This window comes from Bradyrhizobium sp. SEMIA (genome assembly GCF_014844175.1).
Classification (GTDB): domain Bacteria; phylum Pseudomonadota; class Alphaproteobacteria; order Rhizobiales; family Xanthobacteraceae; genus Bradyrhizobium; species Bradyrhizobium arachidis.
In genome coordinates this window covers 624,902-682,572 of sequence record NZ_CP046601.1, presented here as the reverse complement: position 1 = coordinate 682,572, position 57,671 = coordinate 624,902, and the positions used below count along the sequence as shown (strand labels likewise).

46 protein-coding genes and 6 pseudogenes (1 of these 52 cut by a window edge) are annotated in these 57,671 nt (G+C 65.1%); 30 read left to right on the top strand and 22 right to left on the bottom strand.

Annotation, left to right across the window (positions count from 1 at the left end; genetic code table 11):
• The first annotated feature begins 39 nt into the window (after positions 1-39).
• The 9 genes from FOM02_RS03240 to FOM02_RS03200 all read left to right on the top strand — a co-directional run bounded on the left by FOM02_RS03240 (position 40) and on the right by FOM02_RS03200 (position 9,707).
• A complete protein-coding gene (locus tag FOM02_RS03240) occupies positions 40-978 on the top strand; it encodes a LysR family transcriptional regulator (RefSeq protein ID WP_265442290.1) in 939 nt (312 codons plus the stop codon).
• 143 nt (positions 979-1,121) lie between these two features.
• Positions 1,122-2,000 carry a shikimate dehydrogenase gene (locus tag FOM02_RS03235; protein WP_027564135.1) on the top strand — a complete coding sequence of 293 codons (879 nt, stop codon included), beginning with the start codon at positions 1,122-1,124 and terminating at the stop codon, positions 1,998-2,000.
• A 55-nt stretch (positions 2,001-2,055) separates the two neighbouring features.
• Positions 2,056-3,186, top strand: coding sequence for an ABC transporter substrate-binding protein (locus FOM02_RS03230; RefSeq protein ID WP_027564134.1), 1,131 nt, complete (start codon positions 2,056-2,058; stop codon positions 3,184-3,186).
• A gap of 237 nt (positions 3,187-3,423) precedes the next feature.
• Positions 3,424-4,299: a branched-chain amino acid ABC transporter permease gene (locus FOM02_RS03225; protein ID WP_027564133.1), complete on the top strand. Its 876-nt coding sequence runs from the start codon at positions 3,424-3,426 to the stop codon at positions 4,297-4,299.
• Positions 4,296-5,294 (top strand): branched-chain amino acid ABC transporter permease, encoded by a 999-nt coding sequence (locus FOM02_RS03220; protein WP_027564132.1) that lies wholly within the window; start codon positions 4,296-4,298, stop codon positions 5,292-5,294. Before FOM02_RS03225 ends, FOM02_RS03220 begins: the two co-directional genes overlap by 4 nt.
• Positions 5,291-6,034, top strand: a complete 744-nt coding sequence (locus FOM02_RS03215) for an ABC transporter ATP-binding protein (protein WP_027564131.1) — start codon at positions 5,291-5,293, stop codon at positions 6,032-6,034. Before FOM02_RS03220 ends, FOM02_RS03215 begins: the two co-directional genes overlap by 4 nt.
• Positions 6,035-6,046: 12 nt before the next feature.
• The gene (locus tag FOM02_RS03210) at positions 6,047-6,784 is read left to right on the top strand and encodes an ABC transporter ATP-binding protein (RefSeq protein WP_027564130.1); all 738 of its coding nucleotides are present in this window, start codon (positions 6,047-6,049) and stop codon (positions 6,782-6,784) included.
• A complete protein-coding gene (locus FOM02_RS03205; protein WP_027564129.1) occupies positions 6,781-7,839 on the top strand; it encodes a Gfo/Idh/MocA family protein in 1,059 nt (352 codons plus the stop codon). The genes FOM02_RS03210 and FOM02_RS03205 overlap by 4 nt, the downstream gene beginning before the upstream one ends.
• The gene (locus FOM02_RS03200; protein ID WP_027564128.1) at positions 7,836-9,707 is read left to right on the top strand and encodes a bifunctional sugar phosphate isomerase/epimerase/4-hydroxyphenylpyruvate dioxygenase family protein; all 1,872 of its coding nucleotides are present in this window, start codon (positions 7,836-7,838) and stop codon (positions 9,705-9,707) included. The genes FOM02_RS03205 and FOM02_RS03200 overlap by 4 nt, the downstream gene beginning before the upstream one ends.
• Positions 9,708-9,763: 56 nt before the next feature.
• Here FOM02_RS03200 and FOM02_RS03195 read toward each other — a convergent pair whose 3' ends face one another.
• Positions 9,764-10,936: an ABC transporter substrate-binding protein gene (locus FOM02_RS03195; protein WP_027564127.1), complete on the bottom strand. Its 1,173-nt coding sequence runs from the start codon at positions 10,934-10,936 to the stop codon at positions 9,764-9,766.
• 310 nt (positions 10,937-11,246) lie between these two features.
• On the opposite strand from FOM02_RS03195, the pseudogene FOM02_RS03190 reads away from it, so the two are divergent.
• Positions 11,247-12,511, top strand: a pseudogene (locus FOM02_RS03190) (NAD(P)/FAD-dependent oxidoreductase).
• Positions 12,512-12,675: 164 nt separating this feature from the next.
• Here FOM02_RS03190 and FOM02_RS03185 read toward each other — a convergent pair.
• The 3 genes from FOM02_RS03185 to FOM02_RS03175 form a co-directional block, all read right to left on the bottom strand.
• Positions 12,676-13,887 (bottom strand): ABC transporter substrate-binding protein, encoded by a 1,212-nt coding sequence (locus FOM02_RS03185; RefSeq protein WP_027564125.1) that lies wholly within the window; start codon positions 13,885-13,887, stop codon positions 12,676-12,678.
• Between the two features lie 69 nt (positions 13,888-13,956).
• A complete protein-coding gene (locus FOM02_RS03180; protein ID WP_027564124.1) occupies positions 13,957-14,280 on the bottom strand; it encodes a 2Fe-2S iron-sulfur cluster-binding protein in 324 nt (107 codons plus the stop codon).
• A gap of 11 nt (positions 14,281-14,291) precedes the next feature.
• Entirely contained in the window at positions 14,292-15,512 is a 1,221-nt protein-coding gene (locus FOM02_RS03175; protein WP_027564123.1) for a cytochrome P450, read from the bottom strand.
• A gap of 83 nt (positions 15,513-15,595) precedes the next feature.
• Between FOM02_RS03175 and FOM02_RS03170 the strand changes: the two genes are divergently transcribed.
• Positions 15,596-16,102, top strand: a complete 507-nt coding sequence (locus FOM02_RS03170; RefSeq protein ID WP_027564122.1) for a MarR family winged helix-turn-helix transcriptional regulator — start codon at positions 15,596-15,598, stop codon at positions 16,100-16,102.
• A 500-nt stretch (positions 16,103-16,602) separates the two neighbouring features.
• Here FOM02_RS03170 and FOM02_RS03165 read toward each other — a convergent pair whose 3' ends face one another.
• Positions 16,603-18,450, bottom strand: a complete 1,848-nt coding sequence (locus tag FOM02_RS03165; RefSeq protein WP_027563164.1) for a feruloyl-CoA synthase — start codon at positions 18,448-18,450, stop codon at positions 16,603-16,605.
• A gap of 149 nt (positions 18,451-18,599) precedes the next feature.
• Here FOM02_RS03165 and FOM02_RS03160 point away from each other — a divergent pair, with 149 nt between their 5' ends.
• Positions 18,600-19,094, top strand: a complete 495-nt coding sequence (locus FOM02_RS03160; protein ID WP_265441444.1) for a MarR family winged helix-turn-helix transcriptional regulator — start codon at positions 18,600-18,602, stop codon at positions 19,092-19,094.
• 193 nt (positions 19,095-19,287) lie between these two features.
• Positions 19,288-21,093, top strand: a complete 1,806-nt coding sequence (gene atzF / locus FOM02_RS03155) for an allophanate hydrolase (protein WP_027563166.1) — start codon at positions 19,288-19,290, stop codon at positions 21,091-21,093.
• 200 nt (positions 21,094-21,293) lie between these two features.
• Here atzF and FOM02_RS03150 read toward each other — a convergent pair whose 3' ends face one another.
• From FOM02_RS03150 to ugpB, 12 genes are all read right to left on the bottom strand, one after another.
• Positions 21,294-22,016, bottom strand: coding sequence for a GntR family transcriptional regulator (locus tag FOM02_RS03150; RefSeq protein WP_027563167.1), 723 nt, complete (start codon positions 22,014-22,016; stop codon positions 21,294-21,296).
• 4 nt (positions 22,017-22,020) lie between these two features.
• Positions 22,021-22,413, bottom strand: a complete 393-nt coding sequence (gene hpxZ, locus FOM02_RS03145) for an oxalurate catabolism protein HpxZ (RefSeq protein ID WP_027563168.1) — start codon at positions 22,411-22,413, stop codon at positions 22,021-22,023.
• 1 nt (position 22,414) lies between these two features.
• Positions 22,415-23,809, bottom strand: a complete 1,395-nt coding sequence (locus FOM02_RS03140; RefSeq protein ID WP_027563169.1) for an AtzE family amidohydrolase — start codon at positions 23,807-23,809, stop codon at positions 22,415-22,417.
• A gap of 7 nt (positions 23,810-23,816) precedes the next feature.
• Positions 23,817-23,996 (bottom strand): DUF4089 domain-containing protein, encoded by a 180-nt coding sequence (locus FOM02_RS03135; RefSeq protein WP_027563170.1) that lies wholly within the window; start codon positions 23,994-23,996, stop codon positions 23,817-23,819.
• 14 nt (positions 23,997-24,010) lie between these two features.
• Entirely contained in the window at positions 24,011-25,780 is a 1,770-nt protein-coding gene (locus tag FOM02_RS03130) for a dipeptide ABC transporter ATP-binding protein (RefSeq protein ID WP_265441443.1), read from the bottom strand.
• 94 nt (positions 25,781-25,874) lie between these two features.
• Positions 25,875-26,774, bottom strand: a complete 900-nt coding sequence (locus tag FOM02_RS03125; RefSeq protein ID WP_027563172.1) for an ABC transporter permease — start codon at positions 26,772-26,774, stop codon at positions 25,875-25,877.
• 9 nt (positions 26,775-26,783) lie between these two features.
• A complete protein-coding gene (locus FOM02_RS03120; protein WP_027563173.1) occupies positions 26,784-27,797 on the bottom strand; it encodes an ABC transporter permease in 1,014 nt (337 codons plus the stop codon).
• Positions 27,798-27,912: 115 nt separating this feature from the next.
• Positions 27,913-29,535, bottom strand: a complete 1,623-nt coding sequence (locus FOM02_RS03115) for an ABC transporter substrate-binding protein (protein WP_027563174.1) — start codon at positions 29,533-29,535, stop codon at positions 27,913-27,915.
• Positions 29,536-29,818: 283 nt separating this feature from the next.
• Positions 29,819-30,796 carry an aminoglycoside phosphotransferase family protein gene (locus tag FOM02_RS03110; RefSeq protein WP_027563175.1) on the bottom strand — a complete coding sequence of 326 codons (978 nt, stop codon included), beginning with the start codon at positions 30,794-30,796 and terminating at the stop codon, positions 29,819-29,821.
• Positions 30,797-30,814: 18 nt separating this feature from the next.
• A complete protein-coding gene (locus FOM02_RS03105; RefSeq protein ID WP_027563176.1) occupies positions 30,815-31,081 on the bottom strand; it encodes a protealysin inhibitor emfourin in 267 nt (88 codons plus the stop codon).
• 40 nt (positions 31,082-31,121) lie between these two features.
• Entirely contained in the window at positions 31,122-32,153 is a 1,032-nt protein-coding gene (locus FOM02_RS03100) for a M4 family metallopeptidase (RefSeq protein WP_027563177.1), read from the bottom strand.
• 237 nt (positions 32,154-32,390) lie between these two features.
• Entirely contained in the window at positions 32,391-33,719 is a 1,329-nt protein-coding gene (gene ugpB / locus FOM02_RS03095) for a sn-glycerol-3-phosphate ABC transporter substrate-binding protein UgpB (RefSeq protein ID WP_035730616.1), read from the bottom strand.
• A gap of 196 nt (positions 33,720-33,915) precedes the next feature.
• Here ugpB and FOM02_RS03090 point away from each other — a divergent pair, with 196 nt between their 5' ends.
• The 10 genes and pseudogenes from FOM02_RS03090 (at position 33,916) to FOM02_RS03040 (ending at position 45,552) form a co-directional block, all read left to right on the top strand.
• Positions 33,916-34,911 (top strand): TRAP transporter substrate-binding protein, encoded by a 996-nt coding sequence (locus FOM02_RS03090; RefSeq protein ID WP_027563179.1) that lies wholly within the window; start codon positions 33,916-33,918, stop codon positions 34,909-34,911.
• A gap of 54 nt (positions 34,912-34,965) precedes the next feature.
• Positions 34,966-36,998: pseudogene (locus FOM02_RS03085) on the top strand (ATP-binding protein).
• Positions 36,968-38,713 (top strand): DUF3369 domain-containing protein, encoded by a 1,746-nt coding sequence (locus tag FOM02_RS03080; protein WP_027563181.1) that lies wholly within the window; start codon positions 36,968-36,970, stop codon positions 38,711-38,713. The pseudogene FOM02_RS03085 and the gene FOM02_RS03080 overlap by 31 nt, the downstream one beginning before the upstream one ends.
• Before the next feature lie 40 nt (positions 38,714-38,753).
• Positions 38,754-39,485, top strand: a pseudogene (locus FOM02_RS03075) (response regulator); the annotation flags it as partial.
• A 446-nt stretch (positions 39,486-39,931) separates the two neighbouring features.
• On the top strand, positions 39,932-40,543 hold the full coding sequence (locus FOM02_RS03070) for a sigma-70 family RNA polymerase sigma factor (protein WP_027563183.1): 612 nt from the start codon (positions 39,932-39,934) through the stop codon (positions 40,541-40,543).
• 564 nt (positions 40,544-41,107) lie between these two features.
• A pseudogene (locus FOM02_RS46740) lies at positions 41,108-41,805 on the top strand (cytochrome c biogenesis CcdA family protein).
• A 23-nt stretch (positions 41,806-41,828) separates the two neighbouring features.
• A complete protein-coding gene (locus FOM02_RS03055; protein ID WP_027563185.1) occupies positions 41,829-42,416 on the top strand; it encodes a thioredoxin family protein in 588 nt (195 codons plus the stop codon).
• An 84-nt stretch (positions 42,417-42,500) separates the two neighbouring features.
• A complete protein-coding gene (locus tag FOM02_RS03050; protein WP_027563186.1) occupies positions 42,501-43,475 on the top strand; it encodes a hypothetical protein in 975 nt (324 codons plus the stop codon).
• 359 nt (positions 43,476-43,834) lie between these two features.
• Positions 43,835-44,428, top strand: a complete 594-nt coding sequence (locus FOM02_RS03045; RefSeq protein WP_027563187.1) for a L,D-transpeptidase family protein — start codon at positions 43,835-43,837, stop codon at positions 44,426-44,428.
• Between the two features lie 86 nt (positions 44,429-44,514).
• Positions 44,515-45,552, top strand: coding sequence for an amino acid ABC transporter substrate-binding protein (locus FOM02_RS03040; protein ID WP_265442288.1), 1,038 nt, complete (start codon positions 44,515-44,517; stop codon positions 45,550-45,552).
• Positions 45,553-45,774: 222 nt separating this feature from the next.
• Here the strand turns inward: FOM02_RS03040 and FOM02_RS03035 are convergent, their stop codons facing one another.
• Entirely contained in the window at positions 45,775-46,914 is a 1,140-nt protein-coding gene (locus tag FOM02_RS03035; RefSeq protein WP_027563189.1) for an acyl-CoA dehydrogenase family protein, read from the bottom strand.
• A 130-nt stretch (positions 46,915-47,044) separates the two neighbouring features.
• On the bottom strand, positions 47,045-48,244 hold the full coding sequence (locus tag FOM02_RS03030; protein WP_027563190.1) for an acyl-CoA dehydrogenase family protein: 1,200 nt from the start codon (positions 48,242-48,244) through the stop codon (positions 47,045-47,047).
• A 136-nt stretch (positions 48,245-48,380) separates the two neighbouring features.
• On the opposite strand from FOM02_RS03030, the gene FOM02_RS03025 reads away from it, so the two are divergent.
• The gene (locus FOM02_RS03025) at positions 48,381-48,926 is read left to right on the top strand and encodes a carboxymuconolactone decarboxylase family protein (RefSeq protein WP_027563191.1); all 546 of its coding nucleotides are present in this window, start codon (positions 48,381-48,383) and stop codon (positions 48,924-48,926) included.
• Between the two features lie 90 nt (positions 48,927-49,016).
• A complete protein-coding gene (locus tag FOM02_RS03020) occupies positions 49,017-49,511 on the top strand; it encodes a VOC family protein (protein WP_027563192.1) in 495 nt (164 codons plus the stop codon).
• A gap of 89 nt (positions 49,512-49,600) precedes the next feature.
• Here the strand turns inward: FOM02_RS03020 and FOM02_RS03015 are convergent, their stop codons facing one another.
• Together FOM02_RS03015 and FOM02_RS03010 are read right to left on the bottom strand one after the other, a co-directional pair.
• Complete coding sequence (locus FOM02_RS03015; RefSeq protein ID WP_027563193.1) at positions 49,601-50,836, bottom strand: MFS transporter; 1,236 nt, start codon at positions 50,834-50,836, stop codon at positions 49,601-49,603.
• Positions 50,837-51,099: 263 nt separating this feature from the next.
• A pseudogene (locus FOM02_RS03010) lies at positions 51,100-52,346 on the bottom strand (MFS transporter).
• Between the two features lie 197 nt (positions 52,347-52,543).
• Here FOM02_RS03010 and FOM02_RS03005 point away from each other — a divergent pair.
• A complete protein-coding gene (locus FOM02_RS03005) occupies positions 52,544-54,610 on the top strand; it encodes a prolyl oligopeptidase family serine peptidase (protein WP_027563195.1) in 2,067 nt (688 codons plus the stop codon).
• Positions 54,611-54,732: 122 nt separating this feature from the next.
• Here FOM02_RS03005 and FOM02_RS03000 read toward each other — a convergent pair whose 3' ends face one another.
• Positions 54,733-55,407, bottom strand: a complete 675-nt coding sequence (locus FOM02_RS03000; RefSeq protein WP_027563196.1) for a DUF938 domain-containing protein — start codon at positions 55,405-55,407, stop codon at positions 54,733-54,735.
• A 259-nt stretch (positions 55,408-55,666) separates the two neighbouring features.
• Here FOM02_RS03000 and soxX point away from each other — a divergent pair, with 259 nt between their 5' ends.
• The 4 genes and pseudogenes from soxX to soxA form a co-directional block, all read left to right on the top strand.
• A complete protein-coding gene (gene soxX / locus FOM02_RS02995; protein ID WP_027563197.1) occupies positions 55,667-56,023 on the top strand; it encodes a sulfur oxidation c-type cytochrome SoxX in 357 nt (118 codons plus the stop codon).
• 25 nt (positions 56,024-56,048) lie between these two features.
• Positions 56,049-56,540 (top strand): thiosulfate oxidation carrier protein SoxY, encoded by a 492-nt coding sequence (gene soxY, locus FOM02_RS02990; RefSeq protein ID WP_027563198.1) that lies wholly within the window; start codon positions 56,049-56,051, stop codon positions 56,538-56,540.
• A gap of 15 nt (positions 56,541-56,555) precedes the next feature.
• Positions 56,556-56,867, top strand: coding sequence for a thiosulfate oxidation carrier complex protein SoxZ (gene soxZ, locus FOM02_RS02985; protein ID WP_027563199.1), 312 nt, complete (start codon positions 56,556-56,558; stop codon positions 56,865-56,867).
• Positions 56,867-57,671: pseudogene (gene soxA, locus FOM02_RS02980) on the top strand (sulfur oxidation c-type cytochrome SoxA) (its annotated part continues 46 nt past the right edge of the window); the annotation flags it as partial. The gene soxZ and the pseudogene soxA, both read left to right, overlap by 1 nt.

The window sequence follows — 57,671 nt, the reverse complement described above, 5'->3', positions numbered from 1 at the left end:
GATCTCTTTCGGATGCCAATCCTCTCGGATGCCACGACCATGATGACGCAGCGCCAGGTGGAAGTGATCCGTGCCGTGATGGTGACGGGCACCATCGGCGGCGCGGCCAAGCTGCTCAACGTGTCGGCGCCGGGGATCAGCCGCCTCGTCAAATACACCGAGCGCTCGCTCGGCATTCGCTTCTTCCAGCGCCAGAACGGGCGCTACTTCCCGACGCCGGAAGCCGAGAATATTTTCGAGCAGATCAACGGCGTCTACAAGAAGGTCGACGATCTCTCCGAGATCATCTCCAAGATCGGCCGCGGCGGATTGTCGGAGCTGCGCATCGGCTCGGTGCCGAGCATCTCGCAGGTGATGGTGCCGCGCGCGATCGAGCGGGTCCGACGTCGCTATCCCGATCTCGGCATCGACATCAACATCCTCAAGCTCGAGGAAGCGATCGACTATCTCCTGCTCGGCCGCGGCGAGTGCGTGGCGATGAGCTACCGCCTGGAGCATTCCGGGCTCGACTTCATGCCGCTCGCCTCGGGCGAGCTCTACTGCATCGTGCCGCCCGGCCACGAGCTGGCCGGCCGCAAGCAGGTCTCCGCCGCCGAGATCACCCGCTATCCGCTGATCGGCATCGATCCCAACGACCCCTACGGCCGGATCATGGCCGAGATCTTCGCGCGCCACCGGCTCGACTACAACATCACCATCCGCGCGCGCTTCGGCACCACGGTCTGCGCGCTGGTGAAGGCGGGGCTCGGCATCGCCATCATCGACCAGTTCACCGTGGCCCATGGCGGCTATCCCGGCATCGAGCTGTTGAAGATCACCGAGCCGACGCGCTTCGATACCTATATCGCAGTCAAACGCGGCGCACCGCTGTCGCTCCATGTCGAATATTTCATCGAATCCCTGCGCGCCGAGATGCGCGCGGTCGAGCCGTCCCGCGGCAACGGCAAGACCGCCTCGGCACGCGGACGCAAGAAATAACATGATGTTAGGTTTGCTGGATAAATGGGTAATTGTGTTAGGCGGAGGAAAGGCTATCGTTACGGTTGGAAGCCCCTTGGAATTGCGCGGGTTTCCCCGCTAATGGCCGATACCGAACGCTCCCAACGAGACGATAGCGAACCATGTCAAAGCGCGGATACGCCGCCAGCAAGAAGCTCCTCACCGGCCTGATCGGCGCGCCGATCGCGCATTCCGCGTCCCCTGCGATGCATGAGCGCGCCGCCGAGGCGCTTGGGCTGCGCGGCCATTACCAGCTCATCGAGGTCGCCGGTGCGGACGCGACCGGCCTCAGCATGATGCTCGAGGGCGTGCGCCGGCTCGGCTTTGCCGGCGTCAACGTCACCTTTCCTTACAAGGAGGCCGTGGTGCCGCTGCTCGACGAATTGGCACCGGCTGCGGCGACCATGGCGGCGGTCAACACCGTCGTCGTTAGGGAGGGCCGACTGATCGGCCACAATACCGACACGACAGGCTTTGCGCGCGCCGTCAAACCGCTGCTGGCTCCTGCCGGAAATGCCGTGGCCGTCATCGGCACCGGCGGCGTCGGCAAGGCGATCGCCTTTGCGCTGGCAAGCCTGAAGGTTGCGGATCTCCGCATCTTCGACAGCGAGCCGGCGCGGGCCGAGAAACTCGCCGCGCTGCTGGCCAGGCATGGCGGCGCGCGGGTGGCCGGAAGTGTCGAGGAGGCGCTCGACGGTGCAACCGGCCTCGTCAACGGCACGCCGGTCGGCATGCTGCCGAACCGGGACACCCCGGTCGCGCCGGCGCTTTTGCGCGAAAACCTGTGGGTCGCCGACGCCGTCTATTCTCCGCTGATCACGCCGCTCCTTGCCGCAGCGCAAGAGAAGGGTGCGAAGATCATGACCGGCCGCGAGCTTGCGATCTACCAAGCCGCTGACGCATTCGAACTGTTCACAGGCCTTGCCCCCTCGACTGAAGTCATGGGAGAGGCTTTTGACGCCGTGATGGCCGCGCGCAGCGCCGCGTATCAGGCCGCTTGAAGCGAAGCGGCCGGACACAAGGCCGCTTGCAAAATTGAACCGGGAGGAGAGGACGATGAAATCAACGCTACTGGTGGGCGCGCTGCTCACCGCAATCACGACGGCGGGCGCCTTCGCCCAGGCGATCAAGCTCGCCGACGTCGCCGAACTCTCGGGCGGCGGCGCCACCGTCGGCACCAACTGGAAGAACGGCATCGACCTCGCCATCGAGGAGATCAACGCCAAGGGCGGCGTGCTCGGCCGCAAGCTCGAGGTCACCCACGCCGACTCGCAGTCCAACCCCGGCGTCGCCCGCGCCCAGGTGCAAAAAGCGCTCGATGCTGAACCCTACGTGCTGCTCGGGCCCGGCTATTCCGGCTCGGTCAAGGTCACCGCCCCGCTCGCGGCCGAAGCCGGCATCGCGCAGATCATGGGCGGCGAAGCCGCCGAGCTGACACAGGCCGGCAACAAGTTCCTGTTCCGCACCTCGTTCGGCCAGCAATCCTCGATGCCGAAGGTCGCCAAATACATCCACGACGAGATGAAGGCGAAGTCGGTCGCGGTGGTCTGGGTCAACAATGATTTTGGCCGCGGCGGCCGCGACGTCGTCGTCAAGGAGCTCGACCGGCTCGGCTCCAAGGTGGTCGCCGACCTCTCGACCGAAGCCGGCCAGGCCGACTTCGCCGCCGACGTCGGCAAGATCAAGGCGGCCAATCCCGACGCCGTCTTCGTCTATCTCAACGAGGAAGAGAGCGCGCGCATCCTCAAGGAGCTGAAGCGCCAGGGCGTCACCGCACCGCTGATGGGCGAGACCACGCTGATCGGCCAGAAGGTGATCGAGCTCGCGGGCGATGCTGCCAACGGCGCGCGCGGGCATGTCGGCCTCACCACCGACGCGCCGGTCGACCTGATCAAGGCGTTCCGCGAGAAGTTTTCGAAGAAGTACAATTACGTCCCCGATCATAACGGCCTGAAGGGCTATCTCGCCGTCTACATGGTGAAGGCCACCACCGAGAAGATGGGCAAGGTCGATTCCAAGGCGTTCGCCGACACGCTGCATGGATTGACGATCAAGGCCTCGGAGGAGCCCGGCATCCTGATGGACGTCACCTTCGATGCGAACGGCGACATCGATCGCCAGAGCTTTCTGGTCGAGGTGGTCGAAGGCAAGCAGGTCGTGAAGCAGGTGCTGCCGAAGGTGAAATGAGGCTCTTCGCCTCTCCCCGCGCCCATCTCGCCGAAGCTTTAGCGAAGGCGGATGCGGGGAGAGATCTCTGCTCTCCCTCTCCCCGCTCTTCGCGGGGCGAGGGTGGGGTGAGGGGTGCTTCCGCAGTCACGGTGACAATCGAATTCGCGGAGAGAGGCCCCTCACCCCTGCCCTCTCCCCGTAAGAACGGGGAGAGGGAGAAGAAAGAGCAGGGAGAGGGAGAGGAAAGAGGGGAACATGTCCAACCTATTCGATCTACTGGTCGCAGGACTGGCCACCGGCGCCATCTACGCGCTGGTTGCGGTCGGCTTCACGCTGCTGTGGCAGACCTCGCAGACCATCAATTTCGCGCAAGGCGAGTTCGTGATGCTGCCGGCGTTCCTGATGCTGGCGGCGATGCATGCCGGTGCGCCGTTCTGGCTCGCCATCATCCTCGGCATCCTGCTCTCGATGATCCTGCTCGGCCTCGCCTTCAAGATGCTGCTGGTCGATCCCATGATGCGCCACGGCGTGTTGCCGCTGGCAATCGCGACCATGGCGCTCGCCATCGGTATCAAGGAAGCCGTCAAACAATTCTTCAGCGCCGAGGCTTCGCCCTTCCCGTCGATCGTGCCGACCGGTGACATCTCCATCCTCGGCCACGCCGTTTCGCTGCAAAGCATCGGCGTCCTCGTCGTCGCCATCCTTGCCGTCCTCGGACTGACGACGCTGCTGAACCGCACCTCGCTCGGCCACCAGATGCAGGCAGCAGCGCAGAACCCGACGGTGGCGCGTATCATCGGCGTTCCGGTCGAGCGCATGATCCTCCTGACCTTCCTGATCAACGCCTTCCTGGTCGCACTGGCTTCGCTGCTGATCACGCCGATCTACCTCGCAAAATTCTCCTCCGGCGAAGTGCTGGGCCAGGCCGCCTTCATCGCGGCGATCGTCGGCGGTTTCAACCAGGTGCGCGGCGCGATCGCCGGCGGCCTCCTGATCGGCGTGCTCGACAATCTCGCGGCAAGCTATGTCTCGACGCAGTACCGCGCGGCGGTGCCGCTGATCTTCCTGATCGTCGTCATCCTGTTCCGGCCGCAAGGATTGCTCGGCCGCGCCGAGGAGCGCACGGTATGAGCGGCTTTGCCAAACCCCTGAAGATCGCGCTCGGCCTCATCGTCATCGCCGGCCTGATCATCGTCCCCATGAACTTCAACCGCTACGGTCTGTTCATCCTGAGCCAATGGGCGGTGATGACCATCGCCGCGATGGGCCTCAACCTCACGCTCGGCTATGCCGGACAGGTCTCGTTGGCGCAGGGCGCCTTCGTCGGCATCGGCGCCTATGCAGCGGCGATCATGACCACCCATGGCTGGCCGCTGCCGGCTGCGATCCTGGTCGCGATCATCCTTAGCTTCGCGGTCGGCTGGGTGCTCGGCTATCCCGCGCTGCGCGTGCAACACCATTACCTCGCTTTCGTCACCCTCGCCTTTTCGACGCTGGCCTTCCTCGTGTTCCGCAACGAGAGCTGGCTCACCGGCGGCATCTACGGCATTTCCAACATCCCGCGGCCGCACATCTTCGGGATTGCCACCAACAAACCGCTGCCGTTCTACTATGTCTGCCTCGGCTCGCTCGCGATCGTCTCGCTCGCGGTGTGGTGGCTGATCCGCTCGCCCTGGGGCCGCGCCTTCATGGCGCTGCGCGAAAATCCCTTGCGCGCGCAATCGCTCGGTATTGACACGCGGCGCTATACGCTGATGGCGTTCGCGATCGGCTCGGCACTCGGCGGCGTCGCCGGCGCGCTCTATGCGCCGCTGACGCAATATATCGACCCTGTTCCCTTCAACCTGTCGCTCTCGCTCGATCTTCTGATGATGGTGATCGTCGGCGGTGCCGGCTTCTATTTCGGCCCGTTCCTGGGGGCGATGATCGCGGTGCTGCTGCCGGAATGGCTGCGCTTCACCGAAGGCTATTACCTGATGCTCTATGCGGTCGCGGTGATGCTGCTGCTGATCTGGTCGCCGACCGGCATTCTGGGGATCCTCGATCGCTACATGGCCGCGCGGCGCACCAAGGCGGCGTCCGCGCTCCGCGCCGTCGCCAAATCCAGGCTGGAGACGGCGCAATGAGTGCGGTCCTCGAAGTCACTGACATCAAGAAGAACTTTGGCGGCATCAGCGCCGTCGACGGCGTCTCGTTCGACGTGCGCGAGGGCGAGATCCTCGGCCTGATCGGTCCGAACGGCTGCGGCAAGTCCACGCTGTTCAACTGCATCCTCGGCCAGCTCACGCCATCAGGCGGCGAGGTCAAGCTCGACGGCAAGACCGTCACGGGCCTCCGACCTTCCGAGCTCAACAAGCTCGGGGTCAGCCGCACCTTCCAGCTGTTGCAGGTGTTCCCAAAGCTCTCGGTGCGAGAGAACCTGATCCTCGCCGGGCAGGAGCACCAGGGCAACATGGCCTCGCGCCTCGTCGGCCGTTCCGATGCCGGGCTGACCGACGCTGCCAACCAGATGATCGGTTTCTTCAAGCTCGATCATCTCGCCGACGAGCCGGCCGGCGGCCTCTCCTATGGCCAGCAAAAGCTGCTCGACGCCGCCATGGCGTTCATGGGCGGGCCGCGCCTGGTGCTGCTCGACGAGCCCGCCGGCGGCGTCAATCCGTCGATGCTGGCGGACCTCAAGGACCGCCTGGTCGCGATCAACCGCGAGAAGAACGCGACCTTCGTCGTGATCGAGCACAACATGGAATTCGTGATGTCGCTGTGCTCGCGCGTGATGGTGATGGCGGAGGGCAAGGTGCTGGCGATGGGACGGCCCGACGAGGTGCGCAAAAACCCCGCCGTGATCGAAGCCTATCTCGGACATTAGGGAGAGCGAGCCATGAGCGCCCCGATCCTGTCGGTTCACAATCTCGTCGGCGGCTACGGCAAGATGACGATTTTGAACGGCACGAGCTTCGCCGTGCCGCAGGCGACCATCACCACCATCATCGGCCCGAACGGCGCCGGCAAATCGACGGTGTTCAAGGCGATCTTCGGCCTTCTGAAGCTGCGCGAGGGCAAGATCAACTTCGCCGGCCGCGACGTCACCAATTTGAGCCAGCGCGCACTGCTCAACGCCGGCATCTGCTACGTGCCGCAGGGCCGCAACATCTTTCCGGAGCTGTCGGTGCGCCACAATATCGAGCTCGGCGGCGTCGCCGCCGGGAAAGGCATCGACCTGCCGATGCGGATAGAGGCCGCGCTCGACCTGTTTCCCGCACTGCGCCGCAAATCGACACAGCAGGCCTCGACGCTCTCGGGCGGCGAGCAGAAGCAGCTCGAGATCGCCCGCTCGCTGCTGCTCGAACCGAAGTTGGTGCTGATCGACGAGCCCTCGATCGGCCTGTCGCCGTTGATGGTGCAGCAGACCTTCGATATCCTCAAAAGCCTGCGTGACCGCGGCGTCACGATCCTCATGATCGAGCAGAACGCGCGCTCGGCGCTGGAAATCTCCGATTTCGGCATCGTGCTCGAGCTCGGCCAGACCCGCATGGTCGACAAGGCCGACCGCATCCTGAACGATCCCCGCATCGGCCAGCTCTTCCTCGGCGGCGCGATGGAGGAGAGTGCGGCATGAGCGCGCGAATGCGCATCGCGGTCGCCGGCGCCGGCCTGATCGGCCGCCGCCATATCGAATTGATCGCGGCATCGCCGGATTGCGTGCTGTCAGGCATTGCCGACCCCTCGCCGGCCGCGAAGGACTATGCGCGGTCGCACGGCGTGCCCTGGTATGCGGACCACCGCGCGCTGCTGGAACAAGCGAAGCCCGACGGCCTCGTCATCGCCTCGCCTAACACGCTGCACCTGCCGATGGCGCTCGATTGCGCGGCGGCGGGCGTGCCGGCGCTGATCGAGAAGCCGGTGACTGAGACCGTTGCCACCGCGCAGCGCCTCTGCGCCGCGATCAAGCGCACCGGTGTGCCGATGCTGGTCGGTCATCACCGCCGGCACAATCCGATCATCAAGGCCGCACGCGAGGCGGTGACGACCGGCAAGCTCGGCCAGCTCACCGCCGTGGTCGGCCTATGGCTACTTAAAAAGCCCGACGATTATTTCGAGGTGGCCTGGCGGCGCGAGCAAGGCGGCGGACCGCTGCTGATCAACCTCATCCACGACATCGACAATCTCCGCTTCATCTGCGGCGAGATCGCCGAGGTGCAGGCGCTGACCTCGAACAAGGCGCGCGGATTTACCGTCGAGGACACCGCAGCGCTGCTGCTGCGCTTTGCAAGTGGCGCGCTGGGGACCGTCACCGTATCGGATACGACGCCGGCGCCGTGGAGCTGGGAGCTCTCCTCGGGCGAGAACGCTGCATACCCCAAGCAGGATCAGCCCTGCTACATCTTCTCCGGCACCGCGGGATCGCTGTCCGTGCCGAATATGGAGCTGTGGTCCTATGTGCGAGAGCCCGGCTGGTACGCGCCGCTGTCGCGCGAGAGCGTTGCGCCGCCTGCCTTCGATCCGCTGGTCGAGCAGCTCCGCCATTTCTGCGCGGTCATCGCCGGCCACGAACAGCCGCTGATCTCAGCCGAGGACGCGATGGGAACGCTCGCCGTCGTCGAAGCCGTCACCGAGGCCGCGCGCACGGGCCAGACTATCTCACCGGGGCGGATCATGGAGCAGGCAGCATGAACAAGCGCTCGATCGCGACCGTCTCTCTCTCAGGGGCGCTGGACGAAAAGCTCCGTGCCATCGCGTCAGCCGGCTTCGACGAGGTCGAAATCTTCGAGAACGATTTGCTGTCGTTCGGTTCGGGCCCGCGCGACATCGCAAAGCTCTGCGGCGATCTCAATCTCAAGGTTTGCGCATTCCAGCCGTTCCGCGATTTCGAGGGCATGCCGGAGCCGCAGCGTACGCGCAATTTTGCCCGCGCGATGCGCAAGTTCGATTTGATGCAGGAGCTCGGCACCGATCTCTTGCTGATCTGCTCGAACGTGTCGCCCGCCTCGCTCGGCGGCATCGACCGCGCAGCTGATGATTTCCGCGAGCTTGGCGAGCAGGCGGCCAAGCGTGGCTTGCGCGTTGGCTACGAGGCGCTGGCCTGGGGCCGCCATGTCAACGACTACCGCGATGCCTGGGAGATCGTGCGCCGCGCCGATCATCCCGCGATCGGCGTCATCCTCGACAGCTTTCACGCGCTGGCGCCGGGCTTCCCGGTTCGCGCGATGGCCTCGATCCCCGGCGACAAGATCTTCCTGGTGCAGCTCGCCGACGCACCAAAACTCGAGCTCGACATCCTGTCGTGGAGCCGGCACTTCCGCTCCTTCCCCGGCCAGGGCGACCTGCCGGTCGGCGAGTTCATGAAGGCGATCGCGGCGACCGGCTATGCCGGGCCGCTGTCGCTGGAGATCTTCAACGACCAGTTCCGCGCCGGCTCGGCCGCACAGACCGCGGTGGACGGCCTGCGCTCGCTGATCCTGCTGGAGGACCAGCTCGCGCCGGATTGGCCAAAGTTCGCCGGCGAGCCGCTGGCACCGAAAGCGAAAAGCGGCGGCACCGGGTTCATCGAGTTTGCCGTCAATGAGACCAAGGCCGGCGACCTCGCCCGCCTGTTCTCGCAGCTCGGCTTCCGCAAGAGCGGCAAGCATCGCAGCAAGGCGGTGGAGCGCTGGTCGCAGGGCAAGGTCGAGCTCGTGATCAATTGCGAGACCGACGGCTTTGCGCATTCGCACTACGTCACACACGGCCCCGGCGTCTGCGCCATCGCGCTCGACGTTGACAATGCCGGCCTTGCCATGCAGCGCGCCGAGACGCTGAAGGCGCGGACGTTCTACCAGCCGGTCGGTCCCGGCGAATTGGAGATTCCCGCGATCCACGGCGTTGGTGGCAGTCTCCTGTATTTCCTCGACCAGGCCGGCAAGAACTGGGACACAGATTTCGAGCCGGTGGCGAGCGATGCCGCCAAGGATGCCCTGCTCGCCGTCGACCACATCGCGCAGTCGATGCCCTATGACGAGATGCTGTCGTGGCTCTTGTTCTACACCGGCATCCTCGACCTGAAGCGGCTGCCGCAGATGGAGATCGCCGACCCCCGCGGCCTCGTGCAAAGCCAGGCCATCATCAACGCCGACCAGAGCCTGCGCTTCGTCCTCAACGGCTCCTCTGCCAACCGGACGCTGCCGGCGCGCTTCATCTCGGAGTTCTTCGGCTCAGGCGTGCAGCACGTCGCGTTCTCCTGCAACGACATCTTCGCGACGGTGGCGGAGATGCGCAAGCGCGGCGCGGATTTCCTGGACATCCCCGACAACTACTACGACGACATCGAAGCCAAATACGATCTCGCCCCCGAGCTGATGGCGCAGCTGCGCGCCAACCACATCCTCTACGACCGCGAGGGTGACGGCGAGTTCTTCCAGGTCTACACCCACATCTTCGATGAGCGCTTCTTCTTCGAGATCGTCGAACGCAGGAATTACCAGGGCTTTGGCGCGGCCAATGCCGGCATCAGGCTCGCGGCGCAGGCCCGCGAGGTGCGGCCCGCGAGCATGCCGAGGGTGTAAGGTCCTTTACCTCTCCCCGCCTGCGGGGAGAGGGGAAGAGAGAGCGTCGCTCGTAGCTACTTCATCTGACACTTGTCGTGGAAGCGATCCTGGTCGTTCTCGACGATGGTGGCGACGGTCTTCAGCGCGAGCTGGCCTTCGGCATCCTTCACCACGTCCTGGAGGTAGAAGCTCTGCACCGGGATGTGGTTGTTGCCGTATTTGAACGCACCGCGCAGCGACTTGAAGTTGGCCTTTTCCATCTCGGCCTTCATCGCGTCCTTCTTGCTGGTGTCGCCCTTCACGGCGACGACCGCACTGTTGATCAGCTGGGCCGCATCATAGGCCTGTGCGCCGTAATAGGTCGGGCGGAGACCGGTGTACTTCTTGCGGTAGTCGGCGACGAAGCGCTTGTTCTGCTCGTTGGGGAGGTCGTTGACCCATTCCTGCGCGCCGGGGACGCCGAGGGCGTTCTCCTTCTGCAGCGGCAGCGACAGCTCGTCGACGGTGAAGGCGGTGTAGAGCGGCATCGTGCTCTTCAGGCCGGCTTGCGCATATTGGTTGAGGAACTGCACGCCGGCGGCACCGGGATAGAACACGAAGATCGACTCCGCGCCCGAAGCGCGCGCCTTCGAAAGCTCGGCAGAGAAGTCGAGCTGGCTCGGCCACACCGTGTATTCCTCGCCCTTGATCTCGCCCTTGAACGTGCTCTTCACGCCCGCCAGCATGTCCTTGCCGGCCGCATAGTTCGGGCCGATCAGGAACACGCTCTTGACGCCCTTCTGGTTCATGTAGAGGCCCATGGCGGCGGGCGTCTGGTCGTTCTGCCAGGAGGTCGAGAACACGTAAGGCGAGCAGAGCTCGCCCGCGAGCTGCGACGGGCCGGCATTGGCCGAGATCAGGAAGGTCTTCGAGTCCACCGCGGTCTTGAGCGAGGCCAGCAGCACGTTCGACCAGATGTAGCCGACGATGAAATCGACCTTGTCGGACTGCACCAGCTTCTCGGTCTTCTGCTTGCCCACGTCAGGCTTCTGGCCGTCGTCCTCGTAGATCACCTCGACCGGCTTGCCGTCCATCTTGCGCCCGAGGTGATCAAGCGCCAGCTCGAACGAGTTGCGCATGTCGTTGCCGATTACGGCGGTCGGGCCGCTGAAGGTCGAAACGAAACCGATCTTGATGGTGTCGCCGGCGAATGCCGGGCTCGCCAGCACCAGCGCCGCTGCGCCCGCCAGCCAGAATGCCGTCCTCATAACCACTCCCCTCCTTATTATTGATCCCGGAAACGGGGTGATCGCCGCCCCGGGCCAGTCTCTATTGAACGCAAAATCTGTCGCGCCGCCAATGGCTCAGCGCCCGCCCCTGCACCATATTTCGCCCCAATCGCCGATGGCAAGAAATATAATTCTACTCACTTCGGCCAAGGCCTGGCCGAGCCTGCGGCGCTTTTTCGCGGCCGATCGATACATCCGGCCTATGCGACGATTGATGACGGCTATTGGACCGCGGCGCCCGATCCGCACTTAAATGAAGGAAGAGAGCAGCTAGATTCGAGGGCGCATCATGACCACGACACCGCATCGCGTCGTCATCGTCGGAGCCGGCTTCGGCGGGTTGGAGACGACCTACCGGCTCGCGGGCGCGCCGGTCGAGATCACACTGATCGACCGCCGCAACCATCATCTGTTTCAGCCGCTGCTCTACCAGGTTGCGACGGCCTCGCTCGCGACCAGCGAGATCGCCTGGCCGATCCGGCACCTGATGCGCGACCGGCGCGAAGTGACGACACTGTTCGCTACGGTAAGCGGCGTCGATGCCGCACGCCGCTGCGTGCTGATCGACGACGGCAGCGAGGTGCCCTAGACACGCTGGTGCTCGCGACCGGCGCGCGCCACGCCTATTTCGGTCACGACGAGTGGGAGACATGGGCACCCGGCCTGAAGACTCTGGAGGACGGCACCACCTTGCGCCGCCACATCCTGGTGGCGTTCGAGCGCGCCGAGCGCGAGACCGATCCGGCCAAGCGCGCCGCGCGGCTCACCTTCGTGATTGTCGGCGCCGGCCCGACCGGCGTCGAGCTTGCCGGCACCATCGCCGAGATGGCGCATCACACCCTGCCCGCCGACTTCCGCAACATCGACACGACGAAGGCGCGCGTGGTGCTGATCGAGGCCGGCCCGCGCGTGCTCGCGGGCTTTGCTGACGATCTCTCCGCTTATGCGCAGGCCTCGCTGGAGAACATCGGCGTCGAGGTCGTGCTCGGGCAGGCCGTCACCGAGATCAACCGTGAGGGCGTTGTGTTCGGCGGCAAGCTGCTCGAGGCAAACGACCCGGATCTGGCCGCCGGCGTGCGCGCCTCGCCCGCTGCGGAATGGCTCGGTGCGCCAGCCGATCGCGCCGGGCGCGTAGAGGTCGAGGCCGACCTCACCATTCCCGGCCATCCCGAGATTTTTGCGATCGGCGACACCGTCAGCATCAATGCCTGGGAAGGCAAGCCGGTGCCCGGCATCGCGCCGGCGGCAAAGCAGCAGGGCCGTCACGTCGCCGAGACCATCAAGGCGCGCCTGCGCGGCGAGAACAAGGGCGCGTTCCGCTACAAGCACGCCGGCAGCCTCGCCCAGATCGGCAAGCGGCTCGCGGTGATCGATTTCGGCAAGGTCAAGCTGCGCGGCACCATCGCGTGGTGGATCTGGGGCATCGCCCACATCTACTTCCTGATTGGCCTGCGCCACCGCCTCAGCGTCGCGCTGAGCTGGCTGTGGATCTACGCGCGAGACCAGCGCGCGGCGCGGCTGATCACGCAGGGGTCAAGCAAGGTGGTGGGATGACTCTTCTCCCTCTCCCCGTTCTTACGGGGAGAGGGTTGGGGTGAGGGGCCTCTCTCCGTGGGTGGCTTGGACGTAAGACCTGTACCCCCTCACCCGGATCGCAAGAGCGATCCGACCTCTCCCCGCGAGCGGGGAGAGGTGAAGGAGGATCGCGCCAGCGGCCCCTACTTCACCAGGTCACACCCGCCCTCCGCCAGCGGGCGGAAGGCCTGATCCGCGGGAATCGTCGAGACCAGCTTGTAGTAGTCGTAGGGATATTTCGACTCCTCCGGCTTCTTCACCTCGAACAGATACATCGGATGCACGACGCGGCCGTCCTGGCGGATCGTGGTGTCGCCGAACAGCTTGTCCTTGCCTTTGAACTTCTTCATCTCGGGCACGACGTCCTTGGCATTATCGCTGCCAGTCGCCGCAACCGCGTTGAGATAGGCGAGCGTGGAGGCATAGACGCCAGCCTGGTTGCCGCTCGGCATCTTGCCGTTCATGCCGGGCCGCGCGGCGAAACGTTTTGCGAAAGCGCGGGTATCGTCGTTCATGTCCCAGTAGAAGGCTTCCATCAGCTGGAGGCCTTGCGCGACCTTGATGCCCATACCGTGGATGTCGTTGATGAAGAGCAGGAAGGCGACGAGCTTCTGCCCACCCTGCTGGATGCCGAACTCGGCGGCCTGCTTCACCGCGTTGATGGTGTCGCCGCCGGCGTTGGCAAGGCCGATCACCTGCGCCTTCGAGCCCTGTGCCTGCAACAAGAAGGAGGCGAAGTCGGAGGTGCCGAGCGGATGTTTCGAGGAGCCAAGCACCTTGCCGCCGTGGCCCTCGATATACTTTTGCGCTTCAGCCTCGATGCCCTTGCCGAGTGCGTAGTCGACCGTGAGGAAATACCAATCCTTGCCGCCGCGCGACATCATCGCGGCTGCGGTAGTGTTCCCGGTCGCCCAAGCGTCATTGACCCACTGAATGGTGTTCGGCGAGCAGGCCTTGCCGGTGAGATCCGAGCTTGCCGTGGATGACGCCAAAAAGGTCATGCGGCTGTCGCGCAGCAGCGTGTTGATCGAAAGGCCGACGGCCGAGTTCGGCACGTCGACGATGGCATCGACGCCCTCGACATCCAGCCATTTGCGCGCGATGGCGTTGCCGACGTCGGCCTTGTTCTGGTGATCGGCATAGACGATCTCGACCTTGATGCCTTTGCCGCCGCCGTTGAAATCCTCCGCCGCCATGCGCGCGGCCTCGACCGAACCCATGCCATTGGTGTCCTGAAAGATGCCGGAGATGTCGTTGAGCACACCGACGCGCACGACGTTGTCCGAGATCTCGGCGCTCGCCGCTCCGCCCATCAGGCTGGCGGCCAGCGCAAGCGTCCACTTCAGATGTTTCATCGTTCCCTCCCCTTTGGATGTCGCACCGGTCGTTGCCGGCCTATGTTTTGAAAATTAGATCCTTGAGCGTCAGACTTGCCGCTCCGGCAGTCTCAGCACGAGCCCGTCGAGCGCGGGCGTGATCGCGATCTGGCAGGACAGCCGGCTGTTCGGCAGCCGCTCGGCCGCGGTGCCGTCGAGCAGCGCGTCCTCGTCGTCGGCGACCGCGGGCAGACGCGCCAGCCAGGCTTCGTCGACATAGACGTGGCAAGTCGCGCACATGGCATTGCCGCCGCACTCCGCCAAAATGCCGTCGAGGCCGTGGCGGGTCGCGGCCTGCATGGCGCTTTCGCCGCCTGAGGTCTCGACGCGGTCGGACTTTCCATCGGGATGAATGAAGGTGATGGCAGACATGAAACTCCTCGTCAGGCGGGGGTGACGGTGACAGGCAGGCTGTCGAGCCCGCGCAGCGTGTTGTTGAAGCGGCGCTTCGGCTCGCCCGTGATCTCGATCTTTGCGACGCGGCGCGCCAGCGCAGTCAGCATCACCTCGCCTTCGAGACGGGCAACGAGCTGGCCGACGCACATGTGGATGCCGGAACCGAAGCCGACATGGCCGGAGGCGCGGCGGGTGATGTCGTAGCTATCAGGCTTGTCCCAACGCCGCGGATCGCGATTGGCGGCGGCGAGGAACATCAGCACCTTCTCGCCCTCGCCGATCCGCGCACCGGAGATCTCGACATCGCGCGTCGTCGTGCGGAAGAAGGTCTGCACCGGGCTCTCGAACCGCACCGCCTCCTCGAAGGCGCCACGCGCCAGCGAGAGATCATCGCGCAGGCGCTGCCACTGATCGGAAAAGCGCGCGAGGCAATAGACCGCTGCGCCGATGCCGTTGACCGTGGTATCGAGACCGGCAGAGAGCAGCGAGCGCACCAGCAGGGGAGCCTCGGTCGCCGTGATGGCGCCTTCGTCGACCTGCGCATGAATGCAGGCGCCGAAGCCGCCGGGCGCGAGATTGTCACGCTGACACTGCTCGGCGACATAGGCCTGGTGCGGCATCGAACGTTCGATCGCCTCCTGGCGCAACTGGTTGGGCGGGCCGAATGCGTTGAACACGACGCTCGCGTAGGGAATGAGATGCTCGCGCCCCTCCGGCTTCAGCCCGAGCGCATCCGGAAAGATCGACAGCGGATAGGCCTCCGCGAGATCCGTGATCGCATCGAAGCTGCGCTTGTCCAGCAGCGCGTCGACCCGCTCCTCGGCCGCTGCAGCGAAGCGATCGCGCACCTGCTTCATCACGGTCGGCGACAGCACCTTCGACAGCACCGCGCGGGTGCGGGTGTGCGCCGGCGGATCGGCCTCCAGGATCAGGCTCGGCGGCCGCCATGGCGTCTCCTTCTTGAAGTCGGACAGGCCGACGCCGCGGCTGGAGCAGAAGGTGGCGGGGTCGTTCAGGACGGCATGGACCTCGGCATAGCGCGCCACGCCGTAGACGTTCCACTTGTCGAGATAGACCACCGGTCCCGTCTCCCGCAGCAGCTCGTGTGTGGGATAGGGATCTGCAAAAAACTTCATGTCGAACGGATCGACGTCGAGATGCGGGACGGCCGATGAACCACTCGCCGCTGGGGAGCCGATTGCGCTCATTGAAGTCCTCCCTCACTTTGATCTTGTGAAACGCGGCCGCATGCCCTTAGGTCTCAAGGCAGCTTGCGAGTCAAAATCCCGACATGCCGACGCCTTCGACCCGATCCCGCCCAAGACCCGCGTCCGTCGAAGCCGGACCGACGCTCGACCTCGATCGCTACGTCCCGGCTCTCATCACCTTCATCGCCAACAAGCTGTCGAACAGCGCGACCGCGTTCTACCAGCGGCAGTTCGGCGTCAACGTCACGGAATGGCGGATCATGTCGCTGCTGGCGATCGAGCCCGGCATTCCGGCCTCGCGCATCTGCCACGTCATCGGATTTGACAAGGGTCCGGTGAGCCGGACGCTGGCGGGGCTCGAGAAGCGCGGGCTGGTCTCGATCCGCACCGACCCCAACGACGGCCGCACCCATTCGATTTCGCTGACGGCAAAGGGCCGCTCCACCCATGACAAGGTGATCGTCGCGGCGCTGGACCGCGAACGGCGCCTGCTGTCCTGCCTCAACAAGGACGAGCGCGAAGTGCTGATCGGCCTGGTCCGCCGCCTGCACGAGAATCTCGGCGCGGTGACCGGCGGCACCGAGACCTGACAGGCCGCACGCCGGGCGCCATCCCCCGTCATTCCCAGGCATGCGCCGGCATTTGCCGACGGCACCATTCCGGCCGCGCATCGTTTCCTCCAGGATCAGACGCGGCGGTTCCCCCGCCGTCGTCCTTGGCCGGAATGGTTCGCACAAATTAGTTGCTTAGGCAACAAAAGAATCAGGCAAGATATTGCGGCAGGATGGCTGGCGTAGTTTGCCCCACTCGCGTGTCCCGGGCGCTGCAGCGTGAAACGTGCTGCGCAGAGCCGGCAACTGTTATGTTGGGTTGGCTTTCAGGTACGGCTTTCTGTCACGCATCATACCGAGCCGGCTCACGGCGTCAAGCGCCAAGGACCCAACGGCTTCCCGCCCAACCCATCCTGACAGACTTCCAAGACACAGGGACCCATGCAGCTACGCGCTATGAGAGATGGGCCCCGGCTCAGCAGCGCAACACTGCGTGCTGCGCTGCGCCCGGGGCACGAGAGCTTTTATTGCGTCGACCGCTACAGCCCCACCCACGCTCCGGACACATCATCGTTCAGCCGCGCCACCGCATCCGCCCGCCGCGTCAGCACGGCGCGCTGATTGATGTAGCCCTTGTCGGTGATTTCGCCGCCATCCACCGAGGGCGGCTCGGCGAGCAACAGGGCGCGAGTGGCGTGGCCGGAGGAGTTTGCGCCCTGCTGCTTCAGTCTTGCGAGGCCCTGCGCGATCGCGACTCTCACCTTCTCGTGTCCGAGCACGTCATTCACGCCTGCCGTCTCGGGCAAACCGGCATGGGCGCGGCACGCCGCGACGTTCGGGAACACCAGGAAGCGCACCTCGTCGCCGCCGTGGCCGGTCACGACGATGTCCTGCGCGAGCGGCGCCAGCGCGGCGATGCCGGCGACGCGCAGCGTGCCGACGCTAACCCAGGTGCCGGAATTGAGCTTGAAGTCCTCCGCGACGCGGCCGTCGAAGAACAGGCCCTGCTCCGGCCGCGCGCTATCGGCAAGCTTCACGGCATCGCCGATGAGGTAAAAGCCTTCCTCGTCAAAGGCCTGCTTTGTCAGCTCGGGCGCCTTCCAATAGCCCGGCGTGACGTTGGGGCCGCGCACGCGCACCTCGAGCTTGTCGCCCGACGTGACGAGCTTCAGCTCAGTGCCCGGGATCGGCACACCGATATTGCCGGAGCGCTCGGCCAGGAAATGGCAGTCGGTGGCGAGCGGTGACGTTTCCGTCGAGCCCCAGGCCGAGACCATCGGCAGCGCGCGGCCGACGGTCTCCATCGAGAGCTGCTCGAGCGCATCCCAGAGATTCTGCGGCAAGGCTGCGCCGGCATAAAAGGCGAACTTCACCTCACTGAAGAAGCGGCGGCGCAGCTCTTCATCGCCGCGCAGCGCCGCGATCAGCATGTCGAACCCGCGCGGCACGTTGAAATAGACCGTCGGCATCACGCTTTTCAGATTGGCGAGCGAGGTCGCAAAGAGACCGGGCGCAGGCTTGCCGCCGTCGATATAGAGCGAGCCGCCGTTACGCAGCACGAGGTTGAAATTGTGGTTCGCGCCGAAGGTATGGCTCCAGGGCAGCCAGTCGAGGATGACGAGATCATCGCGGCCTTGTTCGAGAAAAGTCCAGGTCTGCGCCTTGGCCTGCTGACTGGAGGTCAGCATGCGCTGGGTGTTGATGACGGCTTTCGGCGTGCCGGTCGAGCCTGACGTGAACAGAAATTTTGCGATGGTATCGGGCGTCACGGCGGCGAAGGCTTTCTCGACATCGCCCGCCTCGGGCGTTGCCGCGATATCGCGGAAGGCGAGCGCATCGGCATCACCAGCATTGCCGCTGATGATGTGCGCGTTGTGCAGCGGCTTGATCGCGGCCAGCGCCGCGGCAAACGGCTTTGTCGCGGAGACATAGATCGCGCCCGGCTGAAGCAGCGAGATCATGCTCTTGAGCTTGTCAAAGTCCTTCGACATCAGCGAATAGGCCGGCGAGATCGCGGCCGAGGGAACGCCGACATGCTGGGCGGCCAGCGCGAGCAGTGCATGATCGATGCTGTTGTCGGAGAGGATGACGACGGGACGCTCCGCGCTGAGGTCTTGCGCCAGAATCCAGGACGCCGCCGCACGGACTCGCCGCAGGGCACCCGCGTAGGTCATGGTGGCCCAGGGCGTATCGGCGCTGTCCCGCTCGGCGAGGAAGATGGTGTCAGGCGTCAGCCGCGCCCACTGCTCCAGCCAGTCGCCGATGCAGCGCGCGCTGTCGCGCAAGGGCTCGGGCGAGCGCAGCACGATGCTGCCGTCGGCGCGGTGCTCGGCGACGGTTTTTGGCGTTGCGAACAGGCTTGTGGCGTCACCGCGGGTGGCGGTCATGGTCTCCTCCTCGCCCGGACGTCCGGATCGGTCGCAGCCTCGTTCCGGGCTGCTTTGGCCATAATGTTGGGCAGGGCAATTGTTGTCGTCAACAACAATCTCCCGCTCTGGCAGTCGGGGCGCTAAGGTTGAGCGGCAGGAGACCCCACGTGACAGCCACCGCAGCCACGACCTCTCCCCGCAAACGCGCCGGCAACGGCACCGCGCGGCTGATCGACGCGGACGAGATCGGCCTCGACGCCCTGGTCGGGCACGCCGGCTACGCGGTGCGGCGCTTCCAGATCTGGATCTTTCAGGACTTCATCAGGACGCTTCGCGCGGTCGACATCCGCCCGACGCAATATTCGGTGCTGACCGTGATCGGCGCCAATCCGGGCCTGTCGCAGATGGCGGTGGCGAAACGCCTCGGCATCGAGCGTGCCCGGCTGGTGCACCTGCTCGACAGCCTCGAACAGCGCAAGCTGGTGAAGCGGGTCAAATCGAAGGCGGACCGGCGCTCGCACGCCCTGCACCTCACGTCGCAGGGAGAAACCGCGCTGGCAAAATTCAAGCGGCTCGCCGCCGAGCACGAGCGGAATGTCGAGGCCAGGATCGGCAAGGAGAACCGGGAGCGGCTGCTCCGGATCCTCGCTGACTTCACCTGATCAAGACTGCCCATGATCTAGGCAAATGCTCGCTACAGGGCGCTGGCACGGCGGTCTGCCCGCCTATCAGCCTAGCTACCAAGTCACTGATCTCACGATAATATCCGGAGCGACTGCGCTGCCCGGATATTGTACACAATGGCACATCGCTTGCTTCAATCCGGGTGAGACAAGTTGCCGGAGTTTTGCGACCATGGGGGCTGAGCAGCCTGAAACGATCGCCGCGATCGTGGCCGCGCATCGCGCGGGCACGATGACGCCGGCGCAGACGATCGCGCGGACCTATCAGCGCATCCGCGACCACAACGATCCCGCCGTGTTCATCAGCCTGCGCGACGAGAAGGACGCGATCACAGAGGCCGAGAGGCTGGCCGCGAAGGATGCAGCTAACCTGCCGCTCTATGGCGTACCGGTCGCCGTGAAGGACAATATCGACGCGCTTGGTTTTCCGACCACAGCGGCCTGCCCCGCCTTCTCGTACACGCCGACGCACGACTCGACCGCGGTGGAGCGCTTGCGTGCCGCCGGCGCGATCATCATCGGCAAGACCAATCTCGACCAGTTCGCAACCGGCCTCGTCGGCGTGCGCTCGCCCTACGGCATCCCAAAGAACTCGATCCGCGAGGACCTGATTCCCGGCGGATCGAGCTCGGGATCGGCGGTCGCCGTTGGCGCTGGCCTCGTGCCGCTGTCGCTGGGGACTGACACGGCCGGCTCAGGTCGCGTGCCGGCGATGCTCAACAACATCGTCGGGCTGAAGCCGAGCCTCGGCATGATCTCGACCGCAGGGCTCGTGCCGGCCTGCCGCACGCTCGACTGCATCTCGGTCTTCGCGCTGACGGTGGACGACGCTGCACTCGCGCTGTCAGTGATGGCCGGGCCGGACCAGGCCGATCCGTTCTCGCGCGACCGGCCGCTTGGCGCGATCACGGCGCTCCCCGCCAGCTTGCGTCTCGGCGTGCCGCGCAACGGGCAGTTGATCTTCTTCGGCGACAAGAAGGCGGAGGCCGCTTATGCCGACGCGCTGAAGCGCTGGACCGCGCTGGGTGCAACGCTGGTCGAGTTCGATCTCGAGCCCCTCTACGAGACGGCGCGGCTGCTCTACGAAGGTCCCTGGGTCGCCGAACGCTATCTCGTGATCAAGGATCTGCTGGCGTCCGCGCCTGATGCAATTCATCCCGTAACACGCGAGATCACCGCGGCCGGCGCGCGGCTGTCTGCGGCGGAGACTTTCTCCGCGCTATACCGTTTGCAGGGCCTGCGCAAGATCGCCGAGCGCACGTTTGCCAACATCGACGCGCTGGTGCTGCCGACGGCGCCGACCGCCTATACGACGGCGCAGGTGCTGGCCAATCCGATCGAGCTCAACAGCCGGCTCGGCACCTACACCAATTTTGTCAATCTGCTCGACCTCTGCGGTCTCGCCGTGCCTGCGGCGATGCGCGCCGACGGCATTCCGTTCGGCATCACGCTGCTCGCGCCGGCAGGGCGCGACGCTATGCTTGCAAGCATTGGACGCGTGTTCCATGCGGATACGAAGCTGACCGTTGGCGCCAAGGGCGTGGCGCAGGCGCCGCTCGCACCGCTGCCGGCAAGCGGTGACGATGAGATCTCCATCGCCGTGGTCGGCGCGCATCTCTCCGGCATGGCGCTGAATGGAGAATTGACGGCGCTGAACGCCAAGCTGATCGAGGCGACGAAGACTGCGCCGGACTACAAGCTCTATGCGCTCAAGACCACGCCGCCGAAGCCGGGCATGCTGCGCGTCGCGGCCGGGACGGGTGCGTCGATCGAGCTGGAGATCTGGTCGCTCTCGGCGGCTGCGTTCGGCAAGTTCGTGAATGCGATTCCGGCGCCGATGGCGATCGGCACGGTGCGGCTCGCCGACGGCCGCAGCGTGAAGGGGTTCCTCGTCGAGCCGGAGGTGCTCGGCGAGGCGCGGGACATCACGGCATATGGCGGCTGGCGGAAGTTCATGGCGGAGAAGGCGACGGCATAGCGCGTGTGAACGGCGCGAGCTTCATAAAGACTGTCGTCCCGGACAAGCGCAGCGAAGCGGAGCGCCGATCCGGGACCCATAACCACAGGGAGTGGTTTGGCGAAGACTCGGAGTGGGAGCTTTGCCTCACACCACTGCCTGTGGTTATGGGTCCCCGCTTTCGCGGGGACGACACCGAGTATGCGGCATCCGCCTTCGGCCTACACCGACACCGCGTAAATCTCATACTCCCCGCGCACCAGCTCGATATGCGCGCGCATGGCGGCGGCGGCGCCCTGCTTGTCGCCGCGCATGATGGCGACGACGACGCGGTCGTGCTCGGCCTGCGACTTGGCCAATCGGCCGAGATTGCGGAACTGGGCGCGGCGAAACGGCTGCACGCGGACGCGCGTCGCCAGCGTGATTTCGGCGATGTAGCCGTTCTGCGATCCCGCATAGATCGCGTTGTGGAAGCGCTCGTTGACCTCGTGGAAGCGGTCGGGATTGCCGGCGTAGCTCAGCACCCGCAGCTCTTCGTGGATGGCTTCGAGACCGTGACGCTCGGCCGCGGACATGCGCTCGGCGGCAAGGCCGGCGCAAAGCGCCTCGAGCTCGGCCATCGCCTCGAACATGCTCTTGAGACGCTCGATCGAGGGCTGCGCCACCACCGCGCCGCGATGAGCACGCGCTTCGACGAGGCCGCTCGCCACCAACTGGCGCAGCGCCTCGCGCACCGGCGTGCGCGAGACGCTGAATCGCCGCGCGATGTCGGTCTCATCCAGCGGCGCGCCGGGCGCGAGAGTTCCGCGCACGATCTCGTCGGCGAGCTGGAGACGCAATTCCTCGGCGCGCGTCACCTTCTGCAGCGACGGAAGTGCGCGGTCGACGCGGGGCACCACCGGCTCGGCCGGCAGTGTCCCGGGCGGAAGATCGTCAAGCGTCATGCGGTCAGGTCTCGTTCGACTCGTCGATGATGCTGACATGGGCGGCGACGACGCGCCAGCCCTCCGGGAAGCGAATCCAGGTCTGCATCTGCCGGCCGACCTTGCCGGGAGCCGTGTCACGATAGAACAGGGTGGAGGCCACGGCCGTGTCGCGGCCATAGCTGGTGATGACGGTTTTCGTGGTGCGGCGGTTGAGGCCGACCGGCGAGCGCGCGGCGCGGAAGCCGGAGATCGCCTCATAGCCATAGAGGTTCTCACCGATGCCGTAGCGCAGCGTGCGGGGATCATTGCGGAACAATTCGCCGAGCACGGCGACGTCATTGGTAATGAGGGCCTGCTCATAGCGCTCGAACGCGGCTTTGACTTCCGCGATCACCTCGGGGAGATCGATCTCCATTTCACAATCCTCTCGGCGCGGGCGCGGATACGACGCCCATCTTTTCCAGTGCGTGCGCGACGCGGAGCGCGATGTCCTCTCGCCAGGGCGCGGCAATGATCTGCACGCCGATCGGCATCGGCTCGAGCGGCACCGGCACCGCGACCACCGGCAGGCCGATGAACGAGATCGGCTGAGTGTGAATACCGATATTGGCGCGCACCGGCAGCTCGACGCCGTCGAGATTGAAGTTCACCTGGCCGAGCTTCGGCGCGGTGCAGGGCGTTGCCGGCGCGAGCAGCACATCGACGGATTTGAAGATCTCGGCGAGCTGGCCGCGATACCAGCGGCGGAATTTTTGCGCGCGGTCGACCAAGGACGCCGGCACCATCGCGCCTGCGATCAGGCGATCGCGCACGGCCGGATCGAAATCGTTGGGACGCTTGCGCAGGCGATCGAGATGCAGCGAGGCGCCTTCGGTGGTGGTGATGACATAGGCCGCGGCGCGGGCGCGCGCGGCTTCGGGAACATCGACCACTTGCGTTGCGCCAAGCGCCTTGGCGACGCGGCTGACCGCCTCGACGGCTTCCGGAAAGAGGTTGTTCTGAAAATAGCCGCCGGCGATCGCGATGCGCAGATCCGAGACCGGATTGGCGATCAGCGGCAGCGTCGGCTCCAGCCCACGCGTCGTGCAGGCACTGTCGTCGGCATCAGGGCCCTGCATCGCGTCATAGGCGAGCGCGAGATCGGTGACGGAGCGCGCGAACGGGCCGAGGTGGTCGAGGCTTGCCACGAACGGGAACGAGCGCGCCCGCGACAGCCGGCCATAGGTCGGCTTCAGCCCGAAGATACCGCAGAACGAGGACGGCACGCGGATCGAACCGTTTGTGTCCGAGCCGAGCGCGATCGGCACCAGCGCGCCGCCGACAGCGCTGCCGGAACCGCCAGAGGAACCGCCGGTCATCCGCGTAGTGTCATGCGGGTTGCGCGAGGGGCCGTCATGGACGTTCTCGCCGGTGAAGTCGTAGGCGTATTCGCCCATGTTGAGCGCACCGACCAGCACGGCGCCGGCGGCTTCCATGCGCTCGATCAGCGTGGCGTCGCGCCTGGCGGGCGCGAGGTCGCGGTTGATCTTCGAGCCGGCGCGCGTGGGAAGGCCAGCAACGTCAAACAGGTTCTTCACCGCGAAGGGGACGCCGGCGAGCGGGCCGATTGTCTTGCCGGCGGCGATGTCGGCATCGATGGCGCGCGCCTTGGCGCGGGCGCGATCGGCGGTGACGTCGGTGAAGGAATTGAGAATACTGTCGTGCTGCTTGATGCGCGCGAGGGCCGCCTCGGTGGCATCGAGCGCCGACATCTTGCGGGCCGCAACCGCGCTCGCGATTTCCGCGGCCGTCATCTCTGGCTTGGTGGTCATGGCAGCATCAGGCCGTGAAGATCGGCGCCGGCTCGGTCTCGTCCGGCAGCGCGAGTTCGTCGACGAGGCGGGCGAGCCGCAGCGAGACTTCGAGATTGGCGCGCACCGCCGGCCGCCAGGCCTCCTCGACCGGCAGCGCCAGCGCTTTCGATACGGCGTCGATGTAATCGTCCAGGGGTTCGGCCATCACGCTCCCAACAATCAGTGCACCGGCAACGGCGGATGCGGGATCGCCGTCAGCAGCTCCTTGGTGTAGTCGTCCTGCGGATCGCTCAAGACCTGCTCGGAAGAACCCTCTTCGACGATCCGTCCCGTCCGCATCACAATGACACGATCGCACAGCAAGCGCACCACATTCAAATCATGCGAGACGAACAAATAACTCATGCCTAGCCGCTGCTTGAGATCCTGAAGCAGGTTCAGCACCACGGCCTGCACCGAGACGTCCAGCGCCGCGGTCGGCTCGTCCAGGATGACGAGCTTTGGATGCAGCGCGATGGCGCGGGCGATGCCGACGCGGGCCTTCTGGCCGCCGGAGAGCTGGTGCGGGAAACGGTCGAGCAGATTATGCGGCAGGCCGACCATGGTCGCCAGTTCCTCGCAGCGGGCGCGGAGCGCGTCGCGGCCCTTGACGTCGCCGAGCTGCAGAATCGGATCGGCGATGGCGCGGGCGGCGGTGAAGCGAGGGTTGAGGCTGTCGGTCGGATCCTGGAACACCATCTGGATCCGGCTGCGCTGCGGCAGGCGGGCGAAGGCTGACGGCGCGATGCCGGAGATGTCCTCGCCGTCGAACTGGATCAGGCCCGAGGTCTGGTCCAGGAGGCGCATCACCATCATCGAGGTCGTCGATTTGCCGCAGCCGGATTCGCCGACGAGGCCGACGCTCTCGCCATGGCCGATCGAGAAGCTGATGCCGTCGACGGCGCGGAACACGTCCGGCTCGACAGGCGGCTTGCGGCCGAAGAGCTTGCCGAGCACGGCGGTGGCGCCCTGACGGGGATACTCTTTCACGAGCTTGTCGATGAGGAGGAGCGGCTTTGGATTCTCGTCACCCCCGGGCTTGACCCGGGGGTCCATCGACCGAGACGAATCTTCCGAAGCGTGATGGACGGCCGGGTCAGGCCCGGCCATGACGGCTGCGCCCTCTTCCTCCGGCAGCAGATCCCGCAGGCTCACGCCGAGCCGCGGCGTCGCGCGCATCAGCTTTTTCGTGTAGGGGTGCTGGGGGTTGGCAAAGATGTCGGCGGCCTTGGCGGTCTCGACGACGCGGCCCTTCTCCATCACCACGACACGATCGCAATAGGCGGCAGCCAACCCGAGATCGTGCGTGATCAGGATGGTCGACATCGCACGGCGCTTGGTCAGCTCGACGATCAAATCCATCACCGCCTTCTGCGTGGTGACGTCGAGGCCGGTGGTCGGCTCGTCCGCGATCAGCAGCTGCGGATTGCAGGCGAGCGCGAGCGCGATGACGACGCGCTGGCACATGCCGCCTGATAGCTCGAATGGATAGGCATGGTAGCGCTCGCGCGGGCGCGCGATCTTGACCTGCTCCAGCGCCTCGATCGCCTTCTCGCCGCCATCTGTGACCTGGGCCTGCTGCACATGCGTGCGCAGCACGTCCTCGATCTGGTCGCCGACTTTCCGGATCGGGTTCAGCGCGGCGCGCGGGTTCTGGAAGATCATCGAGACTTCGCGGCCGCGCAAATCGCGCATCTGGTCTTCGCTCGCGGCCTTGACGTCAATGCCGGAGAACATCACCGAGCCTTCGGCGATCCGCCCCGCCCGGTCGAGGATGCGCATCACCGCGTAGGACGTCACCGACTTGCCGGAGCCGGATTCGCCGACAATGGCGAGCGTCTCGCCCTTGGCAACGGAGATGTTGACGTGCTGCACGGCTTTGACAATGCCGCGGCGGGTGGTGAATTCGACGGTGAGGTCCTGCACGTCGAGGAGCGGCTGGGCGGTCATGCAGGCCTCACGTCACTCAAGCGTTCGAAAACAACCCCATGCACAGTAGAACGGTGATTAGAATCATTGGAGAATTTCGACCGAACGTTCGCCATCACGTCCTCCGCTGCGGATCGACAATGTCGCGCAGGCCGTCGCCGAGGAGATTGAAGCAGAACACGGCGATCATCAGCGCGAGGCCGGGGAATAGCGCGATCCACCATTCGCCCGAGACCATGAAGCCCGCGCCTTCGGCGACCATGATGCCCCATTCGGCGGTCGGCGGACGGACGCCGAGGCCGATGAAGGACAGGCCGGCGGCATTGAGGATGGCGTAGCCCATGGTCAGCGACATCTGCACGATCATGATCGGCATGATGTTCGGCAGGATATGCACCAGCAGGATGCGGAATTCGCCATTGCCGGAGAGGCGCGCGGCCTGAACGAAGCCGGCGTTGCGGCGGACGTTCGCTTCGGCGCGCGCGACGCGGGCGTAGAGCGGAAAGTTCACGATCGCGGTGGCGAGGATGATGTTCTGCACGGTATTGCCGAGGGCCGCGACGATGCCCATCGCCAGCACGAACAGCGGGAAGGCCATGATGGTGTCGGCGATGCGGCCGACGATGCGGTCGGTCCAGCCGCCGAAATAGCCCGCAGCGATGCCGGCGAGGCCGCCCATCAAGAATACCAGGGCGACGGAGGCCACCGCGATGAACGTGTCGAGCCGTGTTGCGACGATGACGCGGCTGAAAATGTCGCGGCCAAGCTGGTCGGTGCCGAACCAGTGCGCTGCGGATGGCGGTTTCAGCGCGGCGGCGGTGTCGGAGGCTAGCGGATCGTAGGGCACCACATAGGGGCCGAAGATCGCGGCTATCAGGATCAGGATCAGCAGCGCGAAGGCAAAGCCCGTAACCTTGTTCTCGCTGAGGACGTAGCGGGTCTGTTCGAGGATGGCAGCGAGTCCAGAGGTCCGCGCGGGACCGACGGGTTCAACAGCAGGCGCAACGGAGCTCATTTCGTCCCCCTAGCCTTCGAGTCTGACGCGCGGATCGATTACGCCGTACAAGATGTCGATCACGAGATTGAGCAGAACGTACATGACCGCCATGGTCAGCACGAAACCCTGCACCGGCGCGAAGTCTGAGGAGATCAGCGCTTCCACCGCATAGGAGCCGATGCCGGGCCAGGCGAACACTTTCTCGACCAGGACGTTGGCCCCTAACAGGAACGAGAACACCATGCTGAGCGTGGTAATCACGGGCAGCATGGCGTTGCGGAAGGCGTAGGTGACGATGACGGTCGTCGGCGACAGGCCACTGGCGCGCGCGGTGCGGACGAATTCGGATGCCAGCACCGCCAGCATCGAGGCGCGGGTCATGCGCGCAATCGGCGCCAGCGAGAAGATCGCGAGCGTCGTCGCCGGCAGGATCAGCTGGCTCAGCGCCGAGCGGAACGCCTCAAAGTCGCGCGCGATCAGCGTGTCGATCAGATAGAAGCCGGTCACGGTCGGCGGCGCGCTGTAGAACACGTCGAGACGGCCGAGCGGCGCCGGCGACCAGCCCAGGCGGAAATAGAAGACGTAGACCAGCACGAGGCCGGTGAAGAACACAGGGAGCGACACGCCGGCTGTCGTCGTGACGCGGCAGAGATGATCGATCCATGAGCCCGGCCGTGTTGCAGCCAGCACGCCGAGCGGAATGGCAATCACGATCGAGACGATCAGGCCGAGCAGTGTCAGCTCGGCGGAGGCGGGCAGGCGGTTGCGAATTTCGGCGGCGACCGGCTGGCCCGTGGTCAGCGAGTTGCCGAAATCGCCATGGGCGAGATCGTTGGTGTAGCGGAAGAACTGCTCGATCAGCGGCCGGTCGAGACCCAGCTTCTTGCGGATCTGCTCGACCGCTTCCTTGGTGGCGGCGGGGCCGGCGAAGTACGCGGCGGGATCGCCGGGCAGCGCGCGCGTCAGCAGGAAGGTGACGATGACGACGCCGATCAGCGAGGGAATCGCGAACATCAGGCGCTTGCCGATCATGGTCAGCATGGGGCGCGCTCCGCTTGTGCGAATGGCGAATAGCGAGTGGCGAATGGATTCTCAGAGCCAACCATTTGCATTCGCCACCCCCTATTCGCTACTCGCCATTCACCATTCGCCCTGCTCACCCCTTCGCCATCGCGCGATAATCGAGCCTGCGATGGAACCAGTACTGGTAGCCGCTGATGTTCTTCTGCATCGCGACGTTGACGAAGGGCTGGTACAGCGGGATGCGCGGGATGTCGGTGTAGGCGAGATCGACGAAGCCCTTCACGTCGGCATCGTAAGTTGCGGTGTCGCCGGTGGCGGCGGCAGTGCGCGCACCATCGATCAGCTTGTCCATCTCCGCCGACTTGTAGCTCATGGTGTTGAAGACGGAATTGTTGCCGTGATAGCACCAGTAGAAGAAGTATTCGGGGTAATCGAGCCAGCCCGAGAACACGTTAGTGAAGAGCGGCATCTCCTTCTTGTTCAATTCGGTGCGCCAGTTGGCGCCGGGCACCTTGTTGATGGTGGTCTTGATGCCGATCTGCGCGAGGCTCTCCTGCACCAGCACGCAGAGCGGCTCGTTGACGCCGGCGAAATTGAGGTCGAACGAGATCGTGGTCTCGAAACCGTTGGCGTAGCCGGCTTCCGCCAGCAGCGCCTTCGCCTTCTCCATGTCGGTGTTGTATTTGTGCGGCTGCGGCCAGGCGACTTCCGTCGCCTTGTCCTTGGGCGCGCCGAACATGGGATTGCCGAGGCCGAACAGCACCGCATCCATGATCTTCTGATAGGGCAGCGCGTAGGCGACGGCCTGCCGGACCTTGGGATTATCGAATGGCGGCTTGGTCACGTTCATGCCGATATACTGGATGCCGTTGGAGAACGGCAGCGACACCACGTTGAGCTTGCCGTTCGCCTTCATCTCCTGGAAATCCTTGAACGGCAGCTCATAGGAGATGTCGGCATCGCCGCGCTCCAGCAGCGCGCGGCGGTTGCCGGCCTGCGGCACCATGCGCCAGATCACGCGCTTGATCTTCGGCAGCGGACCACCGACCCAATCCTCGTTGCGCTCCATGACGACTTCGGTGCCGGCGGTCCACTTCGTCACCTTGTAGGCGCCGGAGCCCGCGGTCTGCTGCTTCGTGAACTCGAGACCCCAGGGATCCTTCTCGCTGGCGTTCTTCTTCACCAGCTCCGAGTTGACGATGCAGGGCACGATCACCGCGAGATCGGGAATCGTCAGCTTGTCCTTCTTCAGGAAGTCGACGCGCACGGTATGGTCGTCGATGACGACGAACTGCTCCGGCTTGGTCAGTGAGCCCGCGCTCATCTGGAAGGTCGGAAAGCCGCCGACGCTCACCGCGCGATCCAGCGACCACTTCACGTCCTTGGCCGTGACGGGCGCGCCGTCGTGGAATTTGGCGTTCTTCTTGAGCTTGAAGGTGACCGACATGTCGTCGATCTTGAAGTCTTCGGCGAGCTCGCCCTTGAACTTGTCGCGGTCGTAATAGGGCACGCCGCCGGGGCCGCTCTTCATCTCGTGGCTGATCAGGCGGTCGTAGCAATTCCACGAGACCTCATAGCCGGGCACGTTGGTGCCGACGCCGTGGATGTCGAGATTGTTGGGGCCGCCTTCCGAGACGATCAGCAGCGTCTCCGAGCGGGCATCGGCGTAGGCCGAAGAGATCACCTGCGGCATCGCCGGAAGCGCCGCGCCAGCGGCCAATCCGGACACGGATTTGAGGAAATCGCGGCGCTTCATCGGGATGCTCCAACTCAGAGGTTTCTGGTTGGAACTGGATTCGCAAGGTTCGTGCCAAGGCTTAACGAGGTGTTACGCTCGCGACAACATGCTGAAATATCTGATGATTTTCTATTTCCGCCGGATATTGCAGGAAGCGACCATGTCCCCGCTTGCATACAAAGATAGGAGATTGCTCAGAAATTGAGCTGATAGAAATGGAAGCCCATTCGAGAGGCGATTGTCATTCCGGGGCGATGCGTAGCATCGAGCCCGGAATGACGGAGAGGTGCGGCCGGAGCGCTCAGCTCGCCCAGATCAGATCCTGCAATTCGACCAGATCTTTCGCCTTGTCCTGCCAGCCCTCGAGGCAGATGTGGCTGTTGAGGTCGCTGGCACGGTGCAGCAGCATCAAGGCCATCAGCCGTCGCTTCAGCGCGTGGTCCGGCCTGGCATAGCCGAAGCCTTCGAGCAGGCTGCGCACCCTCCCCGGCCGGCCCGCGGCCATGAAGGCGCTGGGGCCGAGCAGATCGTAGTCGCGCCAGCCGGCGAGCACGTCGCCGAAGTCGAACAGGCCGGCCAGCGACCATTCGCCGTCATCGCAGGCGAGCAGGAAATTTTCCGGAATGTATTCGCCGATCAGAATCACCGGCGGCGCATCCATCGGAATCAGCTCGGCTGCGTCGCGCAGGAGATCGTCGAGACCGGCGAGGAATTTCGGCGCAAGGCCGAGACACTCGTGCCGCGCGCGGCAACCCTGCATCTGGGCGCGCATGAACGCGTCCCAGCGCGGCTCGATGCTCGCGAGAGGACCGAGCGGCGCGCGCTGCACGGCGGCGATGGTGTCGCCGATCTGGCGCAGCACGCGCTCCTTCTGCTCTTCCGGCAATTGCGGCCACACCTCCGAGCCGAGCGTACCGGCAAGGCGCGTGATGACGAGATAGGGCCAGCCGTCACGCTCGCCTTCGGCGACGATCTCGGGAATCGGCAGATCCAGATGCCCCCTAAGCTGCGTCAGCGAGCCGCGCTCTGAGACGAACTGCGCGCGCAGCATCGGCGGGAAGATTTTCAGGATCAGGCCCTCACCGAGCCCGACCACGAGATTGGTGCCCGTCGCAAACACATGAGGCGCGCCGACATCGAGACCGTGGCCGCGCGCGATATCGAGTGCGACCGGCAGCCATCGCGCGCGGTCGGCGCGCAGGGCGCGGTAGGCCTGAAGGTCGGTCGAAGCCGCGGCATCCCGGGCCGCGAGCGAATCCGGCGGCGGCGTCTCCTTCATCACGGCGCCAATCTGATCCTATTCCAGGACATCCTTGACGCTGTTCCTGACGGGCGCGGGGACCGCGTGCTCGGGGACCTCGATCGTCCTGGCGCCGCGCGTGATCTTGTAGGTGAACGCGTCGGCCTGGCCCGGATGCGCGGCGGGGATCTTGCCCGGATCGGCAAACAGCTGCTCCATCGTCTGCTGATCGGCTGGCGACAGATCCGACAACGCCACTTCACCACGGCTCTTCAGGTGAGGGCCGCCGAAGCCGGCAAACCCTCCGACGCGCTCGATCTTCAAGCGATCCACGCTTCCTTCCTTTCGTAGCGCTGCAACCGGTTTACAGCCCGACCTTCTTCCATCCCGCATCGACGGCGGCGAAGACCGGAGGCTCGCCGGGATACAACGTCTGGGCACCCTGCCGGGTCCGCGCTGCAAACGCCTTCATCGTCATGTGCGGCGCCGGCCCGAAACCGGTCAGCGCAAGGTACCACACCTGCCCGATCCTGGCCCAACTGTTTCCGCCGAGCGTGGTGCAGGCCGTGTAGAAGGCGAGGTTCGGCGGGCCGCTGGAATAATGCGGATCCATGCCGGGCGTGATTTGCGAATATTTGGTCGGCTGCGGCGCGAGGCAATGCTTGGCGGCGGGATTGGCCATGTCGCGCAGGCAGCCAAAACCCTTCTTCTTGGCGGCCGGCCCCATGATGTCCTTGCCGATCAGCCAGTCGGCCTTCTTGACGTCCTGCTTGGCCTCCCACTGCCGGAACATCGAGCCGAAGCAGTCGGAGATGCTCTCGTTGAGGCCGCCGGCATCGCCGCTATAGGCGAGCTGCAGACTGTGCTGGGTCACGCCATGGGTGAGCTCATGGCCGATGACGTCGTTGCCCCTGGTGAAGTCGACGAAGATACTGCCATCGCCGTCGCCATAGATCATCTGCGACCCGTTCCACATCGCGTTGTTGTAGTTCTCGCCGAAATGGACCGACGACATCATGGTCATGCCGTGATCGTCGATCGAATTGCGGTTGAAGACCTGCTGGTAGAATTTCGCGACCTTGGAAGTCTGGTTGAAGGTGCGCTTGACCGACCCGTCGGAGGACGTCTTCGGCTTCGACACCGGCGTGCCCGGCAGCGTCTGCGTGTGCTTGCAGTCGTAGACCGTGACGGCCGGCACTGTAGCCAGTGTCACGAGGCCGGCCGAACGCGCCGCCGCAACGCTGGTCAATCGCGCGGCCTGATTGCGCAATTCGCGCAGTTCATGGCTGATCTGGACCGTGTCGACCAGCTGCTTGCGCAGCGGGGCGGACAGCTTCTTGTCCTGGGAAAGCTTGGTCAGAACGTCGTTCGGGATGATGCAACATGTGCAGGGCATTGAGGATCTCCATTGCACTTTCCGAATATGGATGGATGAAACAATCTCGAGATCATTCGTGCCGGCGAGCGGCATGCGCTGGCGCCGGCCTGGCGTCACGCATGCGGGATTATCGCAGGCGACGAAGCCGTTGCGTGTGAGATCGCGCACACTTCCGGGTTGCGTGATATCCGATCAGGTTCGGCCGGCGAATGATGGTCCCCCCGCGCGGGAGCAGTCCGGCGATCCGCGTTGCGGCTAGCGGTCCGGGCTGGCGCGCTCGAACTGGCGGAGCAGCTTGTTGCCGCGCTCGACCGCGGAATCGAGCGCGGATTGCGCGCTCTTCTGGCCGGCGAAGGCCTGCTCCAGCTCGTCCTCGATCGCGCCGCGGATCAGCACGAAGGAGCCGAGCCTGATGCCCTTCGAATTCTCCGTCGGCGGATGCAGCGTAATCTCCTCGAACGAGATCGCCGAGCCCGGATTGCGCTCGTAAAAACCTTGCGCGCGCGTCAGCTCGTAGGCGGCGCGGGTGATCGGCAAATAGCCGGTGTTCTGGTGCCAGGCGGCCTGCACGCCGGGCTGCGACAGATAGGCGAAGAACCGCGCCACGCCCTTGTATTCCTGGCGCGGCCGGTCGCGCAGCACCCACAGCGTGGCGCCGCCGATGATCGAGTTCTGCGGCGCGTCCTTCACGTCGGGCCAGTACGGCATCAGGCCATAGCCGATCTCGAATTTCGAATTTGCCTTGATGTCGGCGCGCGTTGCCGAGGAGCCGATGAAGATGCCGCACTCGCCCTTCTGGAAGCGCGGCTCGGCCGCCTGCCCGCGGCCGCTATAGTCGAACGCCTTGGTCTGCTGCCATTCAGCGAGCTGGGCGACGTGCTTGACGACAACGGGATTGTTGATGGTGAGCGCCGCATCGAGGCCGGCAAAGCCGTTGGTGCGGGTCGCCAGCGGCAGATTGTGGAAGGCGGAAAGATTCTCGACATGGATCCAGGACGGCCAGGACGTGGTGAACCCGCACACCGCGCCGCGCTCGCGCAGGCGCTTTGCGGCGGCACCGAGCTCGGGCCAGGTTCTTGGCGGCGTCTCCGGATCGAGGCCGGCGTCGCGGAACATGGTCTTGTTGTAGTAGAGGATCGGTGTCGAGGAATTGAACGGGAAGGACAGCAGGTTGCCGCTCGCGTCGGTGTAGTAGCCGGAGACCGCGGGCAGGTAATCGTTCAGCGAGAACGGCTCGCCCTGGTCCCGCATCAGGCTGAACACCGGATAGATCGCGCCCTTGGCGGCCGTCATGGTGGCGGTGGCGACCTCGTTGACCTGGACGATCGCGGGCTGGCTGCGCGAGCGGAAAGCGAAGATCGCCGCCGTCACCGTCTCGGTGTAATTGCCCTTGTAGGTCGGGACGATGCGGTAATCGGATTGCGAGGCGTTGAAGTCGGCGGCGAGCTTTTCGAGCTGCTTGCCGAGCTCGCCCGACATCGCGTGCCACCAGGCGATGTCGGTTGCCGCTTGTGCCCGTGGCGTGAATGCGAGGACCGCAGCGGCGGCAACGACCTGCAAAAGGCGCAATGCTGAAGTCACCATGGCTCTTCCCGTGCCCGCACGACCAAAGCGGCAGCCTTTGCTTAAGGCCCGGCATTGGCGGTTTCAACCGCCAATGCGCTTCGACCGCGCCGCACAATCGGCAGCGGTTCCGCCGGGATGGCCTTCCCTTAACCATCTGCTAGATTGCATTGAACCTTTTGCTCCTGCCATAGACTCCATCTCTGAGGGGTTGAGTGTGCCAGTGCTAAACCGTGCCGAACTCTCGCGGACCGGGGTGATCTTCGTTGCGCTTCTGCTCGCCATCTGTGCGACGGACGCCGCGGCGCGCGAATTCCGCGCCGCCGACACCCAGACCGAAGACTATCCGACCGTCCAGGCGCTGCGCTACATGGGCGCCCTGATCAGCGAACGCACGGGCGGCCGGCACGAGATCAAGGTATTCCACTCCCGCCAGCTCGGAGAGGAAAAAGAGACCATCGAGCAGACCCGGGCCGGCGCGATCGACCTCAACCGGACCAATGTGGCGCTGATCGGCAATTTCGTTCCGGCCATGAACGTGCTCGCCATGCCGTTCTTGTTCCGGTCCATCGAGCACATGCAGAAGGTGCTGGACGGACCGATCGGCAACGAGATCCTCGGCAGCTTCGAGCCTTACGGCTTCGTCGGGCTCGCGTTCTACGATTCCGGGGCGCGGTCGATCTACAACGGCGACCGTCCGGTGACGAGCATTGCGGATCTCAAAGGCCTGAGGATCCGGGTGCAGCAATCGGAGTTGATGAGCGACATGATCCGCTCGCTCGGCGCCGTGCCGGTCGAGCTTCCCTACGGGCAGGTGCTCACCGGGCTTGCGACGCATCTGATCGACGGGGCGGAAAACAACTGGCCATCCTTCGTGACGACGGACCATTACAAATATGCGGGCCATTACACGCTGACCGAGCACACGATGAGCCCGGAGGTGCTGGTGATCTCGCTCAAGGCCTGGCGGAGCCTCTCGGTGGACGATCAGAAGATCTTCCGCGAGGCGGCGCTTCGCTCCAGCCGCTTCATGCGCGAGAAGTGGCGCGACCTCGAGGAACAGTCGCAACGCAAGGCGGAAGCCGCCGGCATCACCGTCGTCAAGGACATCGACCGCAAGCCGTTAGAGGACGCGATGGCGCCGATCTACGCCAAGGCCGCGCGCGATCCCGCCGCGGCCGCGCTGATCGAACGCATTCGCAAGGTGGAGTGAGCCGCGTTGGCCGCGCTTGGACACAGCGATCATCCAGACCGGGCCCCCGGCCCGATCGGGCGGCTGCGCGCGCGTCTCGTCGGCCTGCTCCGGGCGGTGCCGATCCGCTGGCGCATCCTGTCGCATCGCGGCCCCTGAACTCCGCCGGTGGTGGTGGTGCTGGTCGGGATGATCTGGAACGGCGCGCAGGTGCTGGGCTCGGCCTGGGGCGACGTCCGCCAGGTGCGCGAGTCCGACCGCATCCTGGCGCTGCTCGAGAGCGAGACCGGGCGGCTGCAGAACCTGATCCACCGCTACATCAACCAGCCGAGCCCGGACCTGTTCGCCGAGATCCTGCTGCTGCGCGAGGCGGTGCTGGGCACGCTGACCAACCGCGCCGCCAAGGACCCGATGCTGTCCGGCTCGGTCGAGGAGCTCGAGCGCACCACCGACCGCTTCCTCAACGGCTTTGGCGAGCTGCGCAGCGTGCAGGCCACCATTGCCAAAACCTATGAGGAGCAGGTGCAGGGCCCGGCCAAGGACATGGCCGGCCTCTATTCCATCATCGAAGGCGCCACCGGCCATCGCGACGCGCTGATCTGGCCCTCACTCGGCAAGTCCCGCGAGGCCTTCACCGCGATGCTGGTCGCCGCCAATTCCTACTATCTGTCGCAGTCGTCAGGCGCCGCCGACGACGCGCGCCACAACACCGAGACGATCGAGAAGACCATCCCGGTCATGCTCGATCTCGCCGACAACGACCTGCAGAAGATGGCGCTTGAAAAGCTCGCGACCCGCACCACGGCGCTGCGCGAGGGCTTTGCAAAGCTGTCCGAGCAGCTCGCGAGCCGCACCGAGCTGCTCCGCAACACCATCGACGCCAGCCAGGCCGAGGCGATCGGCGCCATCGACGATCTCTCGACCAAGATGCGCCAGCGCGAGCAGAAGGCGCAGGAGACCTTCGACCGCACGCTGGCCGACATCTCCCGCCGCGTGCTGTCGATCGCGGTGATCTTCCTCGGCATCATCCTCACCGCCGGCGTGCTGATCGCGCTGTCGATCCGCCTGCCGCTGCAGCAGATCATGGCGGCGATGCGCGCCATCACGCTCGGCGATCTCGATCGCGAGGTGCAGGGCACCAAGGCGCGCGACGAGGTCGGCGCCATGGCGCGCGCGGTGGAGGTATTCCGCGAGAACGCGATCGCCAAGCGCCAGACCGAGACGAGCTGCGCGCCTCCAAGGAGAAAGCCGAGAGCGCGCTGCTCGAGCTCAACGCTGCGCAGCAGAACCTGATCGACGCCGAGCGGCTCGCAGCCCTCGGCGGCCTCGTCGCCGGCGTCGCGCACGAGGTCAACAACCCGATCGGCATCAGCCTGACGGTGGCCTCGAGCTTTGCCCGGCGCACCGAGATCTTCGAGGCCCAGCTCAAGGGCGAGGGCGGTCTGCGCCGCTCGCAGCTCGACGAATTCGTGCAGTCCTCGCGCGATGCCTCGCAGCAGCTGGTCGCCAACCTCACCCGCGCCGGCGAGCTGATCCAGTCGTTCAAGCAGGTGGCGGTCGACCGCTCCCATGCCGAGCGGCGGCAGTTCTCACTCAGCGAAGCAACCGAGCAGATCATCGCCAGCCTGAGGCCGGTGCTGAAGCGCTCGCCGATCACGCTCAAGGTCGACGTGCCCGAGGGGCTGCTGCTCGACGGCTATCCCGGCTCCTACGGCCAGATCCTGACCAATCTCTTCCTCAACGCTGCCAACCATGCCTTCGCCGACGGGCGCGCCGGCACCATCACGATCTCGGCGCGACCGCGCGGGACCGAGGACATCGAGATCATCTTCACCGATGACGGGGCCGGCATGACCCCCGACGTGCAGCGCCAGGCCTTTGACCCATTCTTTACCACCCGGCGCAACGAAGGTGGCACGGGACTCGGCCTTCATATCGTCTATAACCTGGTGACCCAGCAGCTTGGCGGACGCATGATGCTGGAATCCAAGCTGGGACAAGGCACTACTTTTCGGATTATCATGCCGCGGGTCGCCAAGGGCGGCGCGCAAAGCACAGAGACTGACGGGACTTCTCAATGGCCGAACAGGACGATGTCCTCCACCTGATCGACGACACCGGTACCGCGCCGGAGGACCAGAACGCACGGAGATGGAAGATCGCCGTCATCGACGACGATCCGGCCGTGCACGACGGCACCCGCTTCGCGCTGTCCGACTACAGCCTCAACGGCCAGAGCCTGGAGATCCTCTCGGCGCATTCCGCGGCCGAAGGCCGCAAGCTGATGGCCGAGCACGGCGACATCGCCGCGGTGCTGCTCGACGTCATCATGGAGACCGACGTCGCCGGCCTCGAGCTGGTCGAGTTCATCCGCAACGAGCTCAAGAACGAGACCGTGCGCATCATCCTGCGCACCGGCCAGCCCGGCCAGGCGCCGGAGCGGCGCGTGATCGTGCAGTACGACATCAACGACTACAAGGCCAAGACCGAGCTCACCGCCGACAAGCTGTTCACCTCGCTGACCGCGGCGCTGCGCTCCTATCAGCAGCTCGAGCGCATGGTGCAGACGCGGCGCGGGCTCGAGATCATCATCGACGCGGCCTCGACGCTGTACGACTTCAAGTCGATGCAGCGGCTCGCCGAGGGCGTGCTGACCCAGCTCGCCTCGCTGCTCAATGTCGACTGCGCCGGTATACTGGTGCTGCGCGACAATGGCGGCGTCGATCCCGAGCTCTCGGTGCTTGCGGGGAGCGGCTGCTACAGCCGCTTCATCGGCACCACCTCGTCGCGGGCGCTCGACCCTGACTTGCGCGAGCTCGTGGAAGCCGCGTTCCAGCGCCGCAAGAACGAGTTCGCCGACCATCGCAGCGTGATCTATCTGCGCACCGGATCTGGCCGCGAGGTGGTGGTGCTGCTGCAGGCCGAGCGCGAATTGTCCGAGACCGACCGCTCGCTGGTCGAGATCTTCTCCAGCCGGCTCTCGATCGCCTTCGACAACGTGATCCTCTACCAGCAGCTCCAGGACGCCAACACGCAGCTGGAGGATCGCGTCGCCCAGCGCACCCGCGCACTGATGCAGGCCAACCGCCGCCTCTCGGCGCAATGGCTGCGGCTGCAGCGCGCCAACGGCTTCAAGAACGAGATTCTGGGCACCGTCGCGCATGATCTGAAGAACCCGCTCGGCGTCATCCTCGGCCGTACCGAGATGCTGAAGGAGCTGATCTCGACCGGTGCGTCGGCCAGCGGCGTGGTCTCCCAGGTCGATCACATCCGCGACGCCACCAAGCGGCTGACCACGATGGTCGACCATCTGATCTCGGACGCGATGGCCGATGCCTTCGACATCACCATCCGCCGCGAGCCGGTCGACGTCGCAGCGCTGGTGAAGGAGGTCGCCGACGCCAACCAGCCGCTCGCGGTCAACAAGCAGCAGATGATCAGCGTCACCGCCCCGCCCAACATCGTCACCATGTGCGACACCGACCGCATCCGCGAGGCGATCGACAACCTCATCAGCAACGCGATCAAGTATTCGCCGATCGGCGGCAAGATCGGCGTCGCCGTCACCCATGAGGGCAGCGACACCATCATCCGGGTCAGCGACGAAGGCGCCGGCCTGTCGCCGGAAGATCTCGGCCGCCTGTTCGGCCGGTTCCAGCGGCTGTCCGCCAAGCCGACCGCGGGCGAGAGCTCGACGGGGCTTGGGCTTTCCATCGTCAAGCGTATTATCGACATGCATGGCGGCGAGGTGACGGCCGAGAGCGAGGGCCCCGGCAAGGGCGCGACCTTCACCATCACCCTGCCCGCGACCGAGATGCCGTGATTTGAGTACCGAGATCCAAGATCCTGGATTCTGAAGTGACATGACCCAAAGCCAGCACATCATGATCGTCGACGACGAGGCCCCGGCCCGGGAGATGGTCGGCGATTACCTCAAGATGCACGGCTTCACCGTGACGCTGTGTGACGGCGGCAAGTCGCTCCGCGCCGCGATCCAGGGCAGCATGCCCGATCTCGTCGTGCTCGACCTCAACATGCCGGAGGAAGACGGCCTCTCGATCATCCGCGACCTCAAGAGCCGCATCAACGTGCCGGTCATCATGCTCACCGCGACCGCGAGCCCGATCGACCGCGTCGTCGGCCTCGAGCTCGGCGCCGACGACTATGTCGCAAAGCCCTGCGAGCTGCGCGAGCTGATGGCGCGCATCCGTTCGGTGCTGCGCCGGAGCACGCCGGTGAAGGCGGCGGCGGCGGAAGCCGCGGCGGCGAAATCCGACAAGGACCAGCTGGTGCGCTTCGGCACCAAATGGCTCGATCTCGAAGCGCAGGCCTTGCGCGACGACGAGGGCAACGAGCATCCGCTGACCGCGTCCGAGTTCGGGCTGTTGAAAGTGTTCGCGGCCAATCCGAAGCGCGTGCTGTCGCGCGAGCGCCTGCTCGAGCTTGCCAATGCGCGCGACGCCGAAGCCTTCGACCGCGCGGTCGACCTGCGCATCATGCGCATCCGCCGCAAGATCGAGCCCGACCCGACCAAGCCCGCCGTGATCCGCACCATCCGCGGCGGCGGCTATCTGTTCTCGCCCGCGGCGAGAAGGCGTAAGCAGGCTCACACTCCGCTGTCGTCCCCGACAAGCGTAGCGCAGCGAAGCGCTGATCCGGGATCCATAACCACAGGCCGTGGTTATGACGCGGAGCTCGTAACTCCGAGTCTTCGCCAAACCCCTCCCTATGGTTATGGGTCCCGGGCTCGCTTCGCGCCCCGGGACGACACCTCGTAGGTGCCGCGCGACCGAACGCAAGAGCCGCAAATTCGTTCCTAACGACACAAGGCGCCGCCAAATCGTCACCCCCGTATTTTCCCTACATTGAAATTCCACGATTTTTTGCCGCGAATGTTTCGTCGTGCCCTTTTCGACGAAACAATTTGGCGGCGCACGAAACCATTTTCCGCTTTTCGTGCAGACGTCCCGAAACGTTGGCTGATTAACACTTTGGTCCAAGGAAACGCCGCTCGGTTGCGGCGCACCGGGGAGCTAAGTCAATGCCGAACGTCATCGCCATCAACGCCCAGGCCAGCCAGAGCATCATTGCCGCTCAAGCGACCTCGGACGATATGCTTCTGGAGAGCATTGCCGACGGCAACCGGACGTCCATGCACATCCTTTATTGCCGACACAATGTGCGGGTCTATCGCTTCATCCTGCGCATCGTGCGCGATGCCACCACAGCGGAAGACCTCGTCAGCCAGGTGTTCTTGGACGTGTGGCGGACTGCCGGCCAATTCCAGGGTCGCTCGCAGGTCTCGACCTGGCTGCTCTCGATCGCACGCTTCAAGGCGTTGACCGCGATGCGCCAGCGGCGCTTCGAGGACATCGACCAGGAGGACGTGCGCCAGATCCCTGACGACACCGACACGCCGGAGACCTCGCTCGACCGCAGCGACACCAGCGCCATCCTGCGCGCCTGCGTCGCAAAACTGTCGCCCGCGCATCGCGAGATCATCAACCTCGTCTACTACCACGAGAAGTCGGTGGAGGAGGTCGGGCAGATCATCGGCATCCCCCAGAGCACGGTGAAGACCCGCATGTTCTACGCCCGCAAGCAGCTGGCCGATTTGCTTAAGGGCGCCGGCGTCGATCGTTTCGCCGCGTAAATCCAAGGAATTCAACGGGATAGGACCGAAACCCAGGCCCTGTCCCCGGACACGGAAGTGTTACCGCCGACGAAACAATTGAAACGAAGCACAACATCAGGCGGAAAAACTTCCCTCCTATAAAGCCCACATACGGTTTTCGTTAAACCTCCCAAGGACCTCCAGCGACCCGGACGATGCCCCCGTCCGGGTCGTTTTCTGTTTGGGCCTGAGGCGCTGCCGCGGACTCCTGCCTCTCCTGCTGGGTTAGGTGGGCACCGCTCTCTCATTCCCTCCCCCCCTTGCGGGGGAGGGGCAGGGAGAGGGGTACCGCACGGGGACTCCAACGATTCGTGCCCGCGGCACGATCGCAGGCGGATAGACCGTTTCCTGGGCCACCCCTCTCCCCCGCCCTCCCCCGCAAGGGGGGAGGGAGCGCACCGTCGCTGCGGCTGGCGGAGTGCCCCTGCATCGCCGCCTGCGAGCTACACTGGAAACAACCGCCCCGTCACGAACGTGTGACACGGCGTAACGACCGCCTCACCCACTCCGAACTGCCCTCGTGACCTCCATCACGAGGGCTCCATGCTCGAACTGCTCTTCGCTCTCCTCGCCGGCATCCTCACCATCGCCGCGCCGTGCACCCTGCCGATGCTGCCGATCCTGCTTGGCGCCTCGATCGGGCGCGCGGGGCATCTGCGGCCAGCGATGATCGCGCTCGGCTTCGTCGTCTCGTTCTCCGCCGTCGCGCTGCTGCTCGGCGCGCTCACGCGGGCATTCGATTTCGATCCGAATGTGCTGCGCGAGGCCGCTGCGATTCTGCTGCTCGGTTTCGGCCTGCTGATGTTGTGGCCGGCGCCGTTCGAATGGCTGTCGATCCGGCTCAATGGCTGGCTCGACCTTGGCGCTGCGAGCGCCACGCAGCGCGAGGGCGCGCTTGGCGGGCTCGTCCTCGGCACCACGCTGGGCCTGGTCTGGACGCCTGCGCAGGCCCGTCGCTCGGCTCGATCCTGACGCTGGTTGCGACCTCGAAGAATCTGGCCTGGGCCGGCACGCTGCTGGTCGCCTATGCGATTGGCGCGGCGATCCCGATGCTGGCGATCGCCTATGGCGGACAGGCCGCGACCACGCGGGTGCGCAGCCTCGCGCGGATCTCGCCGCGGCTGCAGCAGGGCTTTGGCGTCGTCGTGATCGGCTTCGCGGTCGCCGCCTACTTCCAATACGACACGCTGATCGTGGCGTGGCTCACCGGCTTCTATCCCACCGGCCAGATCGGCCTGTGATCATCCCAACGGAGAACACGTCCATGACTGTCAAACTGCTCGCCGTTTCCGCCGCCCTGGTCGGCATGGCCGTCACCGGCGCCGTCATCCCCGGCATCTGCGACGAGGCCGCGCGCGCAACGCCTGTCGTCGCCGCCGCGGCAACGCCGGTCCAGGTGGCGGCCGCGAGCCAACAGGCCGCGCCTGACTTCACCGGCATCAACACCTGGTTCAACTCGAAACCGCTTGGCATCGCCGACCTGCGCGGCAAGGTCGTGCTGGTCGACTTCTGGACCTATGGCTGCGTCAACTGCGTCAACACGCTGCCGCACGTCACCGATCTCTATGCCAAATACAAGGACAAGGGTCTCGTCGTGGTCGGCGTGCACACGCCGGAATTCCCGTTCGAGCGCTCCGCCTCCAACGTCCAGGCCGCGCTGAAGCGCCACGGCATCACCTATCCGGTGGCGCAGGACAATGACTCCAAGACCTGGAACGCCTATCGCAACCAGTATTGGCCGGCGCAATACATCATCGACCAGAGCGGCAAGATCGTGTTCCAGCATGAGGGCGAAGGCGCCTACGACCAGATCGACCGCACCGTCGCCGGGCTGCTGAACGTCAACAGCTGATACCGCATCAGCGGCTTTCGGTTGCAGCTTGACTCCACGGACCCGTCCGTGGAGTTTCGCGGGCGACGGAATCAGCCGCCCGCAATGGCCGACGCGACCACCAGCACCGACATCCGCCTTCGTGAAGGCTCCTCGATCGCGCAGCGGCTGGTCATGGCCGGCTCTGCCGCCGCCGTCGCGCTGTGCTTCACGCCGGGCCTGTTCACGCACGATCCCCTGGAAATCATCATCTCCGTGGTCGCGCTGCTCGTGGGAACAGGGTTCGTCATCGGCATCATGATGGCGCCGGCGGTGGTGTGGATCATCACACCGAACGAGATCTTGATCGGGCGGCAGCGTCCGTTCGGAAAGCTCCAGACGCGGGTCGTCGGGAAGGACGACATCAGCGGACTGCAAGTTCCCGGCAGCAAGCGGGTGAAAGCCCGCTTTCAGCTCGTCTTCACGCTCGCTTCGGGCGAGCGCCTTACCTCCCCGCCGATCTCCGACGTCACGCATGTGCATGACACCGTGGCGCGGATCGCCGCGCAGTTCGAGGTCCCCAATGTCGAGGCACCTCGCAATCCACTCGATGCCAGCAATCCCGAGATGCTTCTTGGCGAGCCGCTCGAGCCGTTTTCCGCGCGAGACATCCGCATCGTCGCGCTGATCGCCGTCGCACTGTCCGCCGTGCCCTACGCCTACAAGCTCTGGCGCGGGTGGCCGCCCAGCCATGTCGACATCCTGCTGCTGCCGCTCGGTGCGCTCGCGGCGTTCGCCGTGTACCGCTACGCCAATCTCGTGACCGGCGCGTTCTGGATCATCCGCGAGAGCGATATCCGCGTCGAACGCTTGTGGGGCGACGGTACGCCGCGCGTGGACCATATCGAGGGGCGCGACGTGAAGACGATCAGCGTGGACCGTCGCGGCCGCTCGGAGGACGAGCACTGCATCGTCACGATCCGCCTGCGCTCGGGACGACGGTTTCGCAGCCCGCGCATCGGCTCGCGTATCGAGGCCCGCGCCGTCGGGGCCGAGATCGTGCGGCGGCTGGGGATCGCGGCGGAGAGCAATAAGATCTGACTCGATGCATCTTGATGCAGGTGGTCTGGCCCCGGGCTCAGCCTCTCCCGCTTGCGGGAGAGGCCGACGTGCTCGAAGAGCACGGCGGGTGAGTTCTCTCCTCTGGGGGAGTGTCCCATCGCGGAGGTACCCTCTCCCCGACCCTCCCCCGCAAGCGGGGGAGGGAGTGCACCGCCTTCGCCGCGACAAATACGGCTTTTCGCGCCATCCCCTGTTTGTGGCATTGCCCGGGGCCCGTCAAAAAACCATAGCCATTCTCGTGACATACCTGCCGGGCGTGCCATCAACTTGCCATGAACTTGCCCCTGAGATTTGATGGTTCCGAATGATTTGCGCTGTGGCAGCGGGGAGAGCTTCACATGACCGATTTTCGTCGCCTGACCGGGACGTTCTTGGCTGCGATGGGACTGATCCTGTCCGCGCCGCAGGCCTTCGCCCAGCAGCCGGACCGCGGCGACGAGCCGGGCCTGGTCGCCGATGACAGCTATCAGCTCGATCCGGAATGGCAGAAGCAGGTGGTCTATTTCCGCACCACCGAGGCGCCCGGCACCATCATCGTCTCGACCGCCGAACGGCACCTCTATCTGGTTCAGCCCGGCGGGCGCGCGATCCGCTATGGCATCGGCGTCGGCCGCGACGGTTTCCAATGGCAAGGGCTGGTGACCATCACCAACAAGAAGGAATGGCCGGACTGGACGCCGCCGCCGGAGATGATCCAGCGCCAGCCCTATCTGCCGCGCTTCATGGCCGGCGGCCCCGGCAATCCGCTCGGGGCGCGCGCCATGTATCTCGGCACCACCGTCTACCGCATCCACGGCACCAATCGCCCCGACACGATCGGGACCAAGGTGTCCTCGGGCTGCTTCCGTCTCGTCAACAACGACGTCGCCGATCTCTATGATCGCGTCCCTGTCGGCACCAAGGTCGTCATCCGGCAGAAGCCTGAACTCTAAGGCTACCGTCAGGGCATGATCTCCCCGATCATGCCCTGCGCCCTCCCCCAAGATTCCTTTTCCCGATTTTTCGAGAGAGCAACATGATGCGCACATTTCGAGGCGGCCTGCTGATCGGGCTCGCGGTCGCCGTGCTGGTCGCCGTTCTGGCCATCGTCTACGAGTTCTACGACACCCGCACGCTGAAGCGCACGGTTCGCCGCGGCGAGGTGCTGTGCGGTGTCAACAAGGGCCTGCCGGGCTTCTCGATCCCCGACGACAAGGGCAACTGGACCGGCTTCGACGTCGATTTCTGCCGTGCCGTCGCGGCCGCGATCTTCAACGACCCGAGCAAGGCCAAGTTCGTGCCGCTCGACGCCAGCGAGCGATTCAAGGAATTGCAGAGCCGGAAGGTCGACATCCTCTCCCGCAACTCGACCTGGAGCATGGCGCGCGAGCTCGACTACGACCTCTATTTCCCGGCGGTCGCCTATTACGACGGCGCAGGCTTCATGTTGCCGCGCTCGCGCAACAAGGAGACCGCGCTGGACCTGACCGGGAGCAAGGTCTGCGTGCAGACCGGCACCACCACGGCGCTCAACGTCGCCGACTACTTCCGTGCCAACAACATGAAGTATGAAGAGGTGAAGTTCGACAAGCTGGATGACGTCGTGAAGGGCTACGACACCGGCAAGTGCGACACGCTCTCCGCCGACGTCTCCCAGCTCTATGCGCTCCGGCTGAACCTGTCGAAGCCCGGCGACCACATGATCCTGCCGGACATGATCTCCAAGGAGCCGCTCGCCCCCGTCGTGCGCCAGCGCGACGACGACTGGATGATGATCGTGAAGTGGACGCTCTACGCCATGATCAACGCCGAGGAACTCGGCGTGTCCTCCGAGAACATCGACGAGGCGCTGAAGTCGAAGAAGCCCGAGGTGATGCGCCTGGTCGGCGCCGAAGGCAATTACGGCGAGCAGCTCGGCCTCACCAAGGACTGGGTGGTCCGCATCATCCGCAACGTCGGCAATTACGGCGAGATGTACGAGCGCAACATCGGCGAGAAGTCGAAGCTGAAGATCCCGCGCGGCATGAACCAGCTGTGGAACGCGGGTGGCGTGCAGTACGCGCCGCCGATGCGGTAACGGTCTCGCCGTCGTCATTGCGTTGACGGTGTTGCCAAAGCGTACGCTGCGTTCCCTCCCCCCTTGCGGGGGAGGGTTAGGGAGAGGGGTGCCACACGGCACACTCTATCCCTTCGTCCTTCACGTGAGCTGACAGACCTTTTCCTGGGCTACCCCTCTCCCCCCGCCCTCCCCCGCAAGGGGGGGAGGGAGCGCAGAGTGCCTTGTCGCACGCGCCTCGCCTCAATACCCCCGCGCCCGCGCGAGCTGCTCGGTGTGGTAGTTCGCGTCGCCGAACAACTCCTCGCACACCCGTGCGCGCTTCATGAAAAAGCCGATGTCGAACTGGTCGGTCATGCCCATGCCGCCATGCATCTGCACGCCCTCCTGCACCGCGCGGGTCGCGGTGGTGCCGGCGCGCGCTTTTGCGACGGCCACGGCTGAGGCGGCCTTGGCGACATCCGCATCCAGCGCCTGTAGCGCCTTCATCGTGGCGGCGCGGGTGATTTCGATGTCGACATAGAGTTCGGCGGCGCGGTGTTGCAACGCCTGGAATTCACCGATCAGCTTGCCGAACTGCTTTCTGTTCTTGAGGTACTCGACTGTGCGGTTGAAGACTTCGTCGCTGAGGCCGACCATTTCGGCTGCGACCGCGCCGCGCCCGATATCGAGCACGCCGTCGAGCAGGCCAGCGCCCTGATCGACCTCGCCGAGCACGCTGTCGGCATTGACCTCGACATTGGCAAGCTCGATCCGCGCCGCGTTGTGCGCATCGACCATAATGGTGCGCTCGATCGCGACGCCCTTGGCCTTCGGGTTCACCAGGAACAGCGTCAGGCCGTCGCGCTCGCCGGCGGAGCCAGAGGTGCGCGCGGCGACGATCAGGAGATCGGCGACGTGGCCGTCAACCACCAGCGCCTTGGCGCCGGAAAGTTTGAAACCGTTGCCGGCGCGCACGGCCTGCAGGTTGGTCTGGAGCGGGCGGTGCTTGGCCCCCTCGTCGATCGCAAGCGTCGCAAGCAGCGAGCCGTTCGCGATCTTCGGCAAATAGTCCGACTTCTGCGCGGCATTGCCGCCGCGGTTCAGCGCCGAGGCCGCGACCACGCTGGTGGCGAGGAAGGGCGACGGCATCAAGGTGCGGCCGATCTCCTCCATGACGATTCCGGCCTCCATGACGCCGAGGCCGCTGCCGCCGAACTCTTCAGGCACCAGGAGGCCGGCAAAGCCCATCTCGGCGAAGGACTGCCACAGCTCCTTGGAGAAGCCGGTCGGGTCCTTGGAGTCGCGCAAGGATCGCAGGTGCGACACCGGCGCCTTGTCGCTGATCAGCCCGCGCGCGCTGTCGCGGAGCATGGATTGTTCTTCAGTGAGGACGAGGGCCATGGTGTTCAGTCTCTAACGTCTGGCGGAATGCATATTTGTCGAAGTCATTCCGGGCGATGCGCAGCATCGAACCCGGAATCTCGAGGTTCCGGGTTCGTCGCTTCGCGACGCCCCGGAACGACGGAAAGCCTCACGCCCCCGGCAAATCGAGGATGCGCTTGGCGACGATGCCGAGCATGACCTCGCTCGTGCCGCCCTCGATCGAGTTGGCCTTGGTGCGCAGCCAGGCGCGCGGACGAGCGCCCTGCTTGGAGCGCTCGCTCTCCCACTCCAGCGCATCGACGCCGCCGGCCGACATCAGGATCTCGTAGCGGCGCTTGTTGAGCTCGGTGCCGTAATATTTCATCGCCGACGAGAACGCCGGATGCGCCTGCCCGGCCTTGGCGAGATCGACCGCGCGCTCGGCGCAGGCGGCGAGCGCGGCTTCATCGACATCGAAGGTCGCGATCTCGGCACGCAGCATGGCATCATCGAGCTTGCCTTGCGCGTCGGAGCCAACGGAGTCGGCCGCGATCTGGCCGAGCGGACGGCCGACGCCGCGCTCGCCCATCCCTGAGATCATCGCGCGCTCGTGCTGGAGCAGATATTTTGCGACGTCCCAGCCGCGATTGATCGTGCCGACCACATGCGATTTCGGCACGCGGACGCCGTCGAAGAAGGTCTCGCAGAACGGCGAGTAGCCGGAGATCAAGAGGATCGGCTTGGTCGTCACGCCCTTCGAGGTCATGTCGAACAGGATGAAGCTGATGCCGTCGTGCTTCTTGGCCGCGGGATCGGTGCGGACGAGGCAGAAGATCCAGTCGGCGTAATTGGCGTAGGAGGTCCAGATCTTCGAACCCGTGATGACGAAATCGTCGCCGTCGCTCTCGGCGCGGGTCTGGAGCGAGGCGAGATCGGAGCCGGCGTTCGGCTCGGAATAGCCCTGGCACCAGCGGATCTCGCCCGCCGCGATCTTCGGCAGATGCTCCTGCTTCTGCGCGTCGTTGCCGTATTTCAGGAGCGCCGGCCCGAGCATCCAGATGCCGAAGCTCGACAGCGGCGGGCGCGCGCCCATCTTGGCCATCTCGGCGCGCAGCACCTTGTGCTCGGCGGCGCTGAGGCCGCCGCCGCCATATTGCTTCGGCCAATCAGGCACGGTCCAGCCCTTGTCGCGCATGCGCTCGAACCAGATGCGCTGCGGCTCGGACGAGAACTTTGCGTTGCGCCCGCCCCAGAACACGTCGGTGTCCGACGTCACGGGCTTGCGCATCTCCGGCGGGCAGTTCGCGTCCAGCCAGGCGCGCGTCTCGTTGCGGAATTGTTCGAGATCGGCGTTGTCAGTGTCGCTCATGGTCGTTTCCATCAATCAAAATCGACTTGTTGGCGGCGACTCTGGGCCATCGCACTGCGGAATTCAACCACTTCCGTGCCGCGCATCGGCTATAGTCTCCCTCACGGCGAGGCTTGAAAACAAAGAGGAAACGAGAATGCGCCTAAAGCTTCTTTCGCCTGGCGAAATGAACGAGAGCCAGCGGCAGACCTATGACGAGTCGATTGCCGGCAAGCGCGGCAAGCCGCCGGCGCCGATGATGGCCTGGCTCAACAGTCCCGACATGGCCCGTCACGCCACAAGGCTCGGCGAGGTGCTGCGCTACGACACGATCTTCCCGGCCAAGCTTTCGGAGATCGCCATCCTGGTGACGGCGCGGCACTGGACCGCGCATTATGAATGGTATGCGCATAAGCGCCTCGCGCTCGCGGGCGGCATGGATCCTGATATCATCGACGCGATCCGCGACCGCCGCACGCCCGAGTTCGACGATCCCAAGGGCAAGATGATCTACGATCTCGCAAAGTCGCTGCATGAGGGCCACGGCGTCGAGAAGGGTCTCTATGATGCGGCGGTGAAGCTGCTCAGCGAACGCGGCGTCGTCGAGGTGATCGGGCTGTGCGGCTATTACACGATGGTGTCGATGACGCTGAACACGTTTGAGTTCGGCCTGCCCGAGGGCGAGGCGCCGGAGCTCGCTTAGTTTCCCATTCGGAAACGATGGGTTTCGGGATGCGCTGGTAGCGCCGTCCCGAAGCCGAGCCTATGTGGAGTTCAGAAACGGAGCAGCCACATGTCGCAATCATCCGCCGTCGCCGCCGGCACCAGGATCGGCCACGTCCACCTCAAGGTCGCCGATCTCGATCGCGCGCTCGGCTTCTATTGCGGCGTGCTCGGATTCGAGCTGATGCAGCGCATGGGCTCCGGCGCGGCCTTCATCTCGGCGGGCGGCTATCATCACCACATCGGGCTCAACACCTGGGAAAGCAAGGGCGGCTCGCCGCCGCCGCCGGGCACGACCGGGCTCTTCCACACCGCCATCCTCTATCCGACCCGGCCAGCGCTGGCGGATGCGCTGCATCGGGTGCTGACGGCGGGCATCGCGCTGGACGGCGCCAGCGACCACGGCGTCAGCGAGGCGCTGTATTTGCGCGATCCCGACCAGAATGGCGTGGAGCTGTATTGGGACAAGCCCAGGGAGCAATGGCCATTCGGACCGGATGGGAAGCTCGCGATGTTCACGAAGCGGCTCGATGTGGAGGCGTTGCTGAAGCAGCGGGAAGCGTAGTCTCGTAGGGTGGGCAAAGGCGCACAGCGCCGCGCCCACCATCCGTCCGTGATGGATACAGATCGTGGGCACGCTTCGCTTTGCCCACCCTACAAGATTTTCGCTCTGGGCTTCCCGCGCACCATGATCAGCGCTGCGGCGGCCATCTCCAGCGCGATGCAGAGATAGAAAGGCAGCGAATAGCCACCGGACCAATCGCGCAAGGCCCCGACGATTCCGGGCCCGAACGCATACGTCACCTGGTTGATCGCCGTATTCAGGCTGATCAACACGCCGAACGAGGCGGGATCGAACTCCTGCTGCACGATTAGCGATGGCAGCGTGATGAGGTTGCCGACCGAGAAGCCGAACACCGCGCAGGCTGCGATCAGCGCGTAATCGTTGTGCAGGTTGATGACGACGACAAGCGCGGCAGCCTGGCTGAGGAACGACAGCGCCGACGCAAGCCGCTGGTTGAGGCGGTCGATCACCAGCGAGAACAGCACGCGGCCGACCACGGCCATCGCGGTCAGCACCGCGACCGCAACCGCGGCGCGCTCGCGGCCGATGACGGGGTCGAGGAACGAGATCAGGTGCACGATGAAGCCGACCTGGGCGAACAGCACCAGCGCGAACGCAATGGTCACCGTGAGGAAGCCGAGATCGCGCAGCGCCCCGGCGCGGATCTCTGTCGAGGATTGCGGCTTCGCTTTCGCTGTCGCCTGCCAGCCATGAAGATCGGGCGGGCGGCCTACGAGAATGAGGATCACCGGCACCAGCAGCACCAGCATGGCGCCGGCGGCGGCATACATCGCGCTGGCAAAGCCGATATGGCCGATCAACATCACCAGCAAGGGCACCCCGACGATGCCGCCGAAGCTCGCGCCATTGAGCGCAAGACTGATCGCCATGCCGCGCTTCTGGTCGAACCAGAGACTGATCGTGTTGGTGATCATGGCGAGACTCGTGCCGGCCCAGCCGAAGGCAAGCACGGCATCGGCGAGATAAAGCTGCCAGGGCTCGCGCACCGCGCCGATCGCAACCGCAGCGGCCGCCATCGCCAGCGTCCCGGCGATCAGGCAGAGCCGCGGGCCATATTTTCGGACGGCCTCGCCGACGAAGACGACCAGCAGCGCGCCGAACAGATAGAAGAACGTGGTGCCGGACGAGATCAGCGAGGCCGGCCAGCCCCGCGCGCGCTGCAGCTCGGCGACATAGACGCTCTGGCCGTAGAAGCCGAGCCCCCAACCGAAGGTCGCGAGCAGGAAGCAGACGGCGACAATGCGCCAGCCTTCGTAGCGGAGTGAGGATTCGTCGATGGGTGGCTGTTGAGGATTATCGAGCATCGCCGCTTACTCCGTCATGTCCGGGCATAGCCATCTGAAGGACGGCGTCGCTTCCGCTCGCCTATGCCCGGGCATCCACGTTCTTTCTTCAGCGTCCTAAGACGTGGATGGCCGGGACAAGCCCGGCCATGACGACATTTAGTAACCTACTCCCGAAAATCACTTCGACCTGGATCGAAGTATCGATGCTGCTGACAATCTCCCGCCAACTTGTTGCGCATGATCTAGTCGGAAAACCGCTGCGCACTTTTCCGGATCATGCGTCACACCGCGTCCGGGAACTCGCCCATCGCCGTCTCCAGCCGCGCCTTGCGGCGGCGCGCCCAGGAGACCAGTGAGAGCACGGCAAGGCCCAGCACCACCGGCGGGAACACGACCATGTTCACCGCGGACCAGCCGAAATTGGCAAGCAGCTGGCCCGAAGAGAACGAGCCGATCGCCATCATGCCGAACACCAGGAAATCGTTGAAGGCCTGCACCTTGTTGCGCTCCTGCGGGCGGTGCGTCTCCAGCACCAGCGCGGAGGCGCCGATAAAGGAGAAATTCCAGCCCACGCCGAGCACGATCAGCGTCGCCCAGAAGTGCATCGCGGTGAGACCGGAGAGGCCGATGCCGGCGGCGCCCGCTTCCAGCAGCAGGCCGGCAGCGACGATTCTGGGAGCACCGAAGCGCGCGATCAGCGCGCCGGTGAAGAAGCTCGGGCCGTACATGGCGACGATGTGCCATTGAATGCCGAAATTGGAATCGGAGACGGACAGGCCGCACATCTTCATGGCGAGCGGCGCCGAGGTCATCACCAGATTCATCACGGGATAGGAGATGACGCCGCACAGCGCGGCGGCGATGAAGCGCGGCTGCGTCACGATCTCGAGCAGCGGCCGGCCGCCGTGCAGATCGGCCGGCGCGGGCTTGGGCATATCGACGCCGGCGACGATGCCCATCGCGACCAGTGCGACGGCGGCCTGCACCAGGAAGCTGAAGGCGAACAGATAAGGCGACCAGACATCCATGGTCCATTGCACGAGCTGCGGACCGAGCACGCCGGCGAACACGCCGCCGGCCATCACCCACGACACGGCCTTGGGCCGATACGCGGCACTGGCGCCGTCGGCGGCGGCGAAGCGATAGGATTGCGCCACTGCGCCATAGAGGCCGCCGAGGAAGGTCGCGAGGCAGAACAGCGCGAACGAGCCGTGCAGGATGGCGAAGCAGCCGAGCAGGCCCGTCAGCGCGCCAAGGCCGGTGCCGACGACGAAGGCGGCGCGGCGGCGAAGCGGCGCGAGATCGCGCCGGTCGGCAGCGTGCCGGCGGCGAGGCCCACCACATACATCGAGATCGGCACGGTCGCGAACGACATGTCGGGCGCGAGCGTGGCGCCGACGATCGCACCGGTGGCGAAGATCACCGCGGAGTTGGCGCCGGTCAGCGCCTGCGCCGCCGCAAGGCGCACCACATTGGCACGCACGCGCGAATCGTCGGCGATCTCGTTGGCTGAAGTCACTTCTAGCATCGGCATTTCCGCCCCAAGGGGCTCTCGAGGAGCGCGTTGATTCCCGGCACTATGGAGGGGCGCGGGAGGGCGGGCAACCGGCGCAAACGGGCGCGGGCCATGCCTCTGACGCAATCAGGCCGATGATACCGGAGCGCGGCCTTGACGGCTTGCGCTCGATCAAATCCTATCCGCCGCGATTTTTCGGAGTTTCGTTCATGTCCGTTGATGACAGGCCCACGCTAAGCGCTCCCGACGACGATCCCTGGCTGTGGCTGGAGGAGATCGAAGGCAAGCAGCCGCTTGATTTCGTCGAGCGGCAGAATCAGCTGACGCTCGCCGCCTTCGGCGGTGCGGCGTTCGAACGCGACCGCGACATCCTCGCAGCGATCTATGATCGTCCCGACAACATCCCCTATGTCAGCCGCCGCGGCAGCGATCTGCACAATCTCTGGAAGGACGCCATCAACCCGCGCGGGCTGTGGCGGCGAACCACGCTGGCGGAGTTTCGCAAAGCGAGCCCTGCGTGGGAGACGATTCTGGATATCGACCAGCTCGCAGCGCACGAAGGCGAGGACTGGCTGCTCAGCCAGATCGCCACGATGCCGGGCAGTACGCGGGCGATCCTGAGCTTGTCGCGCGGCGGCAGCGATGCCGTCACCTTGCGCGAGTTCGACCTCGCCACGAAGAGTTTTGTCACGGACGGCTTCACGCTGCCGGAGGCCAAGGGCGGCGTCGACTGGCTCGATGCCGACACGCTGCTGCTGTCGAGCGCGCATGGCGAGGGCATGGCGACGAGCTCGGGCTATGCGCGGACGGTCCGGCTGTGGCGGCGCGGACAAGCGGTCGAGCAGGCGCAGGTGATCATCGAGACCGCAGCCGATCACATGATGATCTACGGCATGAGCGACGACACCGGAGCAGAGCCGCGGGTCTGGATCATCGACCAGATCGACTTCTTCAATCACGCAATCTGGCTGCGCGATGCGGCCGGCACCCCGACGAAGCTCGATCTGCCGACCGGCATCTGGATGCAGGCGCATGGCGACTGGTTCGCGATCAAGCTGCGCAAGGACTGGACGGTCGAGGGCCGCAGCTATGCCACCGACACCGTGCTCGGCATCTCGCTCTCGGCTTTCCTCGCCGGCAGCCGCGATTTCGCGGTGCTGTTCGAGCCGGCGCCGCGGCGCGCGCTGCAAGGTCTGTTCTGGGCCGCGGGCAAGCTCGTGCTCTCGATCCTCGACGAGCTCCAGCCGCGCTTCGAGATCTGCACGCCGTCCGCTGGCGGCTGGAGCCGCGAGACACTTGGCGGCTTGCCGCAGATCGGCGTCGTCGACATCTGGCCGCTCGATCGCCATCCCAGCGAGAGCAATGGCGATCTGCTCGCCAATGTGCAGGATCCGCTCACCCCGCCGTCGCTGCTGCTGCTCGAACGCGGCGTCGAAAGCCCGATGGTGCTGAAGCAGGCGCCGAAGACGTTCACCGCCGACGGTCTCATCGTGACCCAGCACGAGGCGATCTCGGTCGACGGCGAGCGCATTCCCTATGTGCAGACGGGTCCGGCGACCGACACCGGCGATGCGCCGGTCTACATGAGCGCCTATGGCGGCTTCGGGCATTCCGTGAAGCCGTACTACAACGCTTCGCTCGGCAAGCTGTGGCTGGAGCGCGGCGGCACGAAGGTGCAGGCGAACTTGCGCGGCGGCGGCGAGTTCGGCACGCGCTGGCACGATGCCGGCCGCCTCGCCGGCAAGAAGCTCTCGCATGACGATTTCGCCGCCGTCGCCGCCGATCTCGTCCGCCGCGGCGTGACGAGTGCAAAGCGCATCGCCGCGCAAGGCGGATCGAACGGCGGCATCCTCATCACCAACATGCTGGTGCGCTATCCCGAGCGCTTCGGCGCGTTGTTCTGCACCATCCCGCTGATCGACATGCGCCGCTACACAAAGCTACTCGCGGGCGCGAGCTGGATCGCGGAATATGGCGATCCCGACAAGGCGGAGGAGTGGGAGTGGCTGAAGACCTACTCCGCCTATCACAACGTCAAGGCCGGCCAATCCTATCCGCCGATCCTGATCGCCACCACGCGGCGCGACGACCGCGTCCATCCCGGCCACGCGCGCAAGATGGCGGCGAAGCTGCAGGCGATGGGCTATGAAGCCTGGTTCTACGAGCCGGCCGCCGGCGGCCACGGCTACGGCAAGGACAACAAGGAGCGCGCCGGGTTCGAGGTGATCGGCTTCCGGTTCTTGAAGGAGAAGATCGGGTGGCGGGATGAAAGCTAGCGTTGAAGCGCTGACGCCTCCCCATCGTCATGGCCGGGCTTGACCCGGCCATCCACGCCTTGCCTTTGCCGCCTAAAGAACGTGGATGCCCGGGACAAGCCTGGGCATGACGACGTCCCGAGCTAGCCTCTAGAAAACACCAGCGTCAGATTGTTCGCGGGCATCTCGATGGTGTCGACCAAGCGAAGGCCCACGGCCGTTGCGAGCTTCTCGACATCGCCGACATCACGCACGCCCCATTCGGGATTGCCTTCGCGTAAAGACGTGTCGAACACGGCGTTGCTGAGCGCGGTGTGCTTGCCGTCGCGCTTGAAGGGGCCGTAGAGGAACAGCTTGCCGTCGGCGCGCAGGTAGCGGCCGGCGCCGGCGAACAGGCCCTCGGCCACGCTCCATGGCGCGATATGGATGACGTTGGCGCAGAACAAGGCGGCAAGGCTGGTCGGCGCCTGCCCGCTTCGCATCTCCGGGCACCAGTCGGGATCGGTGAGATCGATCCGCAGCGGCGAGCGGATGTTTTGCAGGCCCGAATGGACCCGCCAAGCCTCGATGCTCTTCAGATGCCGCTGGTTGAGATCACTCGGCCACCAGACGAGGTCCGGCGTCTGGCGGGCGAAATGGACCACGTGCTGGCCGGTTCCGCTGCCGACCTCGACAACGTTGCCGGTGAGACCAGCAAGATGCTGCTCCAGCGCCGCCCAGAGCGGCTCGTGATTGCGATGAAATGCCGGCGCATCGAGCCGCCCGTCCGGTTCGACCCGTCCGCCGTCCCTGCCAAATTCGACGACATAGTCAGCCAATTGAGGTCCCCTTGAAAAACGAGAACGAGATAAAAAACAGAACGAGCGCCCAAACGCCCCGAAAACAGCGACCCGCGCCCGTTGACCTTACCCTTGGGTCCGAATCCGCCGAACAAATAATCTCTTTAGTTGCAATGCGGAAGATATTAACTCCATTTTGCCGCGTGCATAGTCCTGATTGTCAGGCGATGCCCTTTGTGCTTTGGAACGCTATATTTTCGCGAACGAGATCATCGACATAACGCCTCGGAATGACGCCTTGACCGCCCTTCCCCGGACCCCCGTCCTTTACCTCCTGCTGGCACTCGCCGCCGGCCTTGCCGCAAGCCCTGCGCGGGCGCAATCCGCTGTCGCCGAGGGCCAGAAGCTCGCCTTCGACCGCGGCAAGGGCAACTGCCTGACCTGCCATGTGATCAAGGGCGGCGACCTGCCGGGAACGATCGGCCCGGAGCTGAAGGACATCAAGTCAAAATACCCTGATCGCAACGAGCTGGTCGCGATCATCTTCGACGAGACCAAGCGCAACCCGCAGACCATGATGCCGCCGTTCGGCCGGAATCGGATTTTGACCGAACAGGAGATCAGCGCGATCGTTGATTTCCTGCAAACCCTGTGACTTCCGGCATCCCAGGAGATTTGAGATGACCACCACCACCGGCCCTCTTCCGACGCGGCGCCTGATCCTTCAAGGCGCAGCCGGCGTCGCGCTGCTCGGCCTCGGCAATCTGCCGTTCGGCGCTACGTCGGCGCTCGCGGCGGCGAACGACAAATATCCGGAAGAGGCGTTCAAGCTGAAGAACGAAGCCGACGCGATCAAGGCGCTGTACGGCAAGACCGCCGAACTGTCCGACAAGATCAAGCTCGATGCGCCGGAGATCGCCGAGAATGGCGGCGTGGTGCCGATCTCGGTGACGACGACGCTCGACAAGGTCACCTCGATCTCGTTCTTCGTTGCCGAGAACCCGAACGCGCTCGCGGCGTCCTACAGGATTCCCGAGGGCACGCTGCCGAGCGTTGCCAATCGCCTGAAGATGGCCAAGACCACCAACGTGACCGCGATCGTGGAAGCCGACGGCAAGCTCTACAGCGCGACCAAAGAGGTCAAGGTCACCGTCGGCGGCTGCGGCGGCTAAGCGAGGACAATCGACATGGCATCCAGCATTCGCGTCCGCGCCACCGCCAACGGCGACATCACCGAAGTGCAGACACTGATCCAGCACCCCATGGACACCGGTCTCGTCAAGGACTCCAAGGGCGAGCTGATCCCTGCGCACTTCATCCAGCGGCTGAAGTTCGAATGCAACGGCAAGGACGTCTTCGTCGCCGATTGGGGCACAGCGGTCTCCAAGGACCCCTACGTCAAGTTCAGCTTCAAGGGCGCCAAGAAAGGCGACGAGCTCAAGATCTCCTGGACCGACAACAAGGGTGCGTCGGACACGACCACCGCGAAGATTTCGTGATGAAGGCCCGCACCTCGCTCCTGCTTGGCTCGCTCAGCGCCGCGCTGGTCGCGTTCGCGCTGACCTCGCCGCGCGTGGTCGCGGCCGACAAGGTCGATCCGGTTGCCGATGCCAAGGCGTTCCAGAACTTCTTCTTTCAGAAGTTTCCGGACGTGAAGCACGAGGACTTCGTCAACGGTCCCTACTCCATGAACGCCGACATGAAGCGGCAGTGGCAGGAGAAGGAGGAATTCCCGCCTTACGAGTTCGCGCTCGATGCCGGCAAGGAGATGTTCGCGACGCCGTTCAAGAACGGCAAGACCTATGCCGACTGCTTCCCGAACGGCGGCATCGGCATCCGCCAAAACTATCCCTATTTCGACACCGGGGAAGGCAAGGTCGTCACGCTGGAGCTTGCGCTCAACCGCTGCCGCGAGGCCAATGGGGAAGCCCCCTATTCCTACGTCAAGGACGAGATGGCCTCGCTGACCGCCTACATGGCGTTCACCTCGCGCGGCAAGCCGATGGACATCAAGATTCCCGACGATCCCCGCGCGCTCGAAGCCTTCGAGAACGGCAAGCGCTATTTCTACACCCGCCGCGGCCAGCTGAATTTCTCCTGCGCGAGCTGCCATGTGCAGAGCCCGGGCGAGCGCATCCGCGCCGAGATCCTGCGCCCGCGCTCGGCATCCTCAACGCGATGCCGATCTACCGCTCCGAATGGAGCGGCATGGGCACGATCAGCCGCCGCTTCGTCACCTGCAACAGCCAGACCCGCGCGGTTCCCCTGGAGCCGCAGTCGGATGAATATCGCGACGTCGAGTA

Coding starts and splice junctions, on each gene's coding strand:
- ugpB (WP_035730616.1), bottom strand. CDS start 33,719: ATGGTGACTTCAGCATTGCGCCTTTTGCAGGTCGTTGCCGCCGCTGCG.
- FOM02_RS03030 (WP_027563190.1), bottom strand. CDS start 48,244: ATGAGCGACACTGACAACGCCGATCTCGAACAATTCCGCAACGAGACG.
- FOM02_RS03015 (WP_027563193.1), bottom strand. CDS start 50,836: ATGCTCGATAATCCTCAACAGCCACCCATCGACGAATCCTCACTCCGC.
- FOM02_RS03165 (WP_027563164.1), bottom strand. CDS start 18,450: ATGACCGCCACCCGCGGTGACGCCACAAGCCTGTTCGCAACGCCAAAA.
- FOM02_RS03020 (WP_027563192.1), top strand. CDS start 49,017: ATGTCGCAATCATCCGCCGTCGCCGCCGGCACCAGGATCGGCCACGTC.
- FOM02_RS03140 (WP_027563169.1), bottom strand. CDS start 23,809: ATGACCACCAAGCCAGAGATGACGGCCGCGGAAATCGCGAGCGCGGTT.
- FOM02_RS03205 (WP_027564129.1), top strand. CDS start 6,781: ATGAGCGCGCGAATGCGCATCGCGGTCGCCGGCGCCGGCCTGATCGGC.
- hpxZ (WP_027563168.1), bottom strand. CDS start 22,413: ATGGAGATCGATCTCCCCGAGGTGATCGCGGAAGTCAAAGCCGCGTTC.
- FOM02_RS03185 (WP_027564125.1), bottom strand. CDS start 13,887: ATGAAACATCTGAAGTGGACGCTTGCGCTGGCCGCCAGCCTGATGGGC.
- FOM02_RS03200 (WP_027564128.1), top strand. CDS start 7,836: ATGAACAAGCGCTCGATCGCGACCGTCTCTCTCTCAGGGGCGCTGGAC.
- atzF (WP_027563166.1), top strand. CDS start 19,288: ATGGGGGCTGAGCAGCCTGAAACGATCGCCGCGATCGTGGCCGCGCAT.
- FOM02_RS03100 (WP_027563177.1), bottom strand. CDS start 32,153: ATGCCCTGCACATGTTGCATCATCCCGAACGACGTTCTGACCAAGCTT.
- FOM02_RS03225 (WP_027564133.1), top strand. CDS start 3,424: ATGTCCAACCTATTCGATCTACTGGTCGCAGGACTGGCCACCGGCGCC.
- FOM02_RS03080 (WP_027563181.1), top strand. CDS start 36,968: ATGGCCGAACAGGACGATGTCCTCCACCTGATCGACGACACCGGTACC.
- FOM02_RS03070 (WP_027563183.1), top strand. CDS start 39,932: ATGCCGAACGTCATCGCCATCAACGCCCAGGCCAGCCAGAGCATCATT.
- FOM02_RS03175 (WP_027564123.1), bottom strand. CDS start 15,512: ATGAGCGCAATCGGCTCCCCAGCGGCGAGTGGTTCATCGGCCGTCCCG.
- FOM02_RS03195 (WP_027564127.1), bottom strand. CDS start 10,936: ATGAGGACGGCATTCTGGCTGGCGGGCGCAGCGGCGCTGGTGCTGGCG.
- FOM02_RS03050 (WP_027563186.1), top strand. CDS start 42,501: ATGGCCGACGCGACCACCAGCACCGACATCCGCCTTCGTGAAGGCTCC.
- FOM02_RS03115 (WP_027563174.1), bottom strand. CDS start 29,535: ATGAAGCGCCGCGATTTCCTCAAATCCGTGTCCGGATTGGCCGCTGGC.
- FOM02_RS03005 (WP_027563195.1), top strand. CDS start 52,544: ATGTCCGTTGATGACAGGCCCACGCTAAGCGCTCCCGACGACGATCCC.
- FOM02_RS03125 (WP_027563172.1), bottom strand. CDS start 26,774: ATGAGCTCCGTTGCGCCTGCTGTTGAACCCGTCGGTCCCGCGCGGACC.
- FOM02_RS03040 (WP_265442288.1), top strand. CDS start 44,515: ATGCGCACATTTCGAGGCGGCCTGCTGATCGGGCTCGCGGTCGCCGTG.
- FOM02_RS03025 (WP_027563191.1), top strand. CDS start 48,381: ATGCGCCTAAAGCTTCTTTCGCCTGGCGAAATGAACGAGAGCCAGCGG.
- FOM02_RS03110 (WP_027563175.1), bottom strand. CDS start 30,796: ATGAAGGAGACGCCGCCGCCGGATTCGCTCGCGGCCCGGGATGCCGCG.
- FOM02_RS03215 (WP_027564131.1), top strand. CDS start 5,291: ATGAGTGCGGTCCTCGAAGTCACTGACATCAAGAAGAACTTTGGCGGC.
- FOM02_RS03235 (WP_027564135.1), top strand. CDS start 1,122: ATGTCAAAGCGCGGATACGCCGCCAGCAAGAAGCTCCTCACCGGCCTG.
- FOM02_RS03120 (WP_027563173.1), bottom strand. CDS start 27,797: ATGCTGACCATGATCGGCAAGCGCCTGATGTTCGCGATTCCCTCGCTG.
- FOM02_RS03240 (WP_265442290.1), top strand. CDS start 40: ATGATGACGCAGCGCCAGGTGGAAGTGATCCGTGCCGTGATGGTGACG.
- FOM02_RS03150 (WP_027563167.1), bottom strand. CDS start 22,016: ATGACGCTTGACGATCTTCCGCCCGGGACACTGCCGGCCGAGCCGGTG.
- soxY (WP_027563198.1), top strand. CDS start 56,049: ATGACCACCACCACCGGCCCTCTTCCGACGCGGCGCCTGATCCTTCAA.
- FOM02_RS03055 (WP_027563185.1), top strand. CDS start 41,829: ATGACTGTCAAACTGCTCGCCGTTTCCGCCGCCCTGGTCGGCATGGCC.
- FOM02_RS03130 (WP_265441443.1), bottom strand. CDS start 25,780: ATGACCGCCCAGCCGCTCCTCGACGTGCAGGACCTCACCGTCGAATTC.
- FOM02_RS03035 (WP_027563189.1), bottom strand. CDS start 46,914: ATGGCCCTCGTCCTCACTGAAGAACAATCCATGCTCCGCGACAGCGCG.
- FOM02_RS03045 (WP_027563187.1), top strand. CDS start 43,835: ATGACCGATTTTCGTCGCCTGACCGGGACGTTCTTGGCTGCGATGGGA.
- FOM02_RS03220 (WP_027564132.1), top strand. CDS start 4,296: ATGAGCGGCTTTGCCAAACCCCTGAAGATCGCGCTCGGCCTCATCGTC.
- FOM02_RS03180 (WP_027564124.1), bottom strand. CDS start 14,280: ATGTCTGCCATCACCTTCATTCATCCCGATGGAAAGTCCGACCGCGTC.
- FOM02_RS03135 (WP_027563170.1), bottom strand. CDS start 23,996: ATGGCCGAACCCCTGGACGATTACATCGACGCCGTATCGAAAGCGCTG.
- FOM02_RS03210 (WP_027564130.1), top strand. CDS start 6,047: ATGAGCGCCCCGATCCTGTCGGTTCACAATCTCGTCGGCGGCTACGGC.
- FOM02_RS03230 (WP_027564134.1), top strand. CDS start 2,056: ATGAAATCAACGCTACTGGTGGGCGCGCTGCTCACCGCAATCACGACG.
- soxZ (WP_027563199.1), top strand. CDS start 56,556: ATGGCATCCAGCATTCGCGTCCGCGCCACCGCCAACGGCGACATCACC.
- FOM02_RS03170 (WP_027564122.1), top strand. CDS start 15,596: ATGCCGACGCCTTCGACCCGATCCCGCCCAAGACCCGCGTCCGTCGAA.